Source organism: Streptomyces sp. NPDC088730 (assembly GCF_044751215.1).
In the GTDB taxonomy this organism is placed as follows: domain Bacteria; phylum Actinomycetota; class Actinomycetes; order Streptomycetales; family Streptomycetaceae; genus Streptomyces.
In genome coordinates this window covers 883278-940948 of record NZ_JBIVLK010000001.1, presented here as the reverse complement: position 1 = coordinate 940948, position 57671 = coordinate 883278, and the positions used below count along the sequence as shown (strand labels likewise).

The 57671-nt window shown below is 71.3% G+C and carries 45 protein-coding genes and 1 pseudogene (2 of these 46 cut by a window edge); 19 read left to right on the top strand and 27 right to left on the bottom strand.

Translation table 11 applies throughout. The annotated features are described in order from the left end of the window. The 5 genes from ACIP89_RS04250 to ACIP89_RS04230 all read right to left on the bottom strand — a co-directional run. Positions 1–1088: the 5' portion of an alpha/beta hydrolase gene (locus tag ACIP89_RS04250; RefSeq protein WP_402112926.1), read on the bottom strand. 211 nt of this gene lie to the left of the window's left edge; 1088 of the gene's 1299 nt are visible here — the first part of the coding sequence; the start codon lies at positions 1086–1088; the stop codon falls past the left edge of the window. Positions 1089–1171: 83 nt separating this feature from the next. Next, the gene (locus ACIP89_RS04245; protein ID WP_402112923.1) at positions 1172–2173 is read right to left on the bottom strand and encodes a trypsin-like serine peptidase; all 1002 of its coding nucleotides are present in this window, start codon (positions 2171–2173) and stop codon (positions 1172–1174) included. A gap of 150 nt (positions 2174–2323) precedes the next feature. After that, entirely contained in the window at positions 2324–4360 is a 2037-nt protein-coding gene (locus ACIP89_RS04240) for an ATP-binding protein (protein ID WP_401922542.1), read from the bottom strand. A 193-nt stretch (positions 4361–4553) separates the two neighbouring features. After that, on the bottom strand, positions 4554–9866 hold the full coding sequence (gene pulA / locus ACIP89_RS04235; RefSeq protein ID WP_402112921.1) for a pullulanase-type alpha-1,6-glucosidase: 5313 nt from the start codon (positions 9864–9866) through the stop codon (positions 4554–4556). 90 nt (positions 9867–9956) lie between these two features. Then, entirely contained in the window at positions 9957–11669 is a 1713-nt protein-coding gene (locus tag ACIP89_RS04230; RefSeq protein ID WP_401922536.1) for a carbohydrate-binding module family 20 domain-containing protein, read from the bottom strand. A 516-nt stretch (positions 11670–12185) separates the two neighbouring features. On the opposite strand from ACIP89_RS04230, the gene ACIP89_RS04225 reads away from it, so the two are divergent. Further along, on the top strand, positions 12186–12782 hold the full coding sequence (locus tag ACIP89_RS04225; protein WP_401922533.1) for an NAD(P)H-dependent oxidoreductase: 597 nt from the start codon (positions 12186–12188) through the stop codon (positions 12780–12782). A 63-nt stretch (positions 12783–12845) separates the two neighbouring features. On the opposite strand, the gene ACIP89_RS04220 is transcribed toward ACIP89_RS04225, so the two are convergent. The 5 genes from ACIP89_RS04220 to ACIP89_RS04200 all read right to left on the bottom strand — a co-directional run bounded on the left by ACIP89_RS04220 (position 12846) and on the right by ACIP89_RS04200 (position 18924). After that, the gene (locus ACIP89_RS04220; protein WP_401922530.1) at positions 12846–13916 is read right to left on the bottom strand and encodes a LacI family DNA-binding transcriptional regulator; all 1071 of its coding nucleotides are present in this window, start codon (positions 13914–13916) and stop codon (positions 12846–12848) included. After that, positions 13901–15628, bottom strand: a complete 1728-nt coding sequence (locus tag ACIP89_RS04215; protein WP_401925267.1) for a glycoside hydrolase family 13 protein — start codon at positions 15626–15628, stop codon at positions 13901–13903. The genes ACIP89_RS04220 and ACIP89_RS04215 overlap by 16 nt, the downstream gene beginning before the upstream one ends. Positions 15629–15730: 102 nt before the next feature. Continuing rightward, positions 15731–16609, bottom strand: coding sequence for a sugar ABC transporter permease (locus tag ACIP89_RS04210; RefSeq protein WP_401922525.1), 879 nt, complete (start codon positions 16607–16609; stop codon positions 15731–15733). Then, positions 16606–17625: a carbohydrate ABC transporter permease gene (locus ACIP89_RS04205; RefSeq protein WP_401922522.1), complete on the bottom strand. Its 1020-nt coding sequence runs from the start codon at positions 17623–17625 to the stop codon at positions 16606–16608. Before ACIP89_RS04205 ends, ACIP89_RS04210 begins: the two co-directional genes overlap by 4 nt. A gap of 21 nt (positions 17626–17646) precedes the next feature. Further along, complete coding sequence (locus ACIP89_RS04200; protein ID WP_371773616.1) at positions 17647–18924, bottom strand: extracellular solute-binding protein; 1278 nt, start codon at positions 18922–18924, stop codon at positions 17647–17649. Between the two features lie 381 nt (positions 18925–19305). Here ACIP89_RS04200 and ACIP89_RS04195 point away from each other — a divergent pair, with 381 nt between their 5' ends. Both ACIP89_RS04195 and ACIP89_RS04190 read left to right on the top strand, forming a co-directional pair. Then, on the top strand, positions 19306–20373 hold the full coding sequence (locus ACIP89_RS04195; protein WP_401922519.1) for a LacI family DNA-binding transcriptional regulator: 1068 nt from the start codon (positions 19306–19308) through the stop codon (positions 20371–20373). A gap of 75 nt (positions 20374–20448) precedes the next feature. Further along, positions 20449–21405: a phosphatase PAP2 family protein gene (locus ACIP89_RS04190; protein ID WP_402112916.1), complete on the top strand. Its 957-nt coding sequence runs from the start codon at positions 20449–20451 to the stop codon at positions 21403–21405. Between the two features lie 215 nt (positions 21406–21620). On the opposite strand, the gene ACIP89_RS04185 is transcribed toward ACIP89_RS04190, so the two are convergent. Then, positions 21621–24617, bottom strand: a complete 2997-nt coding sequence (locus ACIP89_RS04185; RefSeq protein ID WP_402112915.1) for a bifunctional [glutamine synthetase] adenylyltransferase/[glutamine synthetase]-adenylyl-L-tyrosine phosphorylase — start codon at positions 24615–24617, stop codon at positions 21621–21623. A 221-nt stretch (positions 24618–24838) separates the two neighbouring features. Between ACIP89_RS04185 and ACIP89_RS04180 the strand changes: the two genes are divergently transcribed. Beyond that, positions 24839–25354 carry a pyridoxamine 5'-phosphate oxidase family protein gene (locus tag ACIP89_RS04180; protein WP_402112913.1) on the top strand — a complete coding sequence of 172 codons (516 nt, stop codon included), beginning with the start codon at positions 24839–24841 and terminating at the stop codon, positions 25352–25354. Here ACIP89_RS04180 and ACIP89_RS04175 read toward each other — a convergent pair. From ACIP89_RS04175 to ACIP89_RS04160, 4 genes are all read right to left on the bottom strand, one after another. Next, positions 25326–26177, bottom strand: coding sequence for a putative protein N(5)-glutamine methyltransferase (locus ACIP89_RS04175; protein ID WP_402112910.1), 852 nt, complete (start codon positions 26175–26177; stop codon positions 25326–25328). The two genes, ACIP89_RS04180 and ACIP89_RS04175, sit on opposite strands and share 29 nt — an antisense overlap. Before the next feature lie 265 nt (positions 26178–26442). Beyond that, the gene (locus ACIP89_RS04170; protein ID WP_401922507.1) at positions 26443–26670 is read right to left on the bottom strand and encodes a hypothetical protein; all 228 of its coding nucleotides are present in this window, start codon (positions 26668–26670) and stop codon (positions 26443–26445) included. A gap of 34 nt (positions 26671–26704) precedes the next feature. Further along, positions 26705–27928 (bottom strand): NADH:flavin oxidoreductase, encoded by a 1224-nt coding sequence (locus ACIP89_RS04165; RefSeq protein ID WP_401922504.1) that lies wholly within the window; start codon positions 27926–27928, stop codon positions 26705–26707. Positions 27929–28034: 106 nt separating this feature from the next. Next, entirely contained in the window at positions 28035–28259 is a 225-nt protein-coding gene (locus ACIP89_RS04160; protein ID WP_401922501.1) for a cold-shock protein, read from the bottom strand. 152 nt (positions 28260–28411) lie between these two features. Here ACIP89_RS04160 and ACIP89_RS04155 point away from each other — a divergent pair, with 152 nt between their 5' ends. The 3 genes and pseudogenes from ACIP89_RS04155 to ACIP89_RS04145 form a co-directional block, all read left to right on the top strand. After that, positions 28412–28723: a hypothetical protein gene (locus ACIP89_RS04155; RefSeq protein ID WP_402112909.1), complete on the top strand. Its 312-nt coding sequence runs from the start codon at positions 28412–28414 to the stop codon at positions 28721–28723. 9 nt (positions 28724–28732) lie between these two features. Continuing rightward, positions 28733–29671: a LysR family transcriptional regulator gene (locus ACIP89_RS04150; RefSeq protein ID WP_401922495.1), complete on the top strand. Its 939-nt coding sequence runs from the start codon at positions 28733–28735 to the stop codon at positions 29669–29671. Positions 29672–29792: 121 nt separating this feature from the next. Continuing rightward, positions 29793–30057 (top strand): annotated as a pseudogene (locus tag ACIP89_RS04145) (sugar O-acetyltransferase); the annotation flags it as partial. Between the two features lie 66 nt (positions 30058–30123). On the opposite strand, the gene ACIP89_RS04140 reads toward ACIP89_RS04145, so the two are convergent. The 5 genes from ACIP89_RS04140 to glnA all read right to left on the bottom strand — a co-directional run bounded on the left by ACIP89_RS04140 (position 30124) and on the right by glnA (position 35884). Next, positions 30124–31080, bottom strand: coding sequence for a dihydrodipicolinate synthase family protein (locus ACIP89_RS04140; protein WP_402112906.1), 957 nt, complete (start codon positions 31078–31080; stop codon positions 30124–30126). A gap of 105 nt (positions 31081–31185) precedes the next feature. Further along, positions 31186–32148 carry a 2-hydroxyacid dehydrogenase gene (locus ACIP89_RS04135; protein WP_402112905.1) on the bottom strand — a complete coding sequence of 321 codons (963 nt, stop codon included), beginning with the start codon at positions 32146–32148 and terminating at the stop codon, positions 31186–31188. Between the two features lie 2 nt (positions 32149–32150). Further along, positions 32151–33410, bottom strand: coding sequence for an MFS transporter (locus tag ACIP89_RS04130; RefSeq protein WP_402112903.1), 1260 nt, complete (start codon positions 33408–33410; stop codon positions 32151–32153). A 189-nt stretch (positions 33411–33599) separates the two neighbouring features. Then, positions 33600–34325 carry a FadR/GntR family transcriptional regulator gene (locus ACIP89_RS04125; protein WP_371773604.1) on the bottom strand — a complete coding sequence of 242 codons (726 nt, stop codon included), beginning with the start codon at positions 34323–34325 and terminating at the stop codon, positions 33600–33602. Between the two features lie 197 nt (positions 34326–34522). Beyond that, the gene (gene glnA / locus ACIP89_RS04120) at positions 34523–35884 is read right to left on the bottom strand and encodes a type I glutamate--ammonia ligase (protein ID WP_123526403.1); all 1362 of its coding nucleotides are present in this window, start codon (positions 35882–35884) and stop codon (positions 34523–34525) included. 244 nt (positions 35885–36128) lie between these two features. Here glnA and ACIP89_RS04115 point away from each other — a divergent pair, with 244 nt between their 5' ends. The 6 genes from ACIP89_RS04115 (at position 36129) to ACIP89_RS04090 (ending at position 42278) form a co-directional block, all read left to right on the top strand. After that, positions 36129–36815: a DUF3105 domain-containing protein gene (locus ACIP89_RS04115; RefSeq protein WP_401922493.1), complete on the top strand. Its 687-nt coding sequence runs from the start codon at positions 36129–36131 to the stop codon at positions 36813–36815. Further along, positions 36812–37561 carry a DUF305 domain-containing protein gene (locus tag ACIP89_RS04110; RefSeq protein WP_402112900.1) on the top strand — a complete coding sequence of 250 codons (750 nt, stop codon included), beginning with the start codon at positions 36812–36814 and terminating at the stop codon, positions 37559–37561. The genes ACIP89_RS04115 and ACIP89_RS04110 overlap by 4 nt, the downstream gene beginning before the upstream one ends. Before the next feature lie 138 nt (positions 37562–37699). Beyond that, on the top strand, positions 37700–38125 hold the full coding sequence (locus ACIP89_RS04105) for a CBS domain-containing protein (RefSeq protein WP_024489914.1): 426 nt from the start codon (positions 37700–37702) through the stop codon (positions 38123–38125). A gap of 152 nt (positions 38126–38277) precedes the next feature. After that, the gene (locus ACIP89_RS04100) at positions 38278–38751 is read left to right on the top strand and encodes a hypothetical protein (RefSeq protein ID WP_402112898.1); all 474 of its coding nucleotides are present in this window, start codon (positions 38278–38280) and stop codon (positions 38749–38751) included. An 85-nt stretch (positions 38752–38836) separates the two neighbouring features. Continuing rightward, the gene (locus ACIP89_RS04095; protein WP_402112896.1) at positions 38837–40432 is read left to right on the top strand and encodes a multicopper oxidase family protein; all 1596 of its coding nucleotides are present in this window, start codon (positions 38837–38839) and stop codon (positions 40430–40432) included. A gap of 91 nt (positions 40433–40523) precedes the next feature. After that, positions 40524–42278 (top strand): NAD+ synthase, encoded by a 1755-nt coding sequence (locus ACIP89_RS04090; protein ID WP_402112894.1) that lies wholly within the window; start codon positions 40524–40526, stop codon positions 42276–42278. 130 nt (positions 42279–42408) lie between these two features. Here the strand turns inward: ACIP89_RS04090 and ACIP89_RS04085 are convergent, their stop codons facing one another. The 4 genes from ACIP89_RS04085 to ACIP89_RS04070 all read right to left on the bottom strand — a co-directional run bounded on the left by ACIP89_RS04085 (position 42409) and on the right by ACIP89_RS04070 (position 47434). Next, the gene (locus ACIP89_RS04085; RefSeq protein ID WP_401922480.1) at positions 42409–43653 is read right to left on the bottom strand and encodes an MFS transporter; all 1245 of its coding nucleotides are present in this window, start codon (positions 43651–43653) and stop codon (positions 42409–42411) included. A gap of 166 nt (positions 43654–43819) precedes the next feature. Then, a complete protein-coding gene (locus ACIP89_RS04080; protein ID WP_401922478.1) occupies positions 43820–44863 on the bottom strand; it encodes an endonuclease/exonuclease/phosphatase family protein in 1044 nt (347 codons plus the stop codon). A 190-nt stretch (positions 44864–45053) separates the two neighbouring features. Beyond that, on the bottom strand, positions 45054–45734 hold the full coding sequence (locus ACIP89_RS04075) for a TetR/AcrR family transcriptional regulator (protein ID WP_402112891.1): 681 nt from the start codon (positions 45732–45734) through the stop codon (positions 45054–45056). Positions 45735–45817: 83 nt separating this feature from the next. Beyond that, entirely contained in the window at positions 45818–47434 is a 1617-nt protein-coding gene (locus tag ACIP89_RS04070; RefSeq protein WP_402112889.1) for a DHA2 family efflux MFS transporter permease subunit, read from the bottom strand. Positions 47435–47621: 187 nt separating this feature from the next. On the opposite strand from ACIP89_RS04070, the gene panB reads away from it, so the two are divergent. The 3 genes from panB to ACIP89_RS04055 all read left to right on the top strand — a co-directional run bounded on the left by panB (position 47622) and on the right by ACIP89_RS04055 (position 50483). Then, positions 47622–48497, top strand: coding sequence for a 3-methyl-2-oxobutanoate hydroxymethyltransferase (panB, locus tag ACIP89_RS04065; RefSeq protein ID WP_401922472.1), 876 nt, complete (start codon positions 47622–47624; stop codon positions 48495–48497). A gap of 121 nt (positions 48498–48618) precedes the next feature. Next, the gene (locus ACIP89_RS04060) at positions 48619–49629 is read left to right on the top strand and encodes an ATP-binding cassette domain-containing protein (protein WP_402112888.1); all 1011 of its coding nucleotides are present in this window, start codon (positions 48619–48621) and stop codon (positions 49627–49629) included. Then, positions 49626–50483 (top strand): ABC transporter permease, encoded by an 858-nt coding sequence (locus ACIP89_RS04055; protein ID WP_024489906.1) that lies wholly within the window; start codon positions 49626–49628, stop codon positions 50481–50483. Before ACIP89_RS04060 ends, ACIP89_RS04055 begins: the two co-directional genes overlap by 4 nt. Before the next feature lie 16 nt (positions 50484–50499). Here ACIP89_RS04055 and ACIP89_RS04050 read toward each other — a convergent pair whose 3' ends face one another. After that, positions 50500–53898, bottom strand: coding sequence for an AfsR/SARP family transcriptional regulator (locus ACIP89_RS04050; protein ID WP_402113488.1), 3399 nt, complete (start codon positions 53896–53898; stop codon positions 50500–50502). Positions 53899–54101: 203 nt separating this feature from the next. Here ACIP89_RS04050 and ACIP89_RS04045 point away from each other — a divergent pair, with 203 nt between their 5' ends. Then, entirely contained in the window at positions 54102–54899 is a 798-nt protein-coding gene (locus tag ACIP89_RS04045) for a site-2 protease family protein (protein ID WP_401922465.1), read from the top strand. A 9-nt stretch (positions 54900–54908) separates the two neighbouring features. On the opposite strand, the gene ACIP89_RS04040 is transcribed toward ACIP89_RS04045, so the two are convergent. Together ACIP89_RS04040 and npdG are read right to left on the bottom strand one after the other, a co-directional pair. After that, positions 54909–55085: a hypothetical protein gene (locus tag ACIP89_RS04040; protein ID WP_401922462.1), complete on the bottom strand. Its 177-nt coding sequence runs from the start codon at positions 55083–55085 to the stop codon at positions 54909–54911. A gap of 95 nt (positions 55086–55180) precedes the next feature. Further along, entirely contained in the window at positions 55181–55891 is a 711-nt protein-coding gene (gene npdG / locus ACIP89_RS04035) for an NADPH-dependent F420 reductase (RefSeq protein WP_389219740.1), read from the bottom strand. A gap of 138 nt (positions 55892–56029) precedes the next feature. On the opposite strand from npdG, the gene ACIP89_RS04030 reads away from it, so the two are divergent. Both ACIP89_RS04030 and ACIP89_RS04025 read left to right on the top strand, forming a co-directional pair. Further along, positions 56030–56632: a hypothetical protein gene (locus tag ACIP89_RS04030; protein ID WP_401922459.1), complete on the top strand. Its 603-nt coding sequence runs from the start codon at positions 56030–56032 to the stop codon at positions 56630–56632. A gap of 78 nt (positions 56633–56710) precedes the next feature. After that, on the top strand, positions 56711–57671 hold the 5' portion of the coding sequence (locus ACIP89_RS04025) for an MFS transporter (RefSeq protein WP_402112885.1). Its footprint extends 350 nt past the window's final position; 961 of the gene's 1311 nt are visible here — the first part of the coding sequence; its start codon is at positions 56711–56713; its stop codon lies beyond the right edge, outside the window.

The window sequence follows — 57671 nt, the reverse complement described above, 5'->3', positions numbered from 1 at the left end:
TCGCAGGTGCCTGGCTTGCTGCCGGGAACGGCGTCGTCATGTGCGCTGACCTGACCGCTGCTGGGCGACCACTGCTTGTTGTAGAAGTCGTGCACACCGCCGCGCACCGTGTACTGGGCTATCGGTGCGCTGTTGTGGTCCTTGTTCCAGTCGAAGAACTCTCCGGTGTTCACCTGGTCACACGTGCCCCACATCACCGCGAACGACGTCTTGGTGATGGGTGCGACGTCCCAGGTGGCGGTGGGTGCGAGAGCGAAGGCGGCCTTGATGGACACGCCTTCGGGCCACGTGGCACGGCTGCTGTCGGCGATTTCCTGCATCACTCCGCCGCCGCCCATGGAGTGCCCCACCAGCCCCACGTTCCGCATGTCCACGTGGTTCTTGAAGTTCACCGATGAGGGACGTCCGGACCTGGCGTCGACGAAGCCGCCACGCAGCGGGCCCTTGCCGGTCGACGACAGCTTCCGCCACATGCGCAGTTGGGCGTTGATCAGTGCCGCGCGCTCCTGATAGACCGTGTCGGCCTGGCCGGCGGACGTCGAGTTGATGCCGTTCGCGCCGACGGAGACGACGACGAACCCCCGGCTCGCCAGATCCCGGCCGAGGTAGTCGTATCCGAGATAACTGGGGATCTGCCGCACCCCAGGTGCGCACGGCCATGCCGACAGCCGCTCGGAGGCCGCCTCGATGATCGCCTCCTGCTTCGCCGCGTCGGCCGTGTCACCGCTCTGCTCGTCCTCCGCCAGCGCGGCCTGCGCGGCGGTGAGCGACCTGGAGGCCTCGGCGTCGGCGCAGGTGTCCCAGAATCCGTGCTCGATCATGATCAGCGGGTGGGTGCCGGTGGAGATGTCGTCGGGGTAGTAGACAGCCCCGTTCAGCTCGTTGTCACCCACGTATCCGGAGGACTTGGGCGGTTGGAAAGCCTTGTCGCCCAGGTTGTAACGCACCTCGCTCACCCCGTGCCGCGCAGGCTGGGTACGGGCCCCGTCGGCGGCGGCGAACGCCTGTGTCGAGGCGAAGCACACGGCACAGGCTGTCAGGGGCGCGGCGAGCAGCAACTTCGTACGCCGTTTGCGTCCACGTTTCATATCGGCCTCACCCATGCGGATCGTAGATATCGGTCATTGCGATGGCTTGCGAGCGGTGGGCGGCTGCCCACGCGGCTCGGCACTCAGGCCCGCTGGGCCCGGTCGTACAGCGGCTCGGTGATCGCTGTACTGAACTGCGGACCGACGAGGTAGCGGACGCAGCCGTCGTGGGAGGAATCGGCGCAGGGCGCGCCATCGGTCTCGAAGAACGCGCTCTGCGTGTTGTCTCCGACCACGGTGCCCACACCGGTCACCGGGTTCAGACCGGTGATCCGCGGTCCGCCGCTGGAGCCGCCGCCCATGACGCACGGCGGGCCGAACAGACCGGGCGGCTCGGGGGACTCGACCGTGCCGGGGTATTCCCTGGCCGTCCCCGAGCAGTACGCGAGACGTTCACCGGTGTACTCGGGCAGGCCCTCACGCGCCGGGTCGGCGCTGGCGCGCGGGTAGCCGAAGGAGTCGCCGGGCACGTCGCCGGGCCGGTCGAAGCCGATCCGCTGCGCCGTCCCGACCGCGTCCTGGAGCCGCCGCCCCCGCTCGTCCGCGTTCAGCACGACGAACGCCTGGTCGTAGGAGTCGTACGTCTCCGCGTGCTGCTGATCGTTGGCCAGCCAGGTGGAGCCGACGACGCCCATGCGGCCGACGAACTTGCCATAGGGCGCCTGACCGTCGTGGTAGCCGGGCACGAACATCTCGTTGGCCGCCCACTGGTTGTCCTCGCCCAGCAGGTCGGTGTTGTTCACGCAGTGGCCCGCGGTCACCACGGTGCTTCGGTTGGCGCTCCGGATCACGGTGGCGGTGCAGCTGCTGTCCTCGCCGTGGTCGGTGAAGAAGAGCCGCCCGACGGTCCCCGGCAGCGCGCCACCGTTGGTCCAGGGCGCACCGTCGTCGCCACCGGTGGGCGGGTTGCCGGACGTCGGCGTGGTGAGCGCGGCGATGCGCTCGGGCGTCCAGTACTGGAGCACCGACCGCTGCTGTGCCGCGGTGACCGCCTGCCGGTGGGTGGCCACCGGGCCTGCCGCGGGGCGTTCCGCCGCGTGAGCGGGGGCCGTGGCCAGCACGGACATGCCCACGGTCGCCGCCACCGCTGCCACCGCGGTGATGCGCCGCGGCGGACGGAGGTTAGGCCGAGGGAACGGGCTGGGGAGGAATCGCATGGGGTGGAGGATAGGGAGAGGATGTCAGCAAGCTGTCAGATTCCTGTTTGCCGCCCGTACAGGCCCTCGGAGGGCCCGCTAAGTGAGCAGTTCCCCGTGGAGGGCGAGCGCCAGGCCCGCTTCCGCGCTGTCCGCGCGGCCCCGGTCGAAGGCTCGCTGGTAGGCCGCGTCACCGACGGCCTCGCGGGCCTGGCGCTCACAGGCCTCGCGCAGCGGACCGAGCTCCGGGGTGCCGCGCTGCGGGTGGCCGACCATCCGCCAGTAGAGCTGCCCGGTGCCGTACACCCGGGCGGCGTGGGCGCCCTCGCCCTGGGCGGCGACCGCGGCGGCCAGGATGTCCAGGCCGAGCGCGATGCCGAAGCTGTCTCGGAGCCGGTGCTTGCCGGTGAGCATGGACCGGGCGTGCGCGGCGGCCGCGGCGGCACGGCCCTGGAGGAGGGCGATCAACGCGAGCTGGTAGTCGACGTAACTGCGGGTCCAGCACTCGTCTATGGCCTCGCAGGCCGCGCGCAGGACGACCGCGGCCTCGGCCGCCTCGTCCAGCCGGCCGAGCCCGGTGAGGGCGAAGACGGTGATCAGGTGGCAGCGCAGCCGGTAGGTCGATTCGAGCGGGGTACCGGCCTCGGTGCTGCGCAGTACCCGGTCCACCTCGCGCAGGCTCAGTTCGGGCCGGCCGACCATCAGATGGGTGAGGCCGCGCAGGTACGCGGCGGCCAGGACGCCCTCGTCGGCCCCGTCCTCCGCGGCCGCCCGTACGCATTCCTTCCCGATCCGCTCGGCGGCCGGGTAGTCGCCCTGGAGCATCACGCAGATGCCGAGCACCCACAGGGCCCGGGTGCGGTGCGGCCCCCGTGCCGGACCGGCGTCCAGGGCGCGCTGGGCGTAGTCGCGGGTCTGCGGCAGGTGGCCGCAGCAGCACCAGAAGAAGCCGATCCGGCCGGCCATCTCCTGGGCGGCGGAGGTGTCGTGGGTGAGCAGGTGGTCCAGGGCCGCGCACAGGTCGGCGTGCGTGTCGGCGATGCGGTGGTACCAGCTGATCTGGTCGTCGCCGGTCCAGCCCGCGTGGGCGCTGCGGGCCAGTTGCAGGAAGCAGGCGGCGTGCCGGTCGGCCGCGGCGCGCTCCTCCCCCAGCTCGGCCAGCCACATCCGCCCGTACTCGCGGATGGTGTCCAGCATCCGGTGGCGGGCACCGTCGCGCACGACGACCGATTTGGCCACCAGTCCGCGCAGCGCCGTGGCCACCCCGTCCCCGGTGAGCGGTCCCCCGGCGCAGACCTCGCGGGCGGTCTCCTCGTCGAAGTCGCCGCGCAGCACGGTCGCCCGTGCCCAGAGCAGCCGTTCCAGCGGGGTGCACAGCTCGTGGCTCCAGCCGATGGTGGTGCGCAGGGTGCGGTGGCGCTGCGGGCGGATCGAGTCCTCGGCGAGCAGGTCGAGGCGGGAGCCGATCCGCAGTGCGATCTGTTCGACGGTGTGCCTGCCGGTGCCCGCCGCCGCGAGTTCGATGGCGAGCGGGATGCCCTCCAGCCGTCGGCAGATCTCGGCGGCCGCCTCCGCGGTGCCCGGTTCGTCGAACCGGGTGTCCGGGGCGATCGCGGCGACCCGGGCCCTGAACAGCGCGAGGGCGTCGGCCGCGCCGTCGACGGGCAGCGGATCCACCTCGACCAGCTGCTCGCCCTTGATCCCGAGGGGCTGCCTGCTGGTGGCGAGCACCGTGAGTCCGGGTGAGGTGGTGAGGATCTCCCCGAGGAGGTGGGCGCAGGCGGGGCGCAGGTGTTCGCAGGAGTCCAGGACGAGCAGCAGCCGCTTGTCCGCGAGCCACTCGCAGAGCACGTCCATGGGCATCCTCAGCGTGTGGTCGCTGAGCCCGACCGCGTCGGAGACGGTGGCCAGGAGCAGTCCGTCGTCGTGCAGCGGGGCGAGATCGGCCCACCAGACGCCGTCGCGGTATCCGGGTTCCGCGCGGCCGGCCGCGCGGACCGCGAGCCGGGTCTTGCCGACCCCGCCGGAGCCGGTGAGCGTGGTCAGCCGACGGGTGGCGAGGGCGTGCTCGATCCGGCCCAGCTCCGTCTTCCGTCCGACGAAGCTCGTGGTCTCCTCGGGGATGTAGCTCACCATCGTCACCGTCGCTGAACAGGTGGAGAGGCCGGTGCCCGGCCCCCGGGCCCGGTACGCACCGGGGCCGACGGCGCGGCTGCCGGTGCGTACGGGTTCGGGGCCGGGACCGGCCGGGTGGAGTGGGGAGGGGACGCCCGGGAGTGTGATGCTGCGACTCTCCCCGGCGGCTGGCCTCACGGTAGACCTGTTTCGGTCAGCGCGCTGAGAACACCGCCACTGTGCGTCCCGGAACGGTGAAACTTCCCGAACTCCGCCCGTAGGTGGCCTTCTTGACAGTAAGATCCGCGCCCGCCGCCTGGACGGGGTGCAGGACGTAGTTCCGGCCCGCCAGGGCGGTGACCTTCTGGGTGGTGGTGCCGGGGGTGGCGTTGAGGACGACCACCAGCTTCCCGAGCCGCATGGTGATCACTCCCGGGGTCTCGTTGCTGCCGGAGAGCGGGAAGGAGAGCGCGGACTGCACCTGCCCGGCGGTGGAGAGGCCGAAGTCCTTCTCGGTGGCGCGGATGGTGAGCAGGTCCCGGTAGGCGGCCGAGGCGCCGTTGATCTGCGCGCAGCCGGGGCTGACCGAAGGGTTGGCCAACAGCGGTTTCGCGTACGGCCACTTGGCCTCGTTGTCGGCGGCGGGCGGCAGTCCCCGGCCGAAGCCGTTGCCCGCGCGGCAGTCCCAGTGCAGGGCGTTGAACCAGTCGCCGCTGTCGAAGGAGTTGCGGTCCAGCGACTTGGAGCGCAGCAGGTCGGTGCCCGCCTGGGAGAGCGAGGGGCCCTGCGAGAGGGTGGCCGTCGCCATGGCCAGGACCTGCATACGGGCCCGGTCCGCGGCCGGGGTGTCCGCCGGGAGCTTGAAGGCGAGGGTGTCGTAGAGCGTCTCGTTGTCGTGGGCGTCGGCGTAGGCCAGCGCGTCACCGGGGGCTGCGGCGTATCCGGCCGGGGCTCCGTTGTAGTCGACGTCGGAGCCCTTGACCGTGGCGCCGGAGCTGTCGGTGAAGGTGTACCCGGCGAGGCTGCCGGTGAGCCCGACCTTGATCAGGTCCTGGTAGTGCAGCAGCCTGGCCCTCTGCTCGGCCTTCGTACCGTTGTGGGCGGAGGTGTTGGGGTCGGTGTAGAGGCCGGTGGCGAAACCCTGCACGCCGGGGTCCTCGTCGAACGGGGAGCCGCCGCGCACGGCGTCGCGGGCCCGGTCGGAGAAGGTGGCGATGCCGGTGCCGGCCATGTTCTTCTGGGTGGCCTGGACGAAGCGGGCGTCGTCGGCGATCTCACCGAAGTTCCAGCCCTCCCCGTACAGGATGATCTTCTTCCCGTCGACCCCGTCCTTGGCGGTCGTCAGGGCGTCGAGGGCCTTGCGGACGGCCAGGATGTTGGCCTTGGGGTGGTGCCCCATCAGGTCGAAGCGGAAGCCGTCGACCTTGTACTCCTTGGCCCAGGTGACGATCGAGTCGACGACGAGCTTGCCCATCATGGTGTTCTCGGGCGCGGTGTTGGCGCAGCAGGTGGAGGTGGCGACGGTGCCGTCCTCCAGGAGCCGCTGGTAGTAGCCGGGCACGATCCGGTCGAGTACGGACTTCTCGTCCTGGCCGGAGGCGACGGTGTGGTTGTAGACGACGTCCATGACGGTCCGCAGACCGGCGCCGTTGAGGCCCTGCACCATCTGCCGGAACTCGACCGTGCGCCGGGTGCCGTCCGGGTCCGAGGCGTACGAACCCTCCGGGACGGTGTAGTGCAGCGGGTCGTAGCCCCAGTTGAAGCCGTCCTTCGCGGCGGCCTTCGCCACGCAGGCCTGCTGCTCCGCGGAGTCGGGGGCATAGACGGACAGGTCGCAGGCCGGCTTCTGCTGGTCCTTCTTCTTCTCGGGAATGGTGCCGATGTCGAAGGCGGGCAGCAGGTGGACGTAGCCGGTGCCGGAGCCGGCGAGCTTCTTGAGGTGCTTCATCCCGTCGGAGCGGCTGTCGGTGAAGGCGAGGTATTCGCCGAGGTGCTCGGAGGTGGGGTCCGCGATCGAGAAGTCGCGGATCTGGAGCTCCTGGATCTGAGCGTCGCGCAGCGGCACGGCGGCGGGCTTGCGCAGGGTGCTCCAGCCCTTGGGCGCGAGCTTCGCGTCGTCGAGGTCGACGACGAGGCTGCGGACGGAGTCGGTGGTCAGGGCGGTGGAGTACGGGTCGGTGACCTTGTTGGTGACGAACTTCTCGACGGTGGGCGCCCAGACGTCCACGACGTACCGGTAGGCCTTGCCGGTCCAGTTCTTCTTGCCGGTGACGGACCAGACGCCGGTGCGGTCGTCGCGCCGCATCGGTACGGCCTTGCCGTCGAGTTCGAGCGCGACGGTACGGGCGGTGGGCGCCCAGACGGAGAGGGTGGGCGTGCCGTGCCGGAAGACCGGTCCGAGGGCGGCGCCGCTCGCCCGCTTGCCGTAGAGGTCGTCGAGCACCCCGGCGCTCTGCACCCCGGTGGCGGCGAGCAGGGCGCCGTTGGCCGCGCGCTGGGTGGCGATCAGCTGGCCGCGCAGGGCGTCACGGACCCGGTCCCGGTCGCGGGCGTCCACGGTGAACGCCGGGTAGTCCTTGAGGTGCGGGTACTTCGCCTTCTGCGCGTCGGTCAGCGCGGACGGGCTGAGCCGCAGCCACCGGCCCTCGTCGGAGAGCGCGCCGTCGACGACGGAGATGCCGCCGCCCGATGCGTAGACGAGCTGCTGGCTGGTGGCCTCGGTGGCCTTCACCTTCCAGACGACGGTGTCGGAGTCGATCCACTGCGCCTCGGCCTTGGTGAGGTCGGGGGCGGGGACGCCGCCGGTCTGCGGCAGCAGGTAGCCGGCCGTGCCACCGAGCATCCAGACCTCGTGGCCGTAGGTGGCCAGGTCGAGTGACTGGTCGCTGGGCAGGTCCTTCTCGTCGCCCCGGTGCAGGATGTAGCTGAGCGAGGTGGCCCCTTCGGCGAGCGGGACCTCGAAGGTGAGGCCGGAGGCGTCCTTCTGCACCGGCTGGAGCGGCTTGGACCAGTCGGTGGGCTCCGCGGCCCCGGTCCAGGTGTGCAGCCCCCAGCCGTCGTAGTCGCCGTCGGCCCGGTAGTAGTGCAGGACGGCCTTGCCGGTGTCCTGGGGCGGGTAGGCGCCCTCCGGGGCGGTGCCGGTCTGACCGTCCTCGCCCTGTGTGATCCAGACCTGTCCGGTCGTGGCGAGGTCGACGGTCCGCTCCGGCCCGTCGGCGGTCCCGGCCTTCTCGACGATGTACGGGACGGAGGAGGCCCCCTCCGGCACCTTGATCCAGGCGAACGCGCCGTAGGCGTCTCGACCGGCGAAGTCCGCGGTGGTCTCGCCGGACCTGGCCTGCCAGCCCTCGTAGTCGCCGTCGGCGCGCTTGTAGTGGATGACCGCGTAGTCGCGTTCCACGGCGACGGGCTTGGCGGGCGGCGGTGCCTGCCCGGCGGTGGAGGAGGCGAGGGCGCTCGCGGTGCGCCCGGAGCGGTCTACCACAACGGCCTTGTACCGCAGGGGTGTTCCGGCGGCGGTGGTGTTGTCGATGGTCTGGGTGACCTTGTACGGGGCGTGGTCGGCGGTACCGAGCGTGGTCCACTTCCCGTTGCCCCGCTGGGCGGCGAAGACGACGCGGTTGAGCGAGCCGCCGTCCACGTCGGCGGTCAGCTCGACGGTGCCGGTGGCTCCTGCGGCGGGTGCCTTCAGGGAGATCGTGGGCCTCGCGGCGGGGGTGCCCAGCGGCTTCGCGGCGCGGAGCACCACGCTGGAGAGGGCCGGGACCGTGACGGTGATCCGCTGGTCGGCGCCGCTGCGGACCGTGCCGGAACCGCCGTACAGGGTGCGGAAGTCCATCCGGGCGGACTCCGTGGGCAGCTGGACGGTCTTCGCGGCCGTGCCGTTGTTGGCGGCCACGACGTACTCGTCGCCGCGCGCCGGGTCCGTACGGGAGAAGGCGTAGACGGAGCCCGAGGCATACCGCTCGGTCTGCACCCCGTCCCGCAGCGCCGGGTTCTTGGCGGTCAGCTCGGACAGGGCGGCGATCGACCGGTAGAGCGGGTGCCTCTGGTCGTACGCGTCGGAGGCGTGCGTCCGGTCCGTGCCCAGCTCGTCGTCGTCGAGGTAGTCGGCGGTCTTCGAGGCGAACATGGTCTGGCGGGCGTCCTTGTCGCCCCCGGCGCCCGTGAAGCCCTGCTCGTCGCCGTAGTACACGACGGGGTTGCCGCGGCTGAGGAACATCAGCTCGTTGGCGAGTCCGGCGCGCTTGACCAGCTCCGCGTCATCGGCCCCGGGGTTGTCCTGCTTCAGGAAGGTCCCGATGCGGCCCATGTCGTGGTTGCCGAGGAAGGTCACCTGCTCGTAGGCGTTGGCCCTGTCGGTGGTGTACCGGTAGTCGTCACCGAAGACGGCGGCGAGCTTCGAGGCCGGGGCGCCCTGCGAGGCGTACTGGCGGGCCGCCTCCTGGAACGGGAAGTCGAGCGTCGCGTCCAGCCGCCCCTGGGTGACGTAGGGCGAGGTGATCGCGGTGTCGGCGGAGTAGACCTCCCCGAACATGAAGAAGTCCTTGCGCCCGTGCTTTGCCGCGTACCCGTCGAGCGCGGTGGCCCACTGGGTCCAGAAGTCCAGGTCGACGTGTTTGACCGTGTCGATCCGGAACCCGTCGATGCCGAAGTCGCGGACCCACTTCTCGTAGATCTCCTCCATCCCGGAGACGACCTCGGGCCGCTCGGTCCACAGGTCGTCGAGACCGGAGAAGTCGCCGTACGTGGTGGACTCGCCGGCGTAGGTCGAGTCGCCCCGGTTGTGGTACATCGTGGGGTCGTTGAGCCAGGCCGGCGTCTTGCCGCCGGAGGTGACCGGCTTGTACGGGAAGGAGTCGGCATCCACCTTCGCCATGCCCGCGGCGTCGTCGAAGGGCCGGCCGGTCCGGTCCAGGTACGGGTAGGCGCCCTTGGGCCGGTACCCGTAGGTCTTCTCGGCGTAGTCGACGGTGTCGGCGGTGTGGTTGGTGATGACGTCGAAGAAGACCTTCATGCCCTTGCCGTGGGCCTTGGCGATCAGCTTCGTCAGGTCGGCGTTGGTGCCGAAGTGCGGGTCGACCCGGGTGAAGTCGGTGATCCAGTAGCCGTGGTACCCGGCGGAGGCGTCCTTGCCGGTGCCCTGGACGGGCCGGTTCTTGAAGATCGGCGCGAGCCAGATGGCGGTGGTGCCGAGCCCCTTGATGTAGTCGAGCCTGTCCGTCAGCCCCTTGAGGTCGCCGCCCTGGTAGAACCCCTTGTCGGTGGGGTCGTACCCGGTCTCCAGCCGCGAACCGGTGAGCCCGCCCCGGTCGTTTCCGGTGTCGCCGTTGGCGAACCGGTCGGGCATCACGAAGTAGAACTGCTCGCGGGTCAGGTCGTGCCGGGCCGGCTCCGCGGCCAGCTTCGCGTCCGAGGGCGCGGCGGGCGGCCCGGAATTGGCGGACGCGGAGGCCGCCGGGACCAGCGGGAGCAACGCCGTGCACAACGCGGCGACGGCTCCCCGTCTCAGGGTGGAACGGAACACGGGCGGGGTCTCCTTGTATGAGGGAGGGGGCGCTCCGGGTACCGCGTCCGGAAGATCCGGCCGCGGCACCCGGACAGGAGGAGGAAGAGGTCAGCCGCGCCAGACGTCACCGGTCAGAGCGGCCTTGCCGGAGGCCGGCACCGTGGCCGTGCGGTTGGCACCGCTCTCCCAGGTGACGTTGCCGCTCGCGTCCTTGCGGATGTACTTGTACGCGAACGTCGTACCGGCGGGCAGGCTCACATCGAGCTTCCAGACGGGGTACGTGGCGGGGTCGAGCTTCAGCGCGGCGCCGGGGTTCCAGTTGCCGAGGGCGGGCTGGTCGCCGGTCACGTAGATGTTCTGGCCGAGCTGGGTGGTGGCGTTGACCCCGAAGGAGGCGCCGGAGGTGCCCGTACCGGGGCCGGTCGGGTCCGTGCCGCCGCCGGAGCAGGTGCGGGCGCCGGTCTGGAGGGCGAGGGCCGTGTTCGCGCCGAGCGTGGCGGTGAACCGGCCCGAGCTGTCGACGGTGACGCCCTTGCCGGACTGGATGTCGCAGTAGTCACCGGCGGGCAGCGAGGTCTGGAAGGTGCGGCTCAGCGCGGCGCTCTCGTGGTTGATCGCGACGTACGCCTTGGAGCCCCGACCGAAGGCGATCTGATCGCCCCCGTTGTCCCACCAGTTCGTGACGGCCTCACCGCGGGCGGTGTTGCGGAAGCCGACCATGGAGGCGATCTCCCGCCAGGCGTGCTGGCACTTCCACCCGTCGCTGTAACAGGCGTTCACGGTGCCGCCGTTGGGCGGGCCCGCGTCCTTGTCCGACCACTCGTAGCCGGAGTGGACGTCGGGCGAACCGTAGGGCCAGGCCAGCATGAACACACTGGCGAGCGTGTAGTTGGCACCGTCCTTGTAGCTCAGCGTGTCGCCGCCGCGCTCGGTGTCGTGGTTGTCGACGAAGACCGCGGCCCTGGCGGAGGACATGAAGCCCCAGCCCTCACCGAAGTTCTTGAGGTTGGCGAGGTTCTCGTTGTTGAAGACCTGCTTGAGGCTGCGGGCGTAACGGAATTCCTGGACGTCCCCGGTGCCCGCGTACTCGTCGGGCGAGACGGCCTCACCGGCCCCGTAGATCGCCTCCTGCTTCCAGTAGACGCCGGGGTCGCTCAGCCGGGACTTGATGTTGGCGAGGTCCCCGGCGGGGATGTGCTTGGCGGCGTCGATACGGAAGCCGTCGACGCCGAGCGAGAGCAGGTCGTTGAGGTATCCGGCGATCCTGCCGCGTACGTACTCCTCACCGGTATCCAGGTCGGCCAGACCGACGAGTTCGCAGTTCTGGACGTTGGCGCGGTCGCCGTAGTTGCTGATCTGCGACTGGCAGTCGTTCATGTCGTTGACCGAATACAGGCCGGGGTAGTCGTACTTGCTGTACGAGGATCCGCCGGTACCCGTGCCGGAGCCGGCCGACATGTGGTTGATGACCGAGTCGGCCACCACCTTGACGCCCGCGCTGTGGCAGGCGCTGACCATGCCGGCGAAGGAGGCACGGTCGCCGAGCCGTCCGGCGATGCGGTAACTGACCGGCTGGTACGAGGTCCACCACTGCCCGCCCTGGATGTGCTCCTGGGGCGGCGAGACCTGTACGTACCCGTAACCGGCCGGGCCGAGCGACTCCGTGCACGCCTTGGCGACGGAGTCGAACTTCCACTCGAAGAGAACCGCGGTGACGTCCTTGGTGCCCGGAGCGGATGCCTGCGCGTTCGTGGCGGGGACCACGAGGGCGGCGGCGCCCGCTATCAGCGCGAGCGCGGCAGACAGGGGTCTGCTGGCCATGTGTTTCCTCCTGCGGTGGGGGAAATGCGGGTGACGGTTCAGCCTCGTCCGGCAACGCACCCTGCCCTCAAGGCTCCTGAAGGTTCTTGCTGCAAGAATGCAAACCTTGCCGCGGGGAGACCGTACGAGCCCACCGGGACCCGGTCAACCCTTTGGACACGAACCGCTCACACCCTGCTCACATCAACGAAATACCGCAGATTCCTTCCTGCAAGGTCTTACGCAAGACATTGCAGCCCTGTTACGTTTCTCCCGACTCCGGTCCGGCCGGCCGGGGGTCCCGTTACCCCGGGCCCCACGCGCCCGGCCGGCCGGGCCGGTCATGTACAAGAGGGGCACCTGGGGGTCACACTCCCCGCCGACCCGACCGGGTCGACTCCCGGTGCCCCTCGCGTGCGTGACGGAGGGTCCTGCCCCACGGCCGCCCGGCGCCTACCCGTCATGATGAGCACCGAGCGGGGGCTGTTCCACGCCCCCACGACCGACGAACACGTATGACGTCTTGGGGGAAACAGCATGGTGCGCACCGGGGTCTACCTCGCCCATCCGAAGCCGGGAAGCTTCAACCACGCGGTGTTCGACGCCGTGGTGCGGGAGCTCCGCGAGCGGGGCAGCGAGGTGCTGGCGCACGATCTCTGCGCGGAGGGATTCGCACCCGGGCTGACCGCCGACGAGACGGAGACGGTCCGGTCCGCCGCGGACACCCCGGATGCCCAACTGGCCGCGCACCGGGCGGAGGTGGCCACGCTCGACGCCATGGTGTTCGTCCATCCCAACTGGTGGGGCATGCCGCCCGCCGTCCTCACCGGTTGGGTGCAGCGCGTGCTGGTGCCGGGCGTCGCCTACAAGCTGGGCGCGTCGGACGGGAAGCCGCGGGCGCTGCTGAAGGCCGGCCGGGCGCTCGTGCTGAACACATCCGACACTCCCGCCGAGCGTGAGGCGGGCGAGTTCGGTGATCCGCTGGACCGGATCTGGTCGGCATGTGTCCTGCCCTACGTGGGAGTTGCCGATGTGCGCCGGGTCGTCTTCCGGACGGTCACCGACTCCTCCGACGAGACCCGCGCGTCCTGGCTGCGCGAGGCCCGCGAGCACGCCCGTGCGCTGCTGGCCTGACGTGCGCGGCGCACGGCACGGCCCCGGGGCTCCTGCCGTGCGCGAGCCCGTCCGGCGCGGACGTCAGTCCCCGCGCACCCAGGACGCCACCGCCGCCGTCGAGCCCCGTACCACCAGCTCCGGCTGGAACACGTACTCCGTGCGCTGTACGGGGCTGCCGGCTATCTCCTCCAGGAGTGCGCCCACCGCGGCCGCCGCCATCGCCTGGACGGGCTGGCGGACCGTGGTCAGCGGGGGGTCGGTGAACGCGATGAGCTGGGAGTCGTCGAAGCCGACCACGGACACGTCGCGCGGCACCGCGAGGCCCCGGTCGCGGGCGGCGCGGACCACGCCCAGGGCCATCAGGTCGCTGCCGCAGACGATGCCCGTGCAGCCCCGGTCGAGCAGGGCGCCGGCCGCCACCTGGCCGCCCTCCACGCTGAACAGGGTGGAGCACACCAGGAGTTCGGCCGCCGAGCGGTCCATCCCCAGGAGCGACACCGCCGCGTCCACGAAGCCGTCGCGTTTGCGGCGCGAGGGCACGTAGCGCTGCGGACCGATCGCCAGGCCGACCTTGCGGTGGCCCAGTTCCGCGAGGTGGCCTACGGCCATGCGGACGGCGGCGGTGTCGTCGGGCGATACGAACGGGGCGCTGATCCGTTCGTTGTAGCCGTTGATCAGGACGAACGGGACGCCCCGGTCGGTCAGCGCGGCGTAGCGCGCCGGGTCGGCCGAGGTGTCGGCGTGCAGTCCGGAGAGGAAGACGATGCCGCCGACGCCGCGTTCTACGAGCTGCTCGACGAGTTCGTCCTCTGTGGCGCCGCCGGGCAGCTGGGTGCAGAGCACCGGCGTGTAGCCGTGGCCCGCCAGGACCTGTTCCACAGACTGCGCGAACGCCGGGAAGATGGGATTGGTGAGCTCGGGCGTCACCAGTCCGATCAGTCCGGCGCTGCGCTGCCGCAGCCGTACCGGGCGCTCGTAGCCGAGGATGTCGAGCGCCGCGAGCACCCGCTGACGCGTGGTGTCCGCGACGCCCGGCTTGCCGTTGAGCACCCGGCTGACGGTCGCCTCGCTGACCGAGGCCTGCCCGGCGATGTCGGAGAGCCTCAGCGGGCTGCCGGCCCTGGGCGGGGGGACGGTCACACCGTCCACCACACCGTGGTGTCGGCCGGCAGTTCGATCTCGGCGCCGTCGGTGGTGACCGGGGCGCTGGACAGCAGGACGGTGCCGCGTACGGGGATGCGGACGGCGGTGTCCGTGGTGTTGACGGTGCAGACGAAGCCGGGACGGGCGAAGATCAGCAGCCCCTCGGGGGCGTCCAGCCACTCCACCGCGGTGCCCGCGCCGAGTCCGGGGTGCACCCGGCGGGCGGCGATCGCGGCCCGGTACATCTCCAGGGTGGAGCCGGCCTCGCCGGTCTGGGCCTCGATGCTCAGCTCGCCCCAGCCCGTGGGCTGCGGCAGCCAGCTGCCGCCCGTGCCGAAGCCGTACGAGCTGCCCTCGCGGGTCCACGGGATCGGCACCCGGCACCCGTCGCGGAAGCCGTCCTGGCCCTCGGCCCGGAAGAACGACGGGTCCTGGCGGGCCTCGTCGGGCAGCTCCGTGACGTCGGGCAGCCCGAGCTCCTCGCCCTGGTAGACGTAGGCGGAGCCGGGCAGCGCCAGCATCAGCAGCGTGGCCGCGCGGGCGCGGCGCAGGCCCAGTTCGCGGTCGCCCGCGGTACGAATCTGGGTGCCGAGGCCCGGCGGGTTGGCGAACCGGGTGGCGTGCCGGGTGACGTCGTGGTTGGAGAGCACCCAGGTGGTGGGGGCGCCGACCGGGCGCATCGCGTCCAGCGAGGTGTCGATGACCTCGCGGAGCGCCTCGGCGTCCCAGGAGGTGGCCAGGTACTGGAAGTTGAAGGCCTGGTGCATCTCGTCCGGGCGCACGTAGTTGGCGGTGCGTTCGACGGTCGGGGTCCAGGCCTCGGCGACCGCGATCCGCCCGCCCGTCGCCCGCCGCCGCCCCTCTGACGGAGGCCCTTCGGGCCCCATCGCGTCGGGGTACTCGTCGAGGATGGTGCGCCAGCTGCGGTAGATCTCGTGCACGCCGTCCTGGTCGAAGAACGGCATGACATCGTTTCCGAGCAGCTTCAGCTGGTCGTGCGTGCCCAGGTCGGGCAGGCCCTCGGCCTTGACGAGGCCGTGCGCCACGTCGACCCGGAAGCCGTCGACGCCCATGTCGAGCCAGAAGCGCAGGATCGAGCGGAACTCGTCCGCGACGGCCGGGTGCTCCCAGTTGAAGTCGGGCTGCTCGGGCGCGAAGAGGTGGAGGTACCAGTCGCCGGGCGTGCCGTCCGGGTCGGTGGTCCGGGTCCAGGCCGGTCCGCCGAAGATGGACTCCCAGTCGTTGGGCGGGAGTTCGCCGTTCGCGCCCTTTCCGGGGCGGAAGTGGTAGCGGTCGCGCAGGGCGGAGCCGGGGCCCTCCGCGAGCGCGCGCCTGAACCACTCGTGCCGGTCGGAGGAGTGGTTGGGCACCAGGTCGACGATGATCCGCAGGCCCAGTTCGTGGGCGTCCCGGATCAGCGCGTCGGCGTCCAGCAGGGTGCCGAACATCGGGTCGATGGCCCGGTAGTCGGCGACGTCGTATCCGGCGTCGGCCTGCGGGGAGGCGTAGAAGGGGCTGAGCCACACCGCGTCGACGCCGAGGTCCTTGAGGTACGGGAGCCGGGCGGTGACGCCTGCGAGATCGCCCATGCCGTCGCCGTTGCCGTCGGCGAAACTGCGCGGATAGACCTGGTAGATCACCGCGTCCTGCCACCAGCCGGTGCGGTGGCCCGGGGCGTCGGTGGACGTGCCGGTGGAGGGGGCAGCGAGGTGCTGGGTCATGTCGTCCCTGGGGTGTCTGGGTGGGGAGTGGCGCCGGGACCGGGTCGGGATGCCGGCGCCACCGTGACTGGTGCGTGCGGGTCGTGCTGCTGCCGTGGGGCCTCAGCCCTTGACGGCTCCGGCGGACATGCCGGTGACGAGGTGCTTCTGCGCGAACAGGAAGACCAGGGCCGCGGGTATCGCGATGAGCACGGACGCGGCGGTCATCGGGCCCCACTGCGCCCCGTACCGGTTGACGAAGAGCTGGAGTCCGCCCGCGAGGGTGAGGTTGTCCTCCCCGACCATGAAGGCGGAGGCGTACGCCACCTCGCCCCAGGCGGTGATGAAGGAGTAGAACGCGGTGACGGCGAGTCCGGGCTTGGCCAGCGGCAGGATGAGCCGCCAGAACGTGCCGAACGGGGTGAGGCCGTCGACCTGCCCCGACTCGTCGATCTCGCGCGGGATGGTGTCGAAGAAGCCCTTCATCATCCAGGCGCAGAACGGCACCGAGATGGTGAGGTAGGTGATGACGAGACCGGCCGGCTTGTTGAGCAGGCCCATGGTCGCCATGATGTTGTAGATCGGCACGATGAGGACGGCGACCGGGAACATCTGGGTGATCAGCAGCGTCCACATCAGTCCGCGCTTCCCGGGGAAGCGGAACCGGCTGACGGCGTAGCCGGTGGAGGCGGAGACGATCACGCCGACGAGCGTGGTGAGGCCCGCGACGACCACCGAGTTGCCGAACCAGGTCAGGAACTTCGTGTCCTGGAGCAGGTGCGTGTAGTTCTGGAGCGTCGTCTCTTTGAAGAAGTCCGTGGTGGTCGCGAACTCGGCGGGCTTCAGCGAGGTGAGCAGGACCCACAGCACGGGGAAGACGGCGATCACGGACGCGACGATCAGCGTCAGGTGCAGTGCGGTGGAGGCCAGCGGCGAACGCTCGCCGCGCAGCCGGACCTTGGGCGCGGAGTGCCGCGCGGCGGGGGCGGGTGCCGTGGTCACCAGTCATCTCCCTGGGTGCGGAGGACTCGCCGGTACACAGCGGCGAAGAGCATCAGGAGTACGAGGATCAGCACGCCCCACGTGGAGGAGAGCGCGAAGTCGCGCGGGCTGATCTCGAAGGAGAACTTGTACGCCTGCGTCACCAGGATCTGGGTGGCGTCGCCGGGTCCGCCGCTGGTCAGCAGGAAGATCACCGGGAACATGTTGAAGGTCCAGATGGTGGAGAGCAGGATCACGGTGGTGGAGACCGGCCGCAGTCCGGGCAGCGTGATGTGGCGGAAGCGCTGCCAGGCGGTGGCGCCGTCCATCTCGGCGGCCTCGTAGTGCTCGCTGGGGATGGACTGGAGCCCGCCGAGGAGGGCGACCATCATGAACGGCACACCGAGCCACACGTTGACGGCGATGACGGAGAGTTTCGCCCAGGTGGGGTCGTTGAGCCACGGGATGCCGTCGAAGCCGCTCCCCGAGAGGATCCTGTTGAGCAGCCCGCGGTCCTCGTTGTAGAGGAAGCGCCAGGCGAAGACGGAGACGAAGCCGGGGATGGCCCAGGGCAGGATGAGCGCCATCCGGTATGCGGAGCGCCCGGCGATCCGGCGGTTGAGGATGTTGGCGAGCCCCATGCCGAGGGCGAAGGTGATGGCCACACAGGAGACCGTCCACACCAGGGTCCAGCCGAGGGTGCCGAGGAACTCGTTGCCCGTCAGTACGTCGGTGTAGTTGTCCAGACCCACGAACTCGTACGTCGCGGGGATGTGGTTGACACCGATGGACCGCTCGACGTTGCGCTCGTTGGCGTCGGTCAGCGACAGGTAGATGCCGCGGACCAGCGGATACCCGATGATCACGCCGATCACGATGACGACCGGGGCGACCATGGTCCAGGCGTACCAGTGGGTCGAGAGCGCCCGCCGGATCCGGCCCGGGGGCGTGGGGTTGCCAGTACCGCGGCTCCGGCCGCGGGCGACGGTGTCGTCGCCCGCGGCCTTCGCCACCGACTGGCTGGTGTGGACAGCCATCAGCCGGCCTGCCTTCCTGGGTTACTTCCAGCCCTTGAGGAGCTTGCGGTAGGAGTCGCCGGTCGTCTTGACGGCCTTCTCCGGGGAGGTCTGTCCGGTGAGGACCTTCGTGTACTCGGTGACGAGCGGCGCGAAGAGGCTGCCGGTCTCCGGGATCCAGGGGCGCTCGACGGCGCTCTCGACGACGGGCTTGAAGAAGCCGACGATCTCGTTGTCGACGACGCTCTCCTGCGCGTAGGCCGAGGTGCGGGTCGGCAGCAGGTTGAGCTCCTTGGTCACCTGGGCCTGGGTCTTGACGGAGGTCATGTAGTCGACGAAGGCGTAGGAGGCGTCGAGGTTCTTGGAACCGGCGTAGACGGCGAGGTTGTGACCGCCCTGCGGGGCGCCCTGCGCGGCGGAGCCGGCCGGGACCGGGGCGACGCCCAGGTTGGCCTTGTCCTTGAACTCCTTGCCGGTGTAGGTGTCGGCGACGGCCCACGGGCCGTTGATCATCATCGCGACCTTGCCGTCCTTGAAGGACGACTGCATGTTCTCCCAGCCGTCCGTCGCGTCGGTCTTGGCGGCGCCGGAGTCGACGAGGTCCTTGACGACCTTCATCGCCTTGACGCCGGCCGGGTTGTCGATGGTGACGGACTTGTTGGAGGCGTCGACCATGTCGCCGCCCTCGCCGTACAGGAAGGAGAGGAACCAGTACGCGTCGTCGCCGCGCAGGTAGAGGCCGGTCTTGCCGGTCTTGTCCTTGATCTTCTTCGACGCGGTCTTCAGCTCGTCGACGGTCTTGGGGACCTGGACGCCGGCGTCCTTGAAGATCTTCTTGTTGTAGAAGATGCCCATGGAGTCGATGACCTGCGGCACCGCGTACGTCTTGTCCTTGTACTTGGTGGACGCGGCGGCCTGCTTCAGGAAGTCGTCCGCCTTCTGGAGGGCGGGGGTGCCGTCCAGCGGGGCGAGGTAGCCGAGGTCGGCGAACTCGGGCGTCCACGCGACCTCGGAGCGGATCACGTCGGGGGCGCCGGAGCCGGACTGCGCGGCGTTCTTGAACTTGTTCTGCGCGTCACCGAAGGGGACGTTGACGTACTTGACGTCGACCTTGGGGTGTTCCTTCTCGAAGCCCTCGGCGATCTTCTTGAAGACCTTGTCCTCGCTGCCCGCCGTGGAGGTGTCCCACCACGTGACGGTGCCGGAGAGCTCGCCCGAGCTCTTGGAGGTGCCGTTGGAACTGTCGTCGTCGCTGCCGCAGGCGGTCGCCGCGAGCGCCAGGGCCGCGACCAGGGCGGTGGCCGTTATGCCACGTCGCATCTGAACTCCTTCAACTGCCGTACCGCTCCGTCGCGGCGCCGGGTCGACGTGAACGTAACAAGGATGAAAGAAGGCCGAAAGAGTTTGCGGAAGATTTCTGCAAGCTCCGGCGATCGTTACATTCGCGTGTCCTCACGGTTGCCGTCAAGCCCCTTGACGCGCGGCCCTGAACCCTGGCAGGGGCTGGCCACCGCCCATGATTCCGCAGTGCGACGATCTGACCGCAGCCCGCAGACGGGTCCCGCAAGGTCTTGCAAGATGTTGCCGGCAGCCGCTGCGGGAAGAGCCATGTGCGGCGTCGCGGGCCCCTCGCGCGGCCGCCGGAGTCCGATTCCTGCGCATGGTGGGCAATCCGACCCGCTCCCGGTACAGTCCAGTTCCATGACCGCACGGCTTGCCGATATCGCAACTCAGGCGGGGGTCAGCGAAGCGACGGTCAGCCGTGTACTGAACGGCAAGCCCGGGGTTGCCGCTGCCACCCGCGAATCCGTCCTCGCCGCGCTCGACGTGCTGGGCTACGAACGGCCCGTACGGCTGCGCAGGCGCAGCGCGGGTCTGGTCGGGCTGATCACGCCCGAGCTGGAGAACCCCATCTTCCCGGCGCTCGCCCAGGTCATCGGGCAGGCGCTGACCCGGCAGGGCTACACCCCGGTGCTGGCGACCCAGACCCCCGGCGGCTCCACGGAGGACGAGCTGACCGAGATGCTGGTCGACCGCGGCGTCTCGGGAATCATCTTCGTCTCCGGACTGCACGCGGACACCTCGGCCGATATGCAGCGCTACGAGCAACTGCGCGCCCAGGGAGTCCCCTTCGTACTGGTTAACGGTTTCTCGCCCAAGGTGCAGGCGCCGTTCATCTCACCGGACGACCGGGCCGCGATGCGGCTGGCGGTGACGCACCTGGTGTCGCTGGGCCACACCCGGATCGGACTGGCCGTCGGGCCCAAGCGGTTCGTCCCGGTGGTCCGCAAGATCGAGGGCTTCCACGCCACGATGCGGGAGCAGTTGAACCTCGCCCCGGACGAGGTGGAGGAGCTGATCCAGCACTCCCTGTACACGCTGGAGGGCGGTCAGGCGGCCGCCTCCGCGCTGATGGAGCGGGGCTGCACGGCGGTGGTGTGCGCGAGCGACATGATGGCGCTCGGCGCCATCCGGGCGGCTCGCAGGCTTTCCAGGGACGTGCCGCGCGATCTCTCCGTGGTCGGTTACGACGACTCCCCGCTCATAGCGTTCACCGATCCGCCGCTGACCACGATCCGGCAGCCGGTGACGGCGATGGGCCAGGCCGCGGTGCGTACGCTCCTTGAGGAGATCGGCGGCACACCCGCCCCGCACAGCGAGTTCGTCTTCATGCCCGAGCTGGTCGTGCGCGGTTCGACGGCCGCGGGCCCCGGTCCGGACGCGGCATCGGCCGCCCAGCCCGTCCAAGGATCCCACGCACAGCCGTAGTCCGCAGGACGTGCAGGCCGCTCCCGACCGGAGGATCATCAGGCGGAGGGGGCAAATCTGGCAGACTCTATTCCTATGGGTGAATTGAGCGTGAAACGACAGGAAGGCCGTACGGAGGCCACCCCGTCACCCATCGTGAACGAGGCGGCTCCAGAGGCGGACACGAAGCGACCCGGCGACGTGAAACGGATGCGCAGACTGCGCGACCGCGCCCTGGCGGGGCTGCGAGGTCCGCGGTCCCCCAGAAGGCCACGCCTCTGGTTCGAAATCCTGCTGATCGCGGTCAGTTACTGGCTGTACTCGCTGGTACGCAACGCCGTCCCCGAGCAGAGGGCGGCGGCCCTGGCCAACGCCGACTGGATCTGGTCGGTCGAGCGGTTCATGGGCATCGCCGTGGAGCACTCCATCAACCACGCGGTCAACTCGGTGACATGGCTGATCGTGTCGATGAACTACTACTACGCCACACTGCACTTCATCGTCACCATCGGCGTGCTCGTATGGCTGTTCCGACGCCACCCGGGCCGCTACGCGGCAGCCCGGCTGGCCCTGTTCGCGACCACGGCGGCCGCGCTGGCCGGCTACTACCTCTACCCGTTGGCGCCACCCCGCCTGATGAACGGCAGCACGTTCATCGACACGGTCATGGTCCACCAGACCTGGGGTTCGATGGCTTCGGGCAACTTCAAGAACATGTCGAACCAGTACGCGGCGATGCCGTCGATGCACATCGGCTGGTCGCTGTGGTGCGGGCTGACCGTGTTCGCCCTGGCCTCCGCGCCCTGGGCGAAGATCCTGGGCCTGCTCTACCCGATGGTCACCCTGATGGTGATCGTGTCGACCGCGAACCACTTCTGGCTGGACGCGGTGGGCGGCATGGCCTGCCTGGCCTTCGGTTACGCGGTGTCGTACGCCTGGTACGGAGCGCTGCCGCACCATCTGCCCAGGCGGATCGCCCCGAAGGACGCCGGGCGCGCCCGGCTGTCCGCGCTGTCGGTCCACCGGGCGAAGGCCGCGGCGGGCCGGAACTGACGGAACCGGGCGGGCGGGGGTGCCGGTCCGGGTGCGCGCGGGCGTGCCGGTCCGGGGCAGGGCGGCGGGCATGACCGGTTTCGGGGCTCCGCCCCGGGCCCCGCTCCTCAATCGCCGGAGGGGCTTGATCTGCCCGGAGCGGCTCGTTTCCACCGGACGGGCGTGAGTGGCCCGGAGCGGCTCGTCCCGACCGGCGGGGCGTGAGCTGCCCGGAGTCACACCGTCGCCCCGTAGAAGCGCTCGTCCACCACCGCACGCGCCCGCCGGGTGATCCGGCGGTAGTCCTCCAGCATGTCGCCGGCGTGGCCGGGCTCGTACCCCAGATACCGTCCCACCGCGGTCAGCTCCCGGGGGTTGGACGGGAACGTGTCGCTCGGCCTGCCCCGCACGAGCATCACCGCGTTCCTGACCCGGGTCGCCAGCACCCACGCCTCGTCCAGCGTCTGCGCGTCCTCGCAGGAGATCAGCTCCGCCGCGCACGCCGCGGCCAGCGCCTCACGGGTCCGGGTGGTCCGCAGCCCCGGCTCCGCCCAGCCGTGCTGCATCTGGAGCAGCTGTACCGTCCACTCGACGTCGCTCAGCCCGCCCCGGCCCAGCTTCGTGTGGAGCGTCGGGTCCGCCCCGCGCGGCAGCCGCTCGGACTCCATCCGGGCCTTCAGCCGCCGGATCTCGCGGACCGCGTCCTCCCCCAGCCCCTCCGCCGGGTAGCGCAGCGGATCGATCAGCTCGATGAAGTCGCGGCCCAGATCCACGTCGCCGGCCATCGGCTGGGCGCGCAGCAGCGCCTGGCTCTCCCAGACCAGCGACCAGCGCCGGTAGTACGCCTCGTACGACTTCAGGGTGCGGACCATCGGCCCGGTCTTGCCCTCGGGGCGCAGATCGGCGTCGATGATCAGCGGCGGGTCCGCGGTGGGCAGCTGGAGGAGCCTGCGCATCTCGGAAACCACCCGGCTCGCGGCCCGGGAGGCCTCCTGCTCGTCGACGCCCTCGCGCGGCGCGTGGACGAACAGGACGTCCGCGTCGGAGCCGTATGCCAGTTCCTGTCCGCCGAAGCGGCCCATGCCGATCACCGCGAACCGGGTGGGGAGCGTGTCGCCCCATTCGGCGCGCACGGCGGCGCGCAGCGCTCCGGCGATGGTGACGGCGTTGAGGTCGGTGACCGCGGTGCCGACGCGGTCGACGAGCGCGCCCGGGTCCTGTTCCGCGGGGCTGTCCTCGGTGCCGTAGGAGCTGATGAGGTCCGCGGACGTGGTCCGGAACAGTTCGCGCCGCCGCACCCCGCGCACCACCGCCACCGCCGATTCCGCGCCGTCCGAGCGCCCCACCGCTGCCAGCACCTCCTGCTCCAGGGCCTCCCGGCCGCGCGGCTTCAGCCCCTGCGGGTCGCCGAGGATGGTCACCGCCTCCGGGGCCCGGAGCAGCAGGTCGGGGGCGAGCCGGCCGGCCGACAGCACCCGGGCGAGGTTCTCCGCGGCCGCGCCCTCGTCGCGCAGGAGGCGCAGGTACCACGGGGTCTTGCCGAGCGCGTCGGACACCTTGCGGAAGCCGAGCAGTCCGGCGTCCGGGTCGGCGGAGTCCGCGAACCAGCCGAGCAGCACGGGCAGCAGGGTGCGCTGGATGGCGGCCTTGCGCGAGACGCCGGACGAGAGCGCCTCCAGGTGCCGCAGCGCGGCCGCCGGGTCCTCGTAGCCGAGGGCTTCCAGCCGGTGCGTGGCGGCCTTGGTGCTGAGCCGGGACTCACCGGGGGCGAGCTGGGCGACGGCGTCGAGCAGCGGCCGGTAGAACAGCTTCTCGTGCAGCCGGCGCACCACGGAGGCGTGCCGCCTCCACGCCTGGTTGAGCTCGGTGACGGGGTCCGCCCGCATGCCCAGCGAGCGGGCGAGGCGCCGCAGGTCCGGTTCGTCCTCCGGGACCAGGTGGGTGCGGCGCAGCCGGTAGAGCTGGATGCGGTGTTCCATCGTGCGCAGGAATCGGTAGGCGTCGTCCAGCTGCGCGGCGTCCACCCGGCCCACGTACCCGCCCCGGGCGAGCGCGCCCAGCGCCTCCAGGGTGGAGCCGCTGCGCAGGGCGGTGTCGTTGCGGCCGTGCACGAGCTGGAGCAGCTGTACGGCGAACTCGACGTCCCGCAGTCCGCCGGGCCCGAGCTTGATCTCGCGGTCGACCCGGTCGGCGGGGATCGTGTCGATGACCCGGCGGCGCATCTTCTGCACGTCGGGGACGAAGTTCTCCCGGTCGGCGGCCTGCCAGACGAGCGGCGAGACGGCGTCGACGTACTCGGCCCCCAGCGCGGCGTCCCCTGCCACCGGCCGGGCCTTCAGGAGCGCCTGGAACTCCCAGGTCTTGGCCCAGCGCTGGTAGTAGGCGAGGTGCGAGGACAGGGTGCGCACGAGGGGCCCGTTGCGGCCCTCGGGGCGGAGGTTGGCGTCGACGGGCCAGATGGTGCCCTCGACGGTCGTGTCGGAGCAGATCCGCATCAGGTGCGCGGCCAGCCGGGTGGCGGCCGGGATGGCGGCGCTCTCCTCCGCGCCGTCGGCGGGTTCCGCCACGAAGATGACGTCCACGTCGGAGACGTAGTTCAGTTCGTGGCCGCCGCACTTGCCCATCGCGATGACGGCGAGGCGGCACAGCGCGGCGTCCTGGGGCGCTGCCGCACCGGCGATGGCGAGGGCGGCCCGCAGGGTCGCGGTGGCCAGGTCCGCGAGCTCGGCGGCGGTCTCCGCGACATCCGTGGTGCCGCACACGTCCCGGGCCGCTATCGACAGCAGGCACCGGCGGTAGGCGATGCGCAGGACGTCCTGGTCGTCGGCCCCGGCCAGCTCGTGCTCGAACTCGGCCACGCCGGGATGCAGGTCGGTGGCCTCGTACGTGACGAGGGCCTGCCAGTCGCGCGGGTGGCGGGCCAGGTGGTCACCGAGCGCCTCCGACGCCCCGAGCACCCCGAGCAGCCGGTCCCGCAGCGGTTTGGCGGTGACGAGGGTGTCCAGCAGGATCTGCCGCTCGTCCGCCTCCTGCGCCTCCACGAGCCGTACGACGCCGCGCAGCGCGAGATCGGGGTCGGCGGTGGCCCCGAGCGCTTCGAGGAGGACGGGGTCGGAGCGTACGGAGGTCAGGTCCGGCAGGTCGAGCAGCCGCTCGGCGGCCGACGGGTCGGTGAATCCGTGTCGCAGCAAACGGGTGAACGTACTGCTCCTGCGCCCCGGCAACGTCGTCATTCCGTGCTCTCTCCTGCTCGCCGCCCGATCGCGTTCCAGCCTCTACGAGCCTAAGGGCTGTCCGGCGGATCAGGGCCGGAAAAGGCGCGGTGCCGTGCCGGACGCCGTGGCCCCGGTCATGATCCGCGGAGAGCCCTGGCCGCGCGCCGATGAGTACGGAGCGGCCGCACAGTCTGTACTTCACCGGTAGATCTCGTTCCGCACCTCCTGGAGGCCCGACCATGTCCGCAGCCGAACCGCACACCGAGCTGGACCCCCGCTACAGCAGCCCCGGCGCGGAGCCCGCCGGCTGGGCCGACGCGCGGGAACTGCTGTCCGGCGCCGAGCTGTACTGGCTGACGACGGTCCGTCCCGACGGCCGCCCGCACGTCACCCCGCTGATCGGGGTCTGGTGGCAGGGGGCGCTGCACTTCTCCACCGGAGCGGAGGAGCGCAAGGCGCGCAATCTGGCGGCCAACGCCGAGGTGGTCCTCACGACCGGCACCAACACCTGGGCGGAGGGCTTCGACGTGGTGGTGGAGGGCCGGGCGGAGCGGGTGACGGACGCGGCCCCGCTGACCGCTCTCGCCCGGGCCTGGGAGGCGAAGTACGGGAAGATCTGGCACTTCGATGTCGCGGACGGCATGTTCGTGGGCGCTCAGGGCAACCGGGCCCAGGTCTTCGCGGTGTCCCCGCGCACGGTCTTCGGCTTCGGCAAGGGCGAGCGGTTCACCCAGACCCGCTGGCGCTTCGCCTGAGCGGCCGGGTGGCACCGGCTGACGGCGGGCGGGGCGGTGCGGGCATGGTCCCGATCACGACCGTGGCGTAGAGCTCGCCGCAGGTGACCACGCGCGGGATCAGTCCGCTGCCGCCGATGGTCTCCTCCGCGAGGGCGGCCTGCCGTTCGCTCGTCTCGACCAGCAGGCTGCCGCCCGGCGCCAGCCACCGGGGCGCCTCCGCGCCCACCCGGCGCATGACGTCGAGGCCGTCGCCGCCGCCGTCGAGCGCCACCAGCGGCTCGTGCACGCGCGCCTCCGCGGGGAGCAGCGCGACGTCCCCGGTCGGTACGTACGGCACGTTGGCGAGCAGTACGTCGACGCGCCCGCGCAGCGAGTCGGGCAGCGGCGCGAAGAGGTCGCCCTCGTAGACCCGGCCCAGCCCACCGAGGTTGCGCCGGGCGCAGCGCACGGCGGCGGGTTCGACATCGGAGGCGTGGAGCTCGATCCCCTCCAGAGCCGCGGCGAGCGCGGCGCCGAGCGCGCCCGTGCCGCAGCAGAGGTCGACCGCCACGGCGGGTTGCGGGGCGATTGCCACGGCCTGCCGGATCAGGAACTCGGTGCGGCGGCGGGGGACGAAGACCCCGGGGTCCACGGCGATCCGCAGCCCGCTGAACTCGGCCCAGCCCAGGACGTGTTCCAGCGGGAGACCGGCGACGCGCCGCTCCACCATGGCGGTGAGCGCGGCGGGGTCCGCGGCGGTGGAGGCGATCAGCTCCGCCTCGTCCTCGGCGAAGACGCAGCCGGCGGTGCGGAGTGCGGTGACCAGGGCGGAGCGGGCAGGAGGGGACAGCGGGACCGGCATGGAGCGGAGCCTTTCGGGAAAACGCCGATGGGTGCTCCGCGGTCGGTTATGTCGGGTCGACCACGCGTTGACGAGGGGCGAGCACCCAGCCTGATACAGCGGTAATGGGTCCCACCTCCTTCGGTCCGTCCCCATACGGGGATCCTGCGGTGCGTACGTTCCCACACCTGCGGGACGTACCCGTGCGGGGAATCCCGCGTACGTCCCCGTGCGGGGGAACGTCACCCTACCCCAGCGGGTCCGGCGCGTGCCGGGGCGCCGGGTGTCAGCGCTTTCGGGGGCGCCAGTCGTTGCCGCCGTCGATGAAACGGTTGTGTACGGCGACCGAGGTGTTGGCCGCCCGGGTGTGCCGCGCCTCCGCGCTGTGCTGCCGCTCGATCTGCTGCCCGTCGAAGTTGTCCGTGGGACGGCGCCGCTCTTGCAGCACCAGCTTCACGATCAGAAGGACGACCACGGCGAACAGCACGCCGAGCACTGCCAGAACCTCGGTCATGGCTCCCCCGTCCATTGCGGCCCTGCTGCCATTGTCAGTGATCGGGCCCGTGCAGTCCACCGGTCAGCGGGCAGTGGGTGCCGGTGTAGATCGTGGGCATGCAGCGGTTGCAGTGGATGCACTCCGAGCGGGTGGCGGGGTCGCGCTCGATGCGGTGCAGCAGGTCGGGTTCGCGGAGCAGGGCGCGGGCCATCGCGACGAACTCGAAGCCCTCCGCCATGGCGCGGTCCATGCCCTGCCGGTCGGTGACCCCGCCGAGCAGGATCAGCGGCAGCCGGAGCTCGGCCCGGAACTGCCGGGCGGCGTCGAGCAGGTACAGCGACCGGTACGGGTAGGTGCGGAAGAAGGTGCGTCCCAGCGCCCGGATCGCGAGGCGCTGCGGGAGCGGGAAGTTCGCGGCGAACTCGGTGACGGGGGCGTCGCCGCGGAAGAGGTACATCGGGTTCAGGAGGGAGCTGCCCGCCGTCAGCTCCAGGGCGTCCACCGAGCCGTCCGCCTCCAGCCAGCGTGCGACCTGCAGGCTGTCGTCCAGGGTGAGTCCGCCGGGCGCCCCGTCCTTCATGTTGAGCTTGGCGGTGATCGCGAGGCGGTCGCCCAGCGCGTCGCGCACCGCCCGGGTGATGCCCAGCGCCACGGCCGCGCGGGCACGCAGGGAGCCGCCGAAGGCATCGGTGCGGCGGTTCAGCCGGGGGCTGAGGAAGGCGCTGGCCAGGTAGTTGTGGCCGAGGTGGATCTCCACGGCGTCGAAGCCGGCCTCGGCCGCGAGCAGGGCCGCCTCGGCGTGGGCCGCGATGACCCGGGCGATGTCGTCCGCGGTGGCCGCCCTGTTGCGGCGCATGCTGAGCGGGTTGAAGCCGGCCACCGGGGCGAGGGCGGGCAGCCCGTTGGAGCGGCCGTCCGCCACCGGACCGGCGTGGCCCAGCTGAGCACTGACCGCGGCCCCGGTGCGGTGCACCGCCTCCGTCAGCCTGCGCAGCCCCGGCAGCGCCTCTGGCCGCATCCACAGCTGGCGGCGCTCGGTGCGGCCCTCCGGGGACACCGCGCAGTAGGCGACGGTGGTCATGGCGACGCCGCCCGCCGCGGGGCGCAGGTGGTAGTCGATGAGCGCGTCGGTGACCAGTGCCTCGGGGGTGGCCCCCTCGAAGGTCGCGGCCTTGATCACCCGGTTGCGCAGCCTCAGCGGCCCCAGCCGGGCCGGGGCCAGCACATCCGGCGCGCCGCTGGACGCGCCCCTCGCTGCTCCCGATTCGTCAGGCATGGCGCGCAGCATCGCAGAGAACTGACGAATAGTCAGCAGTGTTGCGGCCGTGGATCGCGTCCGTACCCGCGGGTGGTCACCGATGGCTCCGGGACGGCGGTGGGCCTCAGCCGGACCGCGGCACGATGCTCACCGCGCGGTAGTCGTACCCGTCCTGTTTGAAGCCGGGTGCCTCCCAGCGGAGGTCCACCCGCTCTCCGGGCGTCAGGGTGCGGAACCCGGGCTTCTGTATGTCGGAGTAGTGGCCGAAGCAGCCGCCGGGGGTCTCGGGGGAATCGAGCACGCCCCACCCCTCCTCGTCGCGCCACTCCCGAACCGTCGCGGTCACCATGGGCCGGATTCTCACCATGGGCCGATCCTATGGGGCCGGCCGTGCAGGCCCGTACGGCACCCCGCAACCGGACCTCGGCAGCCACGACGATCGGCAGTGCGTACTTGAGCCGGAAGCCGACCGTGTGTCCGTGGCAGTCCATGTCCCCGACCATGCGCCAGCCGGCCCCGCTGTTCGGGGTTCCCAGCTGGGCGACGGACCGGATCACCACCCCGGAGGGGAGGGTCACGGTCTTCGCCTTCGACGACCAGAACCGCGTCACCTCCGTGCTCCGCGCCACCGCCCTCAACGGCTCCAGCCGCACCGGCCCGGCCTGGACCTACACCTACCCGGCGTCCTCGCCCACGGCTGCGGGCACGACCACGGTCACCGACCCCGAGCAGCACACCACTGAGTACGAGCATGACGGCGACGGCCAGGTGAAGAAGGTCACCGGCGCGCTGAACAACCTACGACGACCTTAGACTCGCCCCGTGGACACCGAGGCACTGCGTACGTTCGTCCGCGCGGCCGAGCTGGGACGGCTACAGCACGCCGCCGATGAGCTGGGCGTGACGCAGCAGGCGGTCTCCAAGCGGATCGCCGCCCTGGAGCGCGAGCTGGAGGTCCACCTGTTCACCCGCACCCCCCGCGGGGTGGAGCTGACCCTCGACGGTCAGGCGTTCCTCCCCCACGCGCGGAGCGTCGTGGCGGGTGTCGAGCGCGCCGTCTCCGCGGTCAGGCCGGGCTCCCGGGCCCTCCGGATCGACGTTCTCGGCCTGCGGAGCGCGCAGGCCGTCGTGCTACACGAATACTGGCGGTCGCGTCCCGGGACCGACCTCGACGTGGTGACCCTCCGGGTCAACGATCCACGCGTGGCGGTCGCCGCCGTCGAGTCGGGCGGTATCGACGCCTCGTTCCGCACCGTCACCGACCCGGCCCTCCTGCCGCCCGGCGTGCGGATGATCCACGCGTTCGACTCACCGCTGGAGCTCCTCGTCGGACCGGGGCATCCGCTCGCCGCCGCGCGCAGCCTGACGCCGGCACAGCTGCGCGAGCACCGGATCTGGGTGCCGGGCATCGCGCCGCTCAGCGAGTGGTCGGACTTCTACGACCGGCTCGCCACCGCGTTCGACCTGCGTATCGACGCGGCCGGGCCGCATTTCGGGGACGAGGTGCTGCTGCACGCCCTCGCCGAGTCCGCGGAGGTGGCGACCCTCGTCGGGGCACGTGACCGGTACACCTGGCCCGCGGAGTACGGCCTGCGTCGCATCCCGGTCGTGAATCCGGCCCTCGCGTACCCGCTGTCGCTCCTCCTCCCCGCGACGCGTCCGCATCCGGGACTTCGCGGGATCATCACCCACCTCCACAGCCTGCCGGGGCTCCCCGGACCGGTCTGGCGTCCGGCCTGGGCAACGACGCCACAGAGCTGAACCGCCGGCCGCGGCGCGTCCCGCGCCCAGCCACCGGCACACCAGCAACCAGCAACGGGACAGAGGGCCGTGACGTGCCCAGCGACCGCTTCATGCGCGTCCACAGCCCCGAATTCCAGGCCTCGCCGAGCGGGTGGTGGTCGGACCCGGCGTCATGTCCATCACCCTCGGCCACCCGGTCGATCCCGGGGAGCGACGGGACTGGCTGACCGGGCGCGCCCATCGACGGGGCGGAGGACGTGTGGATCGGCGCCGGCGCCCAGATCCTGCCGGGTGCGAGCACCGGCCGGGGCGCGGTCATCGCGGCCGGCTCTGTGGTGGCCGGAGGCATACCGTCGGGCAGCCCGGTGACCGGCGGCAAGGCGACCGTGCGGCGGCAGTGGTGACCCCACCGCCGCCCCGCTCCTGCCCCTACGGGTGGTTCCGCCGCGGCGAGACCGCCCGTTGCGCCGTCACGCGGGGAGGAGGCCGACGTCACGCAGCCGCCGGGACACCTGCGAGAGAGCCGCTTCGTCCAGCCGCACCTGGGGGAATGCGGTATCACCGCAGTCGATGACCCCCAGTTGCCGCAACGCGCCCTTGAACGAGCCCAGGGCCGAGGAGCTGCGGCCCATCTCCGCTTCCGGCCCGACGTCGGTGATGCCGAAGAGCCGCACGAGGCGTTCCTGCTCCGTGGCCGCCAGCTCCCAGTCCCCCGCACGTGCCGCCTCGTAGAGGCGGACATAGGCGGCCGGGTCCACGTTGCCCAGACCGGGAACAAACCCGTCGGCACCGGCCAGCAGGGCCGCGTCCACGGTCAGTTCGGAACCCGTGAGGATGCTGAAGCCTGCGGCCGGGCCCGAGGCACGGCCTTCCCGGCCGCCGAGGTCCACGATCAGACGGCGCAGTCCGCCCTCGTCGCCGCTGCTGTCCTTCAGCCCGGCGAGCGTTCCGTCCTCCGCGAGCTCCCGCACCAGACCGGGCGAGAGCTTGGTGTGGACGGAGACCGGCAGGTCGTAGGCGAACAGCGGCAGGTCCACGCATTCCCGGACGCGCCGGAAGTGCCGGGCGATCTCGACCGGGTGGGTGCGGGTGTAGAACGGCGCGGTGGCCACGATTCCGTCGGCACCGAGTCCAGCGGCGGCGCGGGCGTGGTCGACGACCCGCTGCGTGGTCGTGTCGATCACCCCGGCGAGCACCGGCACCCGGCCGTCCACGGTACGCACGACCGTTTCCAGGACGGTGGCGCGCTGCGTGTCGGTCAGGTAGGCGACCTCGCTGGTCGAGCCGAGCGCGAAGAGACCGTGTACGCCGCCGGCGATGAGATGTTCGACCAGGCGCGCGAGTGACGGCGTATCGATGTCGCCGGCGCTGTTCAGCGGAGTGCAGACGGGCGGTACGACCCCGCGAAGGGGGGCGGTCAAGGGCATGGGTTTCTCCTGCGTCGTACTGCGAGGCGATGAGGGGTGCGGTTCAGGACGGCTTCCGTCCTGTCGCGGGACTGCGGAACCGGCAGCCTGCGGGGAGGGCTGGGGTCAGGCCCCGCACGGGGTCCTGAGGCCCGCGGCCCCGTCACGACGGGCCTGTGCGATGTTTGCCAGTGCCGCACGGAAGCAACGGACGACGGTGTCACGCGTCTGGGCGGCGGAGTGCGGGGTGGCGGTGACGTTGGGCGCTGTGAGCAGCGGGTCCGAGGGGCTCACCGGCTCCGTGGCCCAGACATCGATCCCGGCGGCACCGAGGTGCCCGTCCTCCAGGTACCGGCGTACCGCTGTCTCGTCGATGACGCCCGACCGGGAGACACTCACCAGTACCGACCCCCGCTTCATCGAGGCCAGTTCCTCGTGCGAGATCAGCATGGCGGTCTGTTCGGTGAGCGGCACGTGCACGCTGACGACGTCAGCCCGCTCCAACAGCTCCCGGAATGGTGTGTAGACGGCTCCGGTCCCGGATTCCACGTGCGAGGGGGCACGGGTGACGTCGAAGTACCGGACGTTCATGCCGAAGGCCTGGGCCCGTCGGGCGACCTCGCGTCCGATGCTGCCGAAACCGACGATGCCGAAGGTCTTGCCGTGCAGTTCGAATGTGGACGAGAGCTGCTCGTTGGGCGCCCAGCGGCCATCGACCATGTCAGTGTGCAGGGCGCACAGATGGCGCGCTGACGCGAGAGCGAGAAGCATCGTGTGTTCGGCGACCGCGATGGAGTTCAGGGCGGGAAGGTTGGCGACCTCGATGCCGAGTTCCCGCGCGGTCTCCACGTCCACGCCGTCGAGTCCCGCGCCCAGCCGCTGCACCAGCTTGAGCCGCGGCGCCGACCTCAGGTAATCCGCCCCGACGCTTCCGGCGCCGTTCAGTATGTACGCGGACCTGCTGAGGTCTTCCGCGGTGGGGATCCCGTTGTCGGGGACCAGCAACTCGAACCCGTCGGGGATCTCACCGCGGAGAATCTCAAGGACGCCCTCGTCCTTCTCACCGATCCAGAGAATTGTCTCGGACATGGTTATTCCTTCTTCTGGAGAGGTGTGACTCGCGCCGCGGGAATGCCGGGACTTGACGAGGAACGTACGAACAGGACGAGCACGGCGGAGACAGCCGCTACACCCGCCAGCGCCCAGAGCGAGGCCGTGACGGACCCGGTGACGTCGAGCAGGTAGCCGAAGAGGGTGGGGCCGACGAATCCTCCGAGCGCGGCCACGGAGTTGATGAAGGCGAGTCCGCCCGCTCCGGCTGACGTGGTCCCGAGACTCGACGAGGCGAGCGACCAGAACGCGGACATCGTCCCGTAGCCGAAGAAGGCCAGGCAGAGGGCGATCAAGCCGATCACCGGGTTGACGACCGCACCGATGGCGAGCCCGAGCGCGATGCACAGGCAGCCGATCAGGACGTGCAGCTGGTGCCGTCCGCGCCGGTCGGAGGAGCGTCCGAGAAGAAACAGCCCGACGATCTGGAAGGCGTACGGAGTGACGGACAGGGTCGTCACCTGGAAGGTGGACAGGTCACCGATCCTTCTCGTCACCGACGGAAGCCAGAAGACCAGGCCTGCGTTGGTGATCTGAATACAGGCGTAGACACCGGCGAGGAGCAGCACCTTCGGCTCGCGCAGGGTCTGGAACAGGCTCTGCCGGTGCGGCCCTTCCGCCTCCCTGTCGTTCTCGATACGCGTGGTGAGTTCCTCACGCTCGGCGGGCGTGAGCCATTTCGCGTCCGCCGGCCGGTCGGTGAGGACGAACCAGGCCGCGACACCCACGACGACAGTGGCCGCGCCCTCGAACAGGAACAGCCACTGCCAGCCGTGGAGACCGGCGGAACCTTCGAGTTCGAGGAGCAGGCCCGAGAACGGGCCGGCCAGCAGGTACGCGGCCGGTCCGGCCGCACTGAGCAGTGCCAGCGCTTTTCCGCGCTCACGTCCGGGCAGCCACAGAGCGATGTAGTAGACGGCCCCGGGGAAGAATCCCGCCTCGGCCGCGCCGAGCAGGAACCTCATGGCATAGAACATGTACTCGTTCTGTACGAGCGTCATGAGGACGGTGACGACCCCCCAGGACACCATGATCCTCGCCAGCCACCGCCTGGCCCCCACCTTGTAGAGGATGAGGTTGCTCGGCACCTCGAAGATGAAGTAGCCGATGAAGAAGATGCCGGCTCCGAGCCCGAAGGCCGCGTGACTCAGCCCGAGATCGGCGGAGAGGCTCTCCTGCGCGAAGGCGAGGTTCCCTCGGTCGAACTGGTTGAGAAGGTACATCAAGGCGACAAACAACATCAGCCGTACTGTCACCTTCGCGGTGACGCTGCGATCACGTATCGCTCTGTCCCTGGGCATCGTATGGGGCTCCCTTGAGTGCTGCCGGGGTGCCTCGGCATCACCGAGTTCAATTATGTAAGCATCTTTTATTGCCTCCGTAAACGCTTGTAAGCATCTTTTTTGAGCAAGGGTGGACGGTGTCGTGGACTACTGGGCGTCACCGCCGAAGATCCGGGGCTCACTGGCCCACGCCTCCGCCGTCTCGGAGAAGATCGCGCCGACCAGCTGGTTCGCGACCGCCCGCGCCTCCTCCGGACGCCGCCCCTGGATGGCATCGGCCAGACTCACGTGCAGCTGAAGAGACTCCTCGTCAGGCAGGTTCGGCAGCAGCCCGAGATCACTCCGCCCCGAGACGGTGTTCCCCACGGCGCTCCGAAGCTGCGCGAACATCTCGTTCCCGGATGCCACAAGGACGACATTGTGGAAATCCACGTCGATTTCAATGAAGCGCTCTATGTCCTGAGCCCGGACTACCGCACGCATCTCGGCAGCGAGGGACAGCAGTCGGCTGCACAGGGCGTCGGGGGCGTAGCGCGCCGCCAGTTCGGCCGCCACCGGCTCGATCGCGCCGCGGAGTTCGTTGAGCGAGCGCAGCTGGGCCGGGTAGCCGTCGCTCTCCAGGCGCCAGCGCATGACCAGCGGATCGAAGTAGTTCCACGCTGTTGACGGCAGAACCCGGACACCGACCCGTTTGACACTGCTGACCATGCCAAGGGTGTGAAGGACGCGAACCGCTTCCTTCATGACGGACCGGGACACGCCGAAGTCCGCTTCGAGGTCCTGCGTGGGAACGACGTGACCTGCGGGTAGCCGACCGGCGACGATGGCGCTACCGAGCGAATCTAGGGTCTGCTGCAACAGGGATTTCGGCATGCCGGTCAGACTAATCTGCCCTCGGCTCACCCCGGCGGCGCGCCGAGGGGGACCGGGCCGGCCACGCCGTCCGACCCCTGCGCCGGAGCCCGTCCCAGGGGAGCACACGACGGTACGAGCGGATGACGGCCCCGCACACGAACGGGCCGACGGCAATGAACCGTCGGCCCGAGGACACGTTCACATGTACGGGCGGCCTACAGCACCGGCAGCAGGTTCTTCAGCTCGAAGGCGGTGACCTCGCTGCGGTACTCCTCCCACTCCTGCTTCTTGTTGCGCAGGAAGAAGTCGAAGACGTGCTCGCCGAGCGTCTCCGCGACCAGTTCGCTCTTCTCCATCAGCGAGATCGCCTCGCCCAGGTTCTGCGGGAGCGGCTCGATCCCCATCGCGCGGCGCTCGGCGTCGGACAGGGCCCAGACGTCGTCGTCGGCGCCCGCCGGGAGTTCGTAGCCCTCCTCGATGCCCTTGAGGCCGGCGGCCAGCAGGACCGCGTATGTCAGGTACGGGTTGGCGCCGGAGTCGATGGAGCGGACCTCCACGCGGGCCGATCCGGTCTTGCCGGGCTTGTACATCGGGACGCGGATGAGGGCGGAGCGGTTGTTGTGACCCCAGCAGATGTAGGAGGGGGCCTCGCCGCCGGCGCCCGCCGCGCGGGAGGAACCGCCCCAGATGCGCTTGTAGGAGTTGACCCACTGGTTGGTCACGGCGGAGATCTCCGCGGCGTGCATGAGCAGACCCGCGATGAAGGAGCGGCCCACTTTGGAGAGCTGGTACTCGGCCCCGGACTCGTAGAACGCGTTGCGGTCGCCCTCGAAGAGGGAGAGGTGGGTGTGCATGCCCGAGCCGGGGTACTCCGAGAACGGCTTCGGCATGAACGTCGCCTGCACGCCCTGTTCCAGCGCGACCTGCTTCATGACCAGACGGAACGTCATGATGTTGTCGGCCGTGGAGAGCGCGTCCGCGTACCGGAGGTCGATCTCCTGCTGGCCGGGGGCGCCCTCGTGGTGGCTGAACTCGACCGAGATGCCCATCGATTCGAGCATCGTGATCGCCTGGCGGCGGAAGTCCATGCCCACGTTCTGCGGGGTGTGGTCGAAGTAGCCGGAGCTGTCCGCCGGGGTGGGGCGGCTGCCGTCCACCGGCTTGTCCTTCAGCAGGAAGAACTCGATCTCCGGATGGGTGTAGAAGGTGAAACCCAGGTCCGAGGTCTTGGCCAGGATGCGCTTGAGCACGTAGCGCGGGTCCGCGAAGGACGGCGAGCCGTCCGGCATCAGGATGTCGCAGAACATGCGGGCGGTGCCGGGGGCCTCCGCGCGCCAGGGCAGGATCTGGAACGTGCCCGGGTCCGGCTTGGCGATCATGTCCGACTCGTAGACCCGGGCGAAGCCCTCGATGGCCGAACCGTCGAAGCCGATCCCCTCGTCGAACGCCTGCTCAAGCTCGGCAGGGGCCACGGCCACGGACTTGAGATAACCGAGCACGTCGGTGAACCACAGCCGGACGAACCGGATGTCCCGCTCCTCAAGTGTCCTGAGGACGAATTCCTGCTGCTTGTCCATAGCCACATCCTTGCAGTTCAGACGGTCCGTGCACCACCGCCCGGGGTAGGGGAGACACTGCCAGTATCACGACCCGGGATTTCACCCAGATTACGCACACGACGTGAGATGGAGCACTCGGCCACCCACTACGATCGTCGGCCATGGTGCGCACGGGACGCGGCAGCCCGGCAACCGCCCTGCGCGCACCGTATGCACGACCCGTTCCAGACCCTCATCGCCCCTTCGCAGAAGGACCCACGACATGAGCCACGAGAGCCACGACCGCAGGACGCGCACAGAGCGGATGCGCAACGCCGACCGCACGCGGGACCGCCGCAACCGTGTGGTGGCCATAAGCCTCAGCGCCGTCGTCGTCGCAGGTCTCGTCGCCTTCGGCAGCTACACGCTGCTCGACAAGTCCGAGGCCTCCGCGGACCAGAAGTCCACGGACGCGAAGGCGTCGGAGCAGCCCGGGGCGGACGGGAAGGACGCGGCCGGCGGCGGGATCGAGGGCGAGAAGACCTGGGACGCGAAGAAGCTGACCCGCAACCACGTCACCAAGACCGTCACGTACCCGATGAAGCCCCCGGTCGGCGGTGACCACAACCCCGTCTGGATGAACTGCGACGGGGAGGTATACAAGAAGGCGATCCCCGACATGAACGCCGTGCACTCGCTGGAGCACGGTTCGGTGTGGGTGACGTACACGGACGAGGCCCCGGCCGCGGACGTGGCCCGGCTCGCCGAGCGGGTCGGGAAGACCCCGTACTCGCTGATGAGCCCGTACCAGGACCAGGCCGCCCCGATCATGCTGAGTGCCTGGGGCAAGCAGCTCACGGTGGACGGCGCCGGTGACCCCCGGGTGGCACAGTTCTTCTCCGCGTATGTGCAGGGGCCGCAGACGCCCGAGCCGGGCGCGGCGTGCACCGGCGGACTGGAGGCCCCGTGACGGGTACGGAACGCACCCGGCGCACCCGCTGGGTGGCAGGTTCCGCCGTGGCGCTCGCGGTGCTGTTCGCGGGCGCCGCGACCGTGGCCTCCGCCCGGGACGACGGGGCGGGCGAGCACGTGAGCGCCGCCGGGTCCGCCCCGGGCACGCCCGCGACGGACTCGGCGGACGCCGGGTTCGCCCGCGATATGGCGGTCCACCACCAGCAGGCCGTGGAGATGTCCTTCATCGTCCGGGACCGTACGCGGGACGAGGACGTGCGCCGGTTCGCGTACGACATCGCCAACACGCAGGCCAACCAGCGGGGCATGCTGCTCGGCTGGCTCGATCTGTGGGAGCTCCCCAAGGTGTCCGCCGGGCAGGAGCCGATGGCCTGGATGGCCGGGCAGCACGCCGGGCACGACATGGATGACATGGACGGGATGGAGGGGAAGTCGGGGATGTCGGGGATGTCGGGGCACGGCGGCGGTTATCAGGCCCATGACGGGTCCCTGATGCCCGGCATGGCCACCCGCACCGAGCTCGGCCGGCTCCGCGAGGCCAGTGGCAAGCAGGCCGAGATCCTGTATCTCCAGTTGATGACGGACCACCACAAGGGCGGGATCGACATGGCGCGCGGCTGCGCGGACCTGTGTGCCGTGAAGGCGGAGAGGCGGCTCGCCCAGGGCATGGTCGATGCCCAGCGGTCCGAGCTGGACGCGATGGCGCAGATGCTGGCCGAACGCGGGGCCGCACCCCGCGGCTGACCGGCACGGTCACGGTTCCGTCGCGCCTCAAGTGCACCCGAATGGGTGATAGCGCTCGCGTACCCCGAACGGACCCCTCACGATGGGTTCGCTCGGGGTCGTAGAGCAGTGCCCACCGGCACGCAGGAGGAGTCCCCCATGACCACCGCCAAGGAAATCATGCACACCGGCGTCACCTGGATCCCGGCGCACGAGACCCTCGACCGCGCCGCCCAGCTGATGCGCGAGCACAAGGTCGGCGCGCTGCCCATCTCGGCCGAGGGCGACCAGGACCGGATGATCGGCATCCTCACGGACCGCGACATCGTGGTCGACTGCGTGGCGATGGGCAAGGACCCGTCGAAGGTGACCGCGGGCGACCTCGCGCAGGGCACGCCGCGCTGGATCGACGCGGGCGCGGAGGTGGAGGACGTGCTGCACGAGATGCAGGACCACCGGATCCGGCGGCTCCCCGTGGTGGAGAACAAGAGGCTGATCGGCATGATCAGCGAGGCCGATCTGGCGCAGCACCTCTCCGACGACCAGATCGCCGGCTGGGCCGAGAAGGTCTACTCCCGCAACTGACCCGCCCGGCTCACGGCCCGCCGGCCTACGGCCGACGACGTACGGCCGCCGGTGTACAGCCCGATGGGATGCGGCCCGACGCGCCCGTCCTCCGCCGCGCGGGGTGACGGGCCACCGTCGTTCATATACCCGGTAGGGGTAGGGTGGCCGCCATGTTCGGGACGAGGAGTGCGAGGTACGGGCAGCTGCTGCTGTTCGCCGCGCTGCTCTTCGGGATCTTCACCATGCACACGGTCGGTCACCCGGCGGAGCACGGCGGGCAGGGTGCCGCGGAGACGGCTGCTTCGCACTCGATGACCGCCGCCGCGACGGGTGTGGGCGCGATGGCCATGGACGCGACGGCCGCTTCACGCCCGGAGCGCCCGCAGGCCACAGGGACCACGCAGCTGGATCACCCGCGCCACGGCCGTCCGGCGCCGATGGGGGGCATGGACCCGATGGCCGTCTGCCTCGCCGTGCTCTCCGTCTGGGGCCTCGCCCTGCTCGCCGCGCTCATGATGGCGCGGCGGCCCGTGGACCGCGTTCCGGGCATCTCCCCGGCCCGTGCGCCGTGGAGGCCACGGCCCCCTCCCCCGCCACGGCCCCGTAAGGCCGTCCTCACGGGTCTGTCGGTACTGCGGATATAGGCGGGCGACCGCGCCCCCGCCCGGGGCGCCTCGCGCTCCGTCCGCCTTTCCGCACACCGACAACATCTTTGAGGTGCACTCAGTCATGTCCGCTCAGCACACCCGCCGCGCCCTGCTCGGCGCATCGGTCGCCCTCGCGGGTACCGGAGTTCTCGCCGCCTGCTCCGACGGCGGCACGTCCACCGGCCACTCCGGAACGAACCACGCCGGCATGGACCACGACGGCATGGACCAGGCCGGGCCGTCCGGCACGGCGGCCCCCGAGGGCTACGTGACCCCCGAAGGCCCCGAGGTCGCGGCGGCCGAGAAGCGCCGGGGCTCCGGTCCCGTACGCGAGGTCTCCCTCACCGCCACCCCGTCCCGGCTCGACCTGGGCGGCGGACACACCGTCAGCACCTGGGCGTACGGGGACCGGCTGCCCGGCAAGGAGGTGCGGGTCACCGCGGGTGACACGCTCGCCCTCACCCTCGCCAACCACCTTCCGCAGGCGACCTCGGCGCACTGGCACGGGCTCGCCCTGCGCAACGACATGGACGGGGTCCCCGGGCTGACCCAGCGGGCGATCGGGCCGGGCCAGGACTTCACGTACCGGTTCGCCGTGCCGGACCCCGGCACGTACTGGTTCCACCCGCACTCCGGCGTCCAGCTGGACCGCGGGCTGTACGCGCCGCTGATCGTCGAGGACCCGAAGGAGCCGCTGGCGTACGACAAGGAGTGGGTCGTCGTCCTGGACGACTGGCTCGACGGGGTGGACGGCTCCACCCCCGACGCGGTGCTCCAGGAACTCACCAAGGGCCACGGTGGGCACACCATGCAGGACATGCCCTCGGCCGGCGCCGGGACCGGACCCTCGCGCATGCTGATGGGCGCCACCAGCAAGCTGCTCGGCGGCGACGCGGGCGATGTCGGCTACCCGTACTACCTGGTCAACGGCCGCACCCCGCAGGATCCGGCCGCCTTCCGCGCCCGGCCCGGCGACCGGATCCGGCTGCGGATCATCAACGCGGGCGCCGACACCGCCTTCCGCGTCGCGCTCGGCGGCCACCGGATGACGGTCACGCACACCGACGGCTTCCCGGTCCGGCACACCACGGCGGACGCCCTGCTGCTCGGCATGGGCGAGCGGTACGACGTGCTGGTGACCGCCGGGGACGGGGTGTTCCCGCTGACCGCGCTGGCCGAGGGCAAGCAGGCCTCCGCGATGGCGCTGCTGCGGACCGGGGGCGGGGCGGCGCCCGGTGCCGCGGTCCGGCCGAAGGAGCTGGACGGTCGGCTGGTGACCGCGGACAGGCTCGCTCCGGACGCGTCCGTGGCGCTGCCCGGCCGGACGCCCGACCGGACGGTGCGGATCAGGCTGACCGGGTCCATGGCCGCGTACGACTGGGCGTTCGACGGGAAGCCGTACAGCGCGGACCAGCGGCATCCGGTGAAGGCCGGGGAGCGGGTCCGGCTGGAGTTCCGCAACGCGACCTCGATGTGGCACCCCGTCCATCTGCACGGGCACACCTTCGCGCTGGCCGGGAACGCGTCCGGGGCCCGTAAGGACACCGCGGTCGTGCTGCCCCGGCAGACGCTCACGGTCGACTTCGACGCGGACAACCCGGGGCTGTGGATGCTCCATTGCCACAACCTCTACCACGCGGAGGCGGGCATGATGACGGTCGTCGGCTACCGGAGCTGACCGGCCACCCGGCGGCCCGTCAGTCGGGCCGCCGGGCCTTTCGCGCGGCCCGCCAGGACATCGCGTCAGTCAGACGATTACACTGGGCGGCGTGCCTCAACTACGCCTCGCACTGAATCAGATCGACTCGACCGTCGGTGACCTCGCCGGCAACGCCGAGGCGATCCTCCACTGGACCCGGCACGCCGCCGAGCAGGGCGCCCACCTGGTGGCGTTCCCCGAGATGGTGCTGACCGGTTACCCCGTCGAGGACCTGGCCCTGCGGTCCTCCTTCGTCGAGGCGTCGCGGGACGCGCTGCGCGCGCTCGCCGCCCGTCTCGACGAGGAGGGCTTCGGGGAGCTGCCGGTCGTCGTCGGATACCTGGACCGCTCCGAGTTCGCCGCGCCGCGCTACGGCCAGCCCGCCGGGTCCCCGCGCAACGCCGCCGCGGTGCTGCACCGCGGCGGGATCGCGCTGAACTTCGCCAAGCACCACCTGCCGAACTACGGCGTCTTCGACGAGTTCCGGTACTTCGTGCCGGGCGACTCGATGCCCGTCGTGCGGGTGCACGGGATCGATGTCGCGCTCGCCATCTGCGAGGACCTCTGGCAGGACGGCGGCCGGGTGCCGGCCGCGCGGGCCGCCGGGGCCGGACTGCTGCTCTCGGTCAACGCCTCGCCCTACGAGCGGGACAAGGACGACACCCGGCTCGAACTGGTCCGCAAGCGGGCCCAGGAGGCCGACTGCACGACGGCCTACCTGGCGATGATCGGCGGCCAGGACGAGCTGGTCTTCGACGGCGACTCGATCGTCGTCGACAAGCGGGGCGAGGTCATCGCCCGAGCGCCGCAGTTCGCCGAAGGCAGCGTGATCATCGACCTCGACCTGCCGGCCGCCGCCGCCGACGCGCCCTCCGGCGTGGTCAACGACGGGCTGCGCGTCGACCACGTGGTCCTCTCCGAGAAGCCGCTGCCGCCGTACGAAGCGGAGCTGGCCGGCGGCTACGCGGACCGGCTCGACGACGACGAGGAGCTGTACTCCGCGCTCGTCGTGGGGCTGCGCGCGTACGCCGCGAAGAACGGCTTCAGCAGCGTGCTCATCGGGCTGTCCGGCGGGATCGACTCGGCGCTGGTCGCGGCGATCGCCTGCGACGCGCTGGGGGCGGAGAACGTCTACGGCATCTCGATGCCGTCGAAGTACTCCTCCGACCACTCCAAGGGCGACGCGGCCGAGCTGGCGCGGCGCACCGGGCTGAACTTCCGCACCGTACCGATCGAGCCGATGTTCGACGCGTACATGGGCTCTCTGGGGCTCACCGGTCTCGCCGAGGAGAACCTCCAGTCGCGGCTGCGCGGCACGATGCTGATGGCCGTCTCCAACCAGGAGGGCCAGATCGTCCTGGCACCGGGCAACAAGTCCGAGCTGGCGGTCGGCTACTCGACCCTCTACGGGGACTCGGTCGGTGCGTACGGGCCGATCAAGGACGTCTACAAGACGGCGGTCTTCCGGCTGGCGAAGTGGCGCAACCGGGCCGCGGAGGAGCGCGGGCAGACCCCGCCGATCCCGGAGGCCTCCATCACCAAGCCGCCCAGCGCGGAGCTGCGCCCCGGACAGGTCGACACGGACTCGCTGCCGGACTACGACGTGCTGGACCGGATCCTGGAGCTGTACGTCGACCGGGACCAGGGGCTCGACGCGATCGTCGCCGCCGGGTTCGACGCGGCGCTGGTCGCGAAGACGCTGCGGATGGTGGACACGGCGGAGTACAAGCGGCGGCAGTATCCGCCGGGCACGAAGATCTCGCCCAAGGGCTTCGGCAAGGACCGGCGGCTGCCGATCACCAACCGGTGGCGCGAGTCCGGCTGACGCCGGGGGTGGGGTACGGCTGCGGCTTCGGGCCCGTCCGGCGGGGGGGTGTCCTCGATCGCCGGACGGGCTTGTTCTTGCCGGGCGGCCGTTGCCCGGTGCGCGTCCGGGCCGGTGGCCCGTGGTGCCCTCAATCGCCGGACGGGCTCGATGGTGCCGGGGCCCGTCGCCCGGACGGTGCCGGGGTCCGCTCGGCTGCCGGCGTGGCCCTGGCCACCACCCTCGACGGGGCGCGGTCGCGGTCCAGGACGCCCGCGGTGACCGCCACCGCGAGGCCCGCCACGGCGAGGACCGCGCCGACCGGGGCCGGGGACGTCCAGCCCCAGCCCGCCGCGATGGCCATGCCGCCCAGCCAGGCGCCACCCGCGTTGGCCAGGTTGAACGCGGAGTGGTTGGAGGCGGACGCCAGGGTCGGGGCGTCCTTGGCCTTGTTCATGACGAGCATCTGCAGCGGCGTCGTCGTCATGAAGCCGACCCCGCCCAGCAGCACCACCATCACCAGCGCGGCCCACCGCACATGGGCGGCGAACGGGAAGACGACCAGGACGACCGCGAGCGCGCCCAGCGATCCGTACAGCGTGGGACGCAGTGCCCGGTCCGTGAGCGGGCCCGCGGCGAGCGCGCCCAGCGTCATGCCGATGCCGAAGAGCGCCAGCACCAGCGTCACGGAGGACTCCCCGAAGCCCATCGCCTCTGTCGTCATCGCCGAGAGGTAGGAGTACACGGCGAAGACCCCGGCGAAGCCGAAGACGGCGGTGAGCAGTCCGAGCAGCACCTGCCGGTTGCCCAGGGCCCGCAGCTCGCGGCGGACGTCCTGGTGGGCCTCGACCGGGATCTGCGGGACGAGCCGGGCCAGCGCCGCCATCGCGCCCAGCCCGATCAGCGCGACCACCAGGAACGTGGCCCGCCAGCCGAGGTGCTGGCCGAGCAGCGTGGCGGCGGGCACCCCGACGATGTTGGCGACGGTCAGGCCGAGGAACATCGTCGCCACGGCCCGCGCCCGGCGCCCTTCGGCCACCAGCCGGGCCGCGACGACCGCGCCGACGCCGAAGAAGGCGCCGTGCGGCAGCCCGGCCAGGATCCGGCCCGCGATCAGCCAGCCGAAGCCGGGGGCGAGCGCGGAGGCGAGGTTGCCGACGGTGAAGAGCGCCATCAGCAGCAGGAGCATCCGCTTGCGCGGGACGCGCGAGCCGAGGGCGGTGAGCAGCGGGGCGCCGAGCACCACGCCGATCGCATAGGCCGACACGAGATAGCCCGCCGTGGGGACGGAGGTGCCGAGGTCGTCCGCGACGTCGGGCAGCAGGCCCATCATCACGAACTCCGTGGTGCCGATGCCGAAGGCGCTCACCGCGAGTGCGAGCAGGGCCAGGGGCATGAGGAGAGACCTTTCCGAAGGGGGGGCGGAGCGCGCGACGGCGGGCCGGCTCCCTCGCCGGTCGGCCTCGGTCCCTGATCGGAACAAATACTCTCAGATGGTTTATGCCGGGAGGTAAACGGACCGTGACCGGACGGCGGTCAGGGGCGTCCCGGCCCGGTACGGCTCAGAGCTTGACGCGGGCAGCGATCGGGAGGTGGTCGCTGTCCGTCGCGGGCAGCGTCCAGGACGACACCGGGTCGACGCCCTTCACCATGATCTGGTCGATCCGGGCCATCGGGAACGAGGCGGGCCAGCTGAATCCGAAGCCGTCGCCGGCCGCGCCCTGGGTGGAGCGCATCTGGGAGGTGACCGCGTTGAGCGAGCGGTCGTTCATCGTGCCGTTGAGGTCTCCGAGCAGGACGACCCGGCCGAGTCCCTCGTCCGCGATGGCCTCACCGAGCGCGTCCGCGCTCTGGTCGCGCTGGTTCGCGGTGAATCCGGCGTGCAGTTTGACCCGTACCGAGGGCAGATGCGCGACGACGAAGCCGACCTTCCCCCTGGGCGTGGCGACGGTGGTGCGCATGGCGCGGACCCAGCCCATCTTGATGTCCACCGGGCGGGTGTCGCTGATCGGGTACTTGCTCCACAGCCCGACGGTGCCCTGTACCGAGTGGTACGGGAAGCGGTCGGCGAGCGCCGACTCGTAGGTCTTCACCTTGCCGGCAGGCAGTTCCTGGAGGGCGATGACGTCGGCCCCGGAGCCCGCGACCTGCTGGGCGGTGCCCGCGGGGTCGGCGTTGTCCGCGTTGACGTTGTGGGTGGCGACGGTGAGGTCGCCGCCGCCGCCGGACTTGTCGGTGAGCAGTCCGCCGAACACGTTGAACCAGACGATGACCGGCAGCAGGAGCACGATCAGCGCGGTCGCGGAGCGCCGCACCAGGCCCAGTACGAGCAGCACCGGTACGAAGAGGGCGATCCACGGCAGGAACGTCTCGGTGAGGCTGCCCAGGTTGCCGATGGTGTTCGGGATGTGGGAGTGCAGGAGCATGACGAAGGTCAGCACCAGCGAGCAGCCGGCCAGGACCAGTCCGCGCCGCCAGACGCCCCGGTCCCGGGCCAGCCGGACCAGTCTGTCGCTCAGTCTGTCGCGCAGGTCCCGGAAGCGGGGGCCGGTGGGCTGCGGTCCTCCGCCGCCGTTTCCGGTGTCCGCCCTGTACGCCTGCACCATCGCGCTGTCCTCACTGCCTTGCCGTGCACATCGCCGCGCCCACGACCCTAGGCGATGAGCGACGCGATTCCCGCCGTCGACGACGGCCGTACTGCCACCAGGACGAACGAGGGGGCGCGGCCAGTTCCGGCCGGAGGCGGTCTGCGGGGGCTTGTGACAGAACGATCACACGCGTGGGGGTCCGGGCGCGTCATCCCCGCCGGGCGGCGCCGCCCGGCGGCCGCGGCGCGACCCCCTCGACCAGCAGCTGGATGATGCGGTCGGCGAGGTCCTCCGGCAGCGGTGCGTCGGGCCGGTGGATGGTGCGTACGAGCATGGGGCCGACGAAGAGGTCGTCCATCAGTTCCACATCCGTGTCGTCGCGCAGCTCACCGGACTCGACGGCCCGCCGGACGGCCGCGAGCATGGCGGCCCGGCGTGGCGCTATCACGGTGCACTGGTATTCGGCCCAGAGCCGGGGGTGGCTCTTCATCTGGGCGAAGACGTTGTGCAGCAGTACGGAGGAGCGCTGGGCCAGTCCGCGCCTGCGCATCGACTCCAGCAGGACGCGCAGGTCCCCGAGACCCCCCGTGCCGGAGACGTCGGGCTCCGTGGGCTCGATGTCGCGCAGGACGTCGACGAAGAGCTCCTCCTTGTCGGTCCAGCGCCGGTAGATGGTGGCCTTGCCGACCCCGGCGGTGCGGGCGATCCGCTCGATGGACAGGCCCGCGAGGGGCTCGCCGGCCTCCAGCAGTCCGACGACGGCGTCCAGGATGGACCGCTCGGCCGCCGCGCTGCGCGGACGCCCTCGGCGGGGTTCCTGCTCTTCGCCGGGGGTGCGGTCGCGCTCGCCCGGGGCCTGCTCGTCCCGGTCCGCTGCCTGAGCCTGCACGTGAAACCACCTTTCGCTGCCCCCGATTCTCCCCGAACGGACCGGTCCCGGCGGCCTCCTCCCGGGACCGGTCCGTTCCGGCGTCACCGTGCGGAGGGCGCGGGCACCGCCGGATCGTCCTGGGCGCCGTTCGCGGCGGGCGCCTGCGCGGCGGGCGTCCGGCCCGGCAGGAACAGCGCGACCACGATGGCCCCGAGGAGGGCGACGAAGGCCGAGCTGATGGCCGTGACGTGCATGGCGCCGAGGAACGCGTCGTGTGCGGCGGCGACCAGCGGGGCGCCCTTCGGTCCCATCTTCTCCGCGATGCCGAGCGTCGCCTCGATCGACTCCGCCGCGGTGTCCCTGGCGGCGGCCGGGAGCGCCCCGAGGTGGCTCTCGATGTCGCCGCGGTAGACGGCGGAGAGCACGGAGCCGAGGACGGCGATCCCGAGCGCGCCGCCGACCTGCCGGAACGTGTTGTTGACGGCGGAGCCGGAGCCGGCCTTCTCGCGCGGCAGCGCCTGCATGACGGCGACGGTGACCGGCGGCATCACATGGGCCATGCCGGTGCCCTGCACGAAGAAGACCACACACATCAGCCAGACGGGGGTGTCGGCGTCGAACAGCGCGAACGCCGCGAGACCGGCCGCGACCAGCAGCATGCCGACGGTGCACACGGCACGGGCACCGAACCGCGCGACCACCAGCCGGGCCCTGGGCGCGAAGACCATCTGGGCGATGGCCAGCGGCAGGATCAGCAGCCCGGACTGCAGGGCGCTCCAGCCCCGCACGCTCTGCATGTAGAAGGCGGAGAAGAACGTCACCCCCATCAGGGCGAAGAAGACCAGCGCGATGGCGGCGACGGCGGCGGAGAAGGCCGGCTTCCTGAAGTACGTGATGTCGATGGCGGGGCTGGCGCTGCGCTTCTCGTGGAGGACGAACACCGCCAGGACGGCGAGGCCGCCGATGACCGGCAGGAGTACCGAGACGTCGGTGAAGTCGGCCAGCTCGCCGCCGCGGATGATCCCGTACACCAGCAGCACCAGGCCGATGATGGAGAGCACCACTCCGACCGGGTCCAGGCGGCCCGGCTTCGGGTCCCTGGAGTCCGGTACGAGGATCAGCATCGCGATCAGCGCGATGATCACGACGGGCACGTTGACCAGGAAGATCGAGCCCCACCAGAAGTGTTCGAGGAGCAGGCCGCCGGTGATCGGGCCGATCGCGATGCCGAGGCCGACGCTGCCCGCCCAGATGCCGATCGCCTTGGGCTGCTCGTCGCGCTCGAAGACGTTCATCAGGACGGCGAGGGTGGCCGGCATCACGAAGGCGGCGCCGAAGCCCATCACGGCACGCCAGGCGATGAGCTCGCCGGGCGAGCCGGACATGGCGGCGAAGGCGGAGCCGATACCGAAGAGCACGATGCCCAGGAGCAGCATCTTCTTGCGCCCGACGCGGTCACCGAGCAGTCCCGCGGTGAAGAGCAGTCCGGCGAAGACGAGGGTGTAGGAGTTGATCGCCCACTCCAGCTCGCTCTGGGTGGCCCCCAGTCCGGTGGGTGCGGGGGAAGCGATCGTCTTGACGGCGACGTTGAGGATCGAGTTGTCCAGCACCACGATGAGCAGGCTGAACATCAGGACAACGAGAATCGCCCAGCGGCGGCGGTGGACCGCCTCCGGGACCTGGGGCACGACGGCGGGAGCGCCGGACGGTATGGACATGGAGGAGAGCCTAACCTCATTTCGATACGAGACCGTCTCGTATTGGAAAGTCTTTACCGGGTGACAAGGCACTCCGTGCCGGCCGGGTGCGCGGGCCCACTTCCCGTGACCGGCTCCGGGATGCCACCATGGAAGGGATCCGGGGACGCCGTCAGGGCGCCTCGAGATGACGAAGGAGCCGTTGGCAATGTCGCTTCAGGCTGCGCACAACCAGTCCGCCACACCCCCCGCCGACAGCAGCAAGGCGCTGTACGGAGGAAAGAGCAACCGCCGCGTCACCGTCCACGACATCGCCGCCGCCACCGAGCGCGGCGAGAAGTGGCCCATGCTCACCGCCTACGACGCGATGACCGCGTCCGTCTTCGACGAGGCCGGTATCCCGGTCATGCTCGTGGGCGACTCGATGGGCAACTGTCACCTCGGCTACGAGACCACCGTGCCCGTCACGATGGATGAGATCGCCATCCTGTCCGCCGCCGTCGTACGGGGCACCAAGCGCGCCCTCGTCGTCGCCGACCTGCCCTTCGGGGCCTACCAGGAGGGCCCGGTCCAGGCCCTGCGCAACGCCACCCGGCTGATCAAGGAGTCCGGGGTCGGCGCGGTCAAGCTGGAGGGCGGCGAGCGCAGCCACGAGCAGATCAAGCTCCTGGTCGACGCCGGCATCCCGGTGATGGCCCACATCGGCCTGACCCCGCAGTCCGTCAACGCGATGGGCTACCGGGTGCAGGGCCGCGGCGAGGAGGCCGCCCAGCAGATGCTGCGCGACGCCAAGGCCGTACAGGACGCGGGCGCGTTCGCCGTCGTCCTGGAGCTCGTACCGGCCGAGCTGGCCGCCGAGGTCACCCGCATCCTGCACATCCCGACCATCGGCATCGGCGCCGGTCCGGAAACCGACGCCCAGGTGCTGGTCTACACCGACATGGTCGGGCTGACCGGCGGCAAGGTGCCGCGCTTCACCAAGCAGTACGCCGACCTGCGCCAGATCCTCGGTGACGCCGCCAAGGCGTACGCGGACGAGGTCGTCGGCGGCACCTTCCCGGCGCCGGAGCACACCTTCCACTGACCGGACCCCACCGGCCGGACGACCGCCTCCGGCACCACCGACAGCCCGCCGGCTTCCCCCGTCGGCGGGCTGTCGGCCGCTTGTCGGCGGCCTGTCGGTAGCCGCTGTTCTGATAGTGGACATGACGCGAATCGACAAGAACCCCAGGAGCGGCGGAAACGCCGTCGAGGTACGGGGACTGGTCAAGCACTACGGCTCGACCAAGGCTCTGGACGGCGTGGACCTCGATGTACGCGAGGGCACCGTCCTCGGCGTGCTCGGCCCCAACGGCGCCGGCAAGACCACGCTCGTACGCTGCCTGTCCACCCTGATCCTGCCCGACGCCGGACACGCTGTCGTGGCCGGCTACGACGTGGTGAAGCAGCCCCGCGCGCTCCGCCGCACCATCGGCCTGACCGGGCAGTACGCCTCGGTCGACGAGAAGCTCTCCGGCTGGGAGAACCTCTACATGATCGGGCGGCTGCTCGACCTGCCGCGCAGGAAGGCCCGGTCGCGCGCCGACGAGCTGCTGGAGCGCTTCTCGCTCACCGACGCGGCGAAGAAGGCCGCCATGGACTACTCCGGCGGCATGCGGCGCCGGCTGGACCTGGCCGCTTCCATGATCGGCAGCCCGGCCGTGCTGTACCTGGACGAGCCGACGACCGGGCTCGACCCCCGCACCCGCAACGAGGTCTGGGACGAGGTGCAGAGGATGGTCGCGGAGGGGGCGACCGTGCTGCTCACCACCCAGTACATGGAGGAGGCAGAGCAGCTCGCCAGCGAGCTGACCGTCATCGACCGGGGGAAGATCATCGCCCGCGGCGGTGTCGACGAGCTGAAGGCCAAGGTCGGCGGCCGCACCCTGCAGATCCGCCCCTCGGACCCGGCCGAACTGGCCGCGATGGCGCAGGCCCTGCGCGAGACCGGTCTCGACGGCGTCGCGGGCGCGCAGGCCGTCCCCGACGAGGGACTGCTGTACGTACCGATCCTCAGCGACGAGCAGCTGACCGCCGTCATCGGCCTGCTCGGCACCCGGGGCTTCTCGCTGGCGCACGTCGCCACCGCGCTGCCCAGCCTGGACGAGGTGTTCCTCGCCATCACCGGCGGCAAGGCCACCGTCACCGAGACGATTCCCCAGGAGGTCGCGGCATGAGCACGACGACTCTGACGCCCACCCCCACCGGCACGACGTCCGCCGCCCCGGCGACCCCGGTCCACGACGAGGGCGGGATAGGACTGCGGAACAACCTGCGGCACATCGGTGCGCTGGTGCGGCGCAATCTGCTCCAGATCAAGAAGGATCCGGAGTCGATGTTCGACGCGCTCCTGATGCCGGTGATCTTCGTGCTGCTGTTCGTGTACGTCTTCGGCGGTTCCGTCGGCGGCAGCATGGGCGGCGGCCGGCAGGAGTACCTGAACTACCTGATCCCCGGCCTGATGGCGATGATGGGCATGAACATCGCCATGGCCGTCGGCAGCGGTGTCAACGACGACTTCCGCAAGGGGGTCATGGACCGGTTCCGCACCATGCCGATCGCCCGCTCGTCCGTACTCATCGCCAAGATCGTGGTCGAGCTCGGCCGGATGATGGTCGCCACGCTGATCCTGCTGGGCATGGGCTTCGCGCTCGGCATGCAGCTGCACGGTTCGGTGCTCGGGCTGATCGGCGCGATCGGCCTGGCGGCCGCGTTCGGCGCCGCCATCATGTGGATCTTCATCCTGCTCGGACTGAGCCTGAAGACGACACAGGCCGTCCAGGGAATGGGGATGCTCGTCATGATGCCGCTCCAGTTCGGCTCCTCCATCTTCGCCCCGCCGCAGACGATGCCCGGCTGGCTCCAGGCGTTCACCGACTACAACCCGCTCTCCAACCTGGCCGACTCGGCCCGCGGCCTGATGATGGGCGGCCCGCTCGGCCACTCGGTCTGGCTGACGCTCGGCTGGACCGTCGCCATCACCGCGGTGATGGCCCCGATCGCGGTGTCCAAGTTCCGCAAGAAGTCCTGACCCCGGCGGGCCGGGTTCAGTTCCGGTACGCCTCGACGAGAGCGGCGGCCTCCTTCACGGAGAGGCCGCCGCTCCCGGCGTACGCGGCCTCGAAGGCGGTGTCCCCGAGCACGGCCCGCACCAGCTCCTCGGCCGCCTCGTGGTTCTCCCGCTCCATCGCCGTCGGCACGTGCCCGCTCGGCAGCAGGTCCCGGCAGGCGGCCAGCAGCCGGACCGCCAGGGCCGCGCCGCGCTTCCCGCCGAGGCCGCCCAGCGCCCGCGCGGCGGTGACCAGGTGGGTCGCTGCCATGTGCGGCGCCACCATCTGCGTCAGCGGGTCGTCGGACCGTTCCAGTGCCTCCCGGCTCCGGTCCAGGGCGTCCGCGTACCGCCCCTCGATGGTGTCCAGCCAGGCCACGGCGCCCACCACGAAACCGTGGAAGACCGCCTCGGTCTCCGCCGTGAACTCCTCGCACAGCGCGGCGAGGTGCGCGCGGGCCTCGCCGGTACGGCCGGAGCGCCCCAGCCACATGGCCAGGAAGAGCCGGGCGAAGGACTTCGCCCCGTGCCCCACGTGCCACGTCTCTTCGAGCACCTCCCGCAGGATGACCTCGCCCTCCGGGCCACGGCCCAGCTCGGTCAGGGCGGAGGCGTACCGGGTGCGGAGCACCGACACCTGGGCCCGTGCGCCGATCTTCTCCGCATAGCCGATCGCGGCCACGTAGTCCTCGGCCGCCCGGCCGTAGTCGCCCCGCTTCTCGTTGGCCTCGCCCCGCGAGGAGAGCGCCTCCGCGACACCCCAGTCGTCCCCGAGCCGGACGAAGATCTCCAGGCTCTCGTCGGCGTCCGCACGGGCCTCGCCCGCCCAGTCGAGCCGGTTGGCCAGCACGTTGGCGCGCATCTGGAGCGCCGAGGCCAGCTCCCACTCGTAGCCGAGGCCCCGCGCGGCCCGGACCGTCTCCTCCAGCAGGTCACGCACCGCGCTCATGTCCCTGGTGACCAGCACCGCGAAGAACCAGAGCGAGGCCGGGAAGCGGCAGGTCTGCGGCTGGCCCGACCGGTAGGTGTGCGCGATGGTGCGCAGCCGCGCCATGCTGTCGACGCTCGTCCACTCGTCCATGCCGTTGTCCGAGCTGGCCATCCGGACGAGCGACACCTGGCGCCGCGCCTCCTGGAGCAGCTCGGGGCTCATCGGCGGGGGCGCGTCGATACAGCGTTCGTGCAGGGAGGGCGCGGGGCTGCCGGGCGGGGCGAACGGATCGGGGCCGAGGTCCGCGGCGGCGTCGGCCCAGTGCAGGGCGTCGGTGCTCAGATCGCGTATGTGCCAGTACCAGGAGAGCGAGAGCACCATGCAGAGCGCCTCCTGCTCGTCCCGTGCGGCGACGGCGTGCCGCAGGGCGGAGCGCAGGTTCTCGTACTCGCATCCGAACTGTTCGATCGCGGCGAGCTGCCCGGCGCCCCGGAGCCCGGGATCGGTGGTACGGGCCAGCTCCCGGAAGAACACCAGGTGCCGGCGCTCCACGGGGTCCCGCTCCGCCGCCTCGTCGAGCCGTTCCGCGGCGTACTCGCCGACGGTCTCCAGGAGGCGGTAGCGCATCCGGCCGTCCGCGGCGGGTGCGGCGACCACGAGCGACTTGTCGACGAGTGAGCCGAGCACCGCGGCGACATCGTGCGCGTCGTCCGGGCGGTCGGCGCAGACGGCCTCGGCGGCGGCCAGGGTCCAGCCGCCGGAGAAGACCGACAGCCGGCGCAGGGCGGTGCGTTCGTGGCCGTCCAGGAGGTCCCAGGACCAGTCGACGACGGCCCGCAGGGTCTGCTGGCGCGGCAGTACGGTGCGGCTGCCGCCGGTGAGCAGCCGGAAGCGGTCGTCCAGCCGGTCGGCGATCTGGCGCGGGGTGAGCATCCGGAGCCGGGCGGCGGCCAGCTCGATGGCGAGCGGCAGCCCGTCCAGGCGGTGGCAGATCTCGGCGCAGGCGGCCGCCGTCCGCTCGTCCGCGTCGACCCGGAATCCGGACAGTGCGGCGGCGCCCCTGTCCGCGAACAGGCGCAGCGCCATCGGGTCGGGCAGCGGATCGACGGGCCGGACGAACTCGCCCGGCACACCGAGGGGTTCACGGCTGGTCGCGAGCACGGTGAGCCCGGGGCAGCGGGCCAGCAGGTGGTCGGTGAGGGCGGCCGCGGCCTCGATGACGTGCTCGCAGTTGTCCAGGAGCAGCAGCACGCGGCGCCCGGAGAGGTGTTCGGTGAGCCGGGCGAGCGGTTCGGCTCCGCTGCTCCGTTCCACGGCCCTGAGCTCTTCCGCGCCCGCACCGCGCAGCACGGTCTCGCGGCCGCCGAGCGCGGTGAGGACGGCCTCCGGGACCGCCTCCGGCTCTTCGACCGGGGCCAGCTCGGCCAGCCAGACCCCGTCCGGCCAGGTGGCGGGATCGACGGATTCGGCGGCCTCCTGGGAGAGCCGGGTCTTGCCCGCGCCGCCGGGGCCGAGCAGGGTGACAAGACGGGCTTCCGCGAGGTCGCCGCGCAGGGTCTCGATATCGCCCTCCCGGCCGACGAAGCTGGTGAGCCTGGCCCGGAGGTTGCCGGGCGGGGCCGCAGCGACGACGGCGGGGACCGGGGCGGGACGGCCGGGGGCGGTGGCCGCACGCCCCGGGGCCGTGCGGGGCCCGGAGGCCGCGGCGGGCGCCGCCGCGGCCTCGGGTATGACCGGCGGCACCGGTTCCTGGCGGAGCAACTCTGCGTGCAGGGACCTCAGTTCGGCGCCGGGATCGGCGCCCAGCCGGTCGGCCAGCACGGTGCGCACCTCCTCGTACGCGGCCAGCGCCTGGGCGGTGCGTCCGGCGTCGCGCAGGGCGCGCAGCCGCAGCGCCTGGAGCGGTTCGTCGAGGGGGTGCTCGCCGCAGAGCGCCGCCAGCTCCGGCAGCACCTGCCCGGCCCGGCCGAGGGCCAGCGAGGCGGTGAGCCGGGTGCGGCGGGCGTCGAGCCGGCGGGCGTTCCAGCGGGACGCCTCGGCGTGCCGGTCGGGCAGGTCGGCGAGGGCCTGTCCGCGCCACAGGCCCAGCGCGTCGTCGAGGACGCCGACGGCCTCGGCCGGATCGCCCTCCTCCAGGGCCCGCGCCCCCTCCCCCGCGAGGCGCTCGAAGCGGTACAGGTCGACGGCGTCCGGCTCCGCGGCCAGCCGGTAGCCGTTCTCCGCCGAGGCGACCGCCGCGTGCCCGAGCGCCCGCCGGAGCCGGCCCACGAGCGCCTGGAGGGCGCCCGGCGCGTCGGCGGGCGGGTCCCCGTCCCACACCTCGTCGACGAGCACGGCGGCGGGCACCGTCCGGCCGGCCCGCAGCGCGAGGACGGTGAGCAGGGCGCGCAGCCGCGCCCCGCCGACGGCGACGGCCGTGCCGTCGTCGCGGAGTGCCTGGGTGGTACCGAGGATGCTGTAGCGCACGTGCCCATTCTCCGTGACCGGGGCCGGAAGCGGGACCGCGGCCCGGCCGGATGCGGGCGGGCCGTCCGCCGTGCTGCCTGTCATGCCCCCACCCTTTACGGAACCACCGGCAGGATGCCAGGCGTTCTGGCCGTGTCGCCTGTACGGTCGGGGCTCGCCGCCCGCCCGCTCCCGATCCTCCCCGCAGCCACCAGGAGCCGCCGATGACCACCGCAACAAAGCGCAGCGACCGGCGGATCAGCCCGGTCTTCCTCGGGATCGCCGCCGTCGCGGCGGTGTCCGGCTGGGCGGTGTGGACGGACTTCGCGGATCAGCCGGGGTTCGCCACGTTCCTCTTCGTCACGGCCGCCTGGGTGGTGTCGCTCTGCCTCCACGAGTACGCCCACGCCAGGACCGCGCTGCACAGCGGCGACATCTCGATCGGCGCGAAGGGATATCTCACGCTCAATCCCCTCCGCTACACCCATGCCCTGCTGAGCATCGTGCTGCCGGTGCTGTTCGTGATCATGGGCGGGATCGGTCTGCCGGGCGGTGCGGTCTTCATCGAGCGCGGCCGGATCCGCGGCCGCTGGCGGCACAGTCTGATCTCGGCGGCGGGCCCGCTGACCAACGTGCTGTTCGCGATCGTGTGCACGGCGCCGTTCTGGCTGGACGCGCTGAGCGGCGTACCGGACGCCTTCCGGTACGCGCTGGGCTTTCTGGCGCTGCTCCAGGTGACGGCGGCGATCCTGAACTCCGTACCGGTGCCGGGTCTGGACGGTTACGGGGTGATCGAGCCCTGGCTCTCCCCCTCGGTGCGGCGCCAGGTGGAGCCGTTCGCCCCGTTCGGGCTGATCGCCGTCTTCGCCCTGCTGTGGGTCCCCGGGGTGAACGCGGCGTTCTTCGACGCGGTCGACGCGCTGCTGCGGTCACTCGGCGTCAGCGACTTCGACACGTACTGCGGCCTCGACGCCTACCGGTTCTGGCAGACGCGGAACGAGATCTGCTCGCTGAACGGCTGAGGACGGCCCCTACGCGTTCCGCGTCGCGCGCCGGCGGCGCAGGTAGTACCAGGCCATGTTGGACGAGAGGCCGACCAGGAGCACCCAGAGGACCCCGAGGAGCCAGCTGCCCTGCACGAAGGAGATCACGGCCGCGACGACGGCGAGTACGCAGACGGCTACGGCGTAGAGAGCGAGGCGGGGCATGGGGTGGGCTCCTGTCGGGGGGTGGTGCGCGGTCCCCTCCAGTGTCCCCCATGCCCCGGTCCGCCCTGAGCGGGGTGCGGCCCCGGCGGTGCGGCTCACACGTCGGTGGTGCGCAGCCCCGCGTGTGCCTTGTAGCGGCGGTTGACCGAGATCAGGTTGGCGACCAGCGACTCGACCTGGTGGGCGTTGCGCAGCCGTCCCGCGAAGATGCCGCGCATTCCGGGGATCCGGCCGGCCAGTGCCTGGACGAGGTCGGTGTCGGCGCGGGCCTCGCCCAGCACCAGCACATCGGTGTCGATCTCCTCGACCGCCTCGTCCTGGAGCAGCACGGCGGAGAGGTGGTGGAAGGCGGCGGTGACCCGGGACTCCGGCAGCAGGGCGGCGGCCTGTTCGGCGGCGCTGCCCTCCTCCGGCTTCAGGGCGTAGGCGCCCTTCTTGTCGAAGCCGAGCGGGTTGACGCAGTCGATGACGAGCTTCCCGGCGAGTTCCTCGCGCAGCGACTCCAGGGTCTTGGCGTGCCCGTCCCACGGCACGGCGACGATCACCACGTCGCTGTCGCGGGCGCATCCGGCGTTGTCCGCGCCCCGGACGCCGTGGCCGATCTCCTCCGCGGCCGTCTGCGCGCGGTCGGCCGCGCGGGAGCCGATGACGACCTGCTGTCCGGCGCGGGCGAACCGGTAGGCCAGTCCGCGCCCCTGCGGACCGGTGCCGCCGAGCACGCCGATGGTCAGGCCGGACACGTCGGGAAGGTCCCAGGGGTCCTTGGCCGGGGGCTTGGGCGCGCTGCCGCTGTCATTCGTAGTCATGGCCCCGACAGTACTTCCAGGCCCTGGGGGCCGCCCTGTCGCCGGACCGCGATCCGGATCACGCACCCGGCCCCGTTCGGGTGGTCCGCGGCCGTTCCCCCCGCACGGGCCCCGGGATGTGCTGCAGGATGCCGGGCCATGGATGCCGTACGTGTGGCGCTGCTGCGTGAGGTGCTCGCCGGGACGGAGTGGCCGGCCGCCACCCGGCGGTTCGCCGGGACCCTGCGCTCGTCCGTCGTCCCGCACGGCGGCGGGCTCCTGCTGGTGGGGAGCGAGGAGTACGAGCCGTGGCATCTGGCCGCGCACCTGGTCGACGAGTCCGCCTGGTCGGGGCTGCCCGAGCTGGCGCCCACGCTGGTACGGCACCGGGTGGCGCCCGGGGATCCGGCCCACCTGGCGGTGGGCCTGGGCAGGATCGAGGCGGCCGGGCGGGGCGAGACGCTGCTCCTGGTGGCGCCCAGGCCGCCGGGCGAGGGCCTGCTGGAGCGGGTGCACGACGCGCGGCGGGCAGGGGCGACGGTGCTCTCGCTGGACAACGGCGATCCGGAGGTCCGGGGCCTGGCCCACGAGGCGCTGTCCGTGGCGGGCGGCGACGAGGTGGACCTGGACACGGTCCAGCACCTGGTGAGCGCGGCGGCCGGGGAGAACGGCGCGCCCGTGCGGCGTGGCCGGCGGCGCTTCCGCGACCGGCTGTCCCGGCTGGCCGACCAGCTGACGGCTCCCCCGCCGCCGCGCTGGTGAGGGGGCGGGGGGCGGCCCCCCGCCGGTTTCGGAAACGCGTTTGCCCCGACCACGTACCTCGACGGACGATGTGTCCTCGTGACCTCTCGCTCCTCCCTCGCCGCCAGGCTCTCCGCGCTCTTTCCCGATCTCTCGCCCTGGCGGTCCTCCGCCGACTTCCGGCTGCTGTCGGTGCAGGGGCTCGTCACCTTCTTCGGCAGTTCCATGGCGCTGATCGCGCTGCCGCTCCAGATCAAGCACCTCACTGGCTCGCCCCTCGCGGTCGGCGCGATGGGCGCGGTCGAGCTGGTGCCGCTGGTCGTGTTCGGCCTCTACGGCGGCGCGCTCGCCGACGCCGTGGACCGCCGCAAGGTCATCCTGGGCACCGAGGCGGGGCTCGGACTCCTCGCGCTCGTCCTGCTCGTCAACGCCGCCCTGCCGGACCCGCTGCTCTGGCCGCTCTACGTCGTCGCCGGCGGGGTGTCCGCGCTCTCCGGGCTCCAGCGGCCCGCGCTGGACTCGCTGATGGCCCGGATCGTGCCGCACGACCAGCTGGCCGCGGCCGCCGCCCTGAACTCGCTGCGCTGGCAGTTCGGGGCGATCCTGGGCCCGTCGCTGGCCGGTGTGGTGGTGGCGTACGCCGGTCACGCCACGGCCTACACGGTCACGGTCCTCACGTTCACCGTCTCGGTGTTCCTGTGCCGCCGGCTGGCGCCCGCACCGCCGGTGGAGAAGGGGCAGAAGCCGTCGCTGCGCGGCATCGCGGAAGGGGCGCGGTACGCCTGGAGCCGGCCGGTGCTGCTGGGGACGTACGCGATCGACATGGCCGCGATGTTCTTCGCGTTCCCGAACGCGGTCTTCCCGTTCCTCAGCGACGAGCTGGACGCCGAGTGGTCGCTCGGGCTGATGTACGCGGCGGGTTCGGTGGGCTCGCTGGTGCTGGGGCTGACCAGCGGCTGGACCAGGGGGGTGCGCAGACACGGGCTGTTCGTGGTGTCCGGCGCCGCCGTCTGGGGGCTGGCCATCGCGGGGGCGGGCTGGTTCGGCAACGTGTGGCTGG

Bases quoted from the DNA above. Each gene is read 5' to 3' on its own strand.
- glnA (WP_123526403.1), bottom strand. From the start codon at position 35,884: ATGGACAAGCAGCAGGAATTCGTCCTCAGGACACTTGAGGAGCGGGAC.
- ACIP89_RS04185 (WP_402112915.1), bottom strand. From the start codon at position 24,617: ATGACGACGTTGCCGGGGCGCAGGAGCAGTACGTTCACCCGTTTGCTG.
- ACIP89_RS04140 (WP_402112906.1), bottom strand. From the start codon at position 31,080: ATGCCCTTGACCGCCCCCCTTCGCGGGGTCGTACCGCCCGTCTGCACT.
- ACIP89_RS04195 (WP_401922519.1), top strand. From the start codon at position 19,306: ATGACCGCACGGCTTGCCGATATCGCAACTCAGGCGGGGGTCAGCGAA.
- ACIP89_RS04200 (WP_371773616.1), bottom strand. From the start codon at position 18,924: ATGCGACGTGGCATAACGGCCACCGCCCTGGTCGCGGCCCTGGCGCTC.
- ACIP89_RS04160 (WP_401922501.1), bottom strand. From the start codon at position 28,259: ATGGTGACCGCGACGGTTCGGGAGTGGCGCGACGAGGAGGGGTGGGGC.
- ACIP89_RS04070 (WP_402112889.1), bottom strand. From the start codon at position 47,434: ATGTCCATACCGTCCGGCGCTCCCGCCGTCGTGCCCCAGGTCCCGGAG.
- ACIP89_RS04240 (WP_401922542.1), bottom strand. From the start codon at position 4,360: ATGGTGAGCTACATCCCCGAGGAGACCACGAGCTTCGTCGGACGGAAG.
- ACIP89_RS04130 (WP_402112903.1), bottom strand. From the start codon at position 33,410: ATGTTGTTTGTCGCCTTGATGTACCTTCTCAACCAGTTCGACCGAGGG.
- ACIP89_RS04095 (WP_402112896.1), top strand. From the start codon at position 38,837: ATGTCCGCTCAGCACACCCGCCGCGCCCTGCTCGGCGCATCGGTCGCC.
- ACIP89_RS04205 (WP_401922522.1), bottom strand. From the start codon at position 17,625: ATGGCTGTCCACACCAGCCAGTCGGTGGCGAAGGCCGCGGGCGACGAC.
- ACIP89_RS04080 (WP_401922478.1), bottom strand. From the start codon at position 44,863: ATGGTGCAGGCGTACAGGGCGGACACCGGAAACGGCGGCGGAGGACCG.
- ACIP89_RS04055 (WP_024489906.1), top strand. From the start codon at position 49,626: ATGAGCACGACGACTCTGACGCCCACCCCCACCGGCACGACGTCCGCC.
- ACIP89_RS04165 (WP_401922504.1), bottom strand. From the start codon at position 27,928: ATGCCTGACGAATCGGGAGCAGCGAGGGGCGCGTCCAGCGGCGCGCCG.
- ACIP89_RS04030 (WP_401922459.1), top strand. From the start codon at position 56,030: ATGGATGCCGTACGTGTGGCGCTGCTGCGTGAGGTGCTCGCCGGGACG.
- ACIP89_RS04105 (WP_024489914.1), top strand. From the start codon at position 37,700: ATGACCACCGCCAAGGAAATCATGCACACCGGCGTCACCTGGATCCCG.
- ACIP89_RS04215 (WP_401925267.1), bottom strand. From the start codon at position 15,628: ATGACCCAGCACCTCGCTGCCCCCTCCACCGGCACGTCCACCGACGCC.
- ACIP89_RS04060 (WP_402112888.1), top strand. From the start codon at position 48,619: ATGACGCGAATCGACAAGAACCCCAGGAGCGGCGGAAACGCCGTCGAG.
- ACIP89_RS04040 (WP_401922462.1), bottom strand. From the start codon at position 55,085: ATGCCCCGCCTCGCTCTCTACGCCGTAGCCGTCTGCGTACTCGCCGTC.
- ACIP89_RS04100 (WP_402112898.1), top strand. From the start codon at position 38,278: ATGTTCGGGACGAGGAGTGCGAGGTACGGGCAGCTGCTGCTGTTCGCC.
- ACIP89_RS04175 (WP_402112910.1), bottom strand. From the start codon at position 26,177: ATGCCGGTCCCGCTGTCCCCTCCTGCCCGCTCCGCCCTGGTCACCGCA.
- ACIP89_RS04170 (WP_401922507.1), bottom strand. From the start codon at position 26,670: ATGACCGAGGTTCTGGCAGTGCTCGGCGTGCTGTTCGCCGTGGTCGTC.
- ACIP89_RS04230 (WP_401922536.1), bottom strand. From the start codon at position 11,669: ATGGCCAGCAGACCCCTGTCTGCCGCGCTCGCGCTGATAGCGGGCGCC.
- ACIP89_RS04085 (WP_401922480.1), bottom strand. From the start codon at position 43,653: ATGCCCCTGGCCCTGCTCGCACTCGCGGTGAGCGCCTTCGGCATCGGC.
- ACIP89_RS04180 (WP_402112913.1), top strand. From the start codon at position 24,839: ATGTCCGCAGCCGAACCGCACACCGAGCTGGACCCCCGCTACAGCAGC.
- panB (WP_401922472.1), top strand. From the start codon at position 47,622: ATGTCGCTTCAGGCTGCGCACAACCAGTCCGCCACACCCCCCGCCGAC.
- npdG (WP_389219740.1), bottom strand. From the start codon at position 55,891: ATGACTACGAATGACAGCGGCAGCGCGCCCAAGCCCCCGGCCAAGGAC.
- ACIP89_RS04190 (WP_402112916.1), top strand. From the start codon at position 20,449: ATGGGTGAATTGAGCGTGAAACGACAGGAAGGCCGTACGGAGGCCACC.
- ACIP89_RS04045 (WP_401922465.1), top strand. From the start codon at position 54,102: ATGACCACCGCAACAAAGCGCAGCGACCGGCGGATCAGCCCGGTCTTC.
- ACIP89_RS04135 (WP_402112905.1), bottom strand. From the start codon at position 32,148: ATGTCCGAGACAATTCTCTGGATCGGTGAGAAGGACGAGGGCGTCCTT.
- ACIP89_RS04125 (WP_371773604.1), bottom strand. From the start codon at position 34,325: ATGCCGAAATCCCTGTTGCAGCAGACCCTAGATTCGCTCGGTAGCGCC.
- ACIP89_RS04115 (WP_401922493.1), top strand. From the start codon at position 36,129: ATGAGCCACGAGAGCCACGACCGCAGGACGCGCACAGAGCGGATGCGC.
- ACIP89_RS04225 (WP_401922533.1), top strand. From the start codon at position 12,186: ATGGTGCGCACCGGGGTCTACCTCGCCCATCCGAAGCCGGGAAGCTTC.
- ACIP89_RS04155 (WP_402112909.1), top strand. From the start codon at position 28,412: ATGCGCCAGCCGGCCCCGCTGTTCGGGGTTCCCAGCTGGGCGACGGAC.